The organism is Streptomyces sp. RFCAC02 (assembly GCF_004193175.1).
Lineage (GTDB): Bacteria > Actinomycetota > Actinomycetes > Streptomycetales > Streptomycetaceae > Streptomyces.
The window spans coordinates 5,093,680-5,151,350 of sequence record NZ_SAUH01000001.1 but is presented as its reverse complement, the minus strand read 5'-3'; the positions used below and the strand labels follow the sequence as shown (position 1 = coordinate 5,151,350).

At 74.5% G+C, this 57,671-nt stretch carries 47 protein-coding genes and 5 pseudogenes (2 of these 52 only partly in view); 15 read left to right on the top strand and 37 right to left on the bottom strand.

Annotated elements, in window-relative coordinates:
- The 7 genes and pseudogenes from EMA09_RS23795 to EMA09_RS29325 all read right to left on the bottom strand — a co-directional run.
- A protein-coding gene (locus tag EMA09_RS23795) for a substrate-binding domain-containing protein (protein WP_129843016.1) crosses the window boundary here: on the bottom strand, positions 1-206 show its start. Its footprint begins 901 nt before the window's first position; 206 of the gene's 1,107 nt are visible here — the first part of the coding sequence; its start codon is at positions 204-206; its stop codon lies off the left edge, out of view.
- Between the two features lie 152 nt (positions 207-358).
- Positions 359-1,537, bottom strand: a complete 1,179-nt coding sequence (locus tag EMA09_RS23790; RefSeq protein ID WP_129843015.1) for an ROK family transcriptional regulator — start codon at positions 1,535-1,537, stop codon at positions 359-361.
- Positions 1,538-1,719: 182 nt separating this feature from the next.
- On the bottom strand, positions 1,720-2,574 hold the full coding sequence (locus EMA09_RS23785) for a carbohydrate ABC transporter permease (protein WP_346655851.1): 855 nt from the start codon (positions 2,572-2,574) through the stop codon (positions 1,720-1,722).
- A gap of 11 nt (positions 2,575-2,585) precedes the next feature.
- A complete protein-coding gene (locus EMA09_RS23780) occupies positions 2,586-3,509 on the bottom strand; it encodes a sugar ABC transporter permease (RefSeq protein ID WP_240796715.1) in 924 nt (307 codons plus the stop codon).
- A gap of 122 nt (positions 3,510-3,631) precedes the next feature.
- Complete coding sequence (gene ngcE / locus EMA09_RS23775) at positions 3,632-5,044, bottom strand: N-acetylglucosamine/diacetylchitobiose ABC transporter substrate-binding protein (protein WP_129843014.1); 1,413 nt, start codon at positions 5,042-5,044, stop codon at positions 3,632-3,634.
- A 261-nt stretch (positions 5,045-5,305) separates the two neighbouring features.
- Positions 5,306-6,850 (bottom strand): annotated as a pseudogene (gene acnA / locus EMA09_RS29330) (aconitate hydratase AcnA); the annotation flags it as partial.
- Positions 6,851-6,858: 8 nt separating this feature from the next.
- Positions 6,859-8,022: pseudogene (locus tag EMA09_RS29325) on the bottom strand (aconitase family protein); the annotation flags it as partial.
- A 238-nt stretch (positions 8,023-8,260) separates the two neighbouring features.
- On the opposite strand from EMA09_RS29325, the pseudogene EMA09_RS23765 reads away from it, so the two are divergent.
- Together EMA09_RS23765 and EMA09_RS23760 are read left to right on the top strand one after the other, a co-directional pair.
- Positions 8,261-8,826, top strand: a pseudogene (locus EMA09_RS23765) (XRE family transcriptional regulator).
- Positions 8,826-9,338 carry a GNAT family N-acetyltransferase gene (locus tag EMA09_RS23760; protein ID WP_240796714.1) on the top strand — a complete coding sequence of 171 codons (513 nt, stop codon included), beginning with the start codon at positions 8,826-8,828 and terminating at the stop codon, positions 9,336-9,338. Before EMA09_RS23765 ends, EMA09_RS23760 begins: the two are co-directional and overlap by 1 nt.
- Positions 9,339-9,348: 10 nt before the next feature.
- On the opposite strand, the gene EMA09_RS29115 is transcribed toward EMA09_RS23760, so the two are convergent.
- A complete protein-coding gene (locus EMA09_RS29115) occupies positions 9,349-9,663 on the bottom strand; it encodes a hypothetical protein (RefSeq protein ID WP_240796535.1) in 315 nt (104 codons plus the stop codon).
- Between the two features lie 883 nt (positions 9,664-10,546).
- Here EMA09_RS29115 and EMA09_RS23750 point away from each other — a divergent pair.
- Positions 10,547-11,278, top strand: coding sequence for a DUF4142 domain-containing protein (locus tag EMA09_RS23750; RefSeq protein ID WP_240796534.1), 732 nt, complete (start codon positions 10,547-10,549; stop codon positions 11,276-11,278).
- Between the two features lie 13 nt (positions 11,279-11,291).
- Complete coding sequence (locus EMA09_RS23745) at positions 11,292-11,897, top strand: class F sortase (RefSeq protein WP_129843011.1); 606 nt, start codon at positions 11,292-11,294, stop codon at positions 11,895-11,897.
- A gap of 519 nt (positions 11,898-12,416) precedes the next feature.
- On the opposite strand, the gene EMA09_RS23740 is transcribed toward EMA09_RS23745, so the two are convergent.
- Together EMA09_RS23740 and EMA09_RS23735 are read right to left on the bottom strand one after the other, a co-directional pair.
- Complete coding sequence (locus tag EMA09_RS23740) at positions 12,417-12,803, bottom strand: GntR family transcriptional regulator (protein WP_129843010.1); 387 nt, start codon at positions 12,801-12,803, stop codon at positions 12,417-12,419.
- A 1-nt stretch (position 12,804) separates the two neighbouring features.
- Positions 12,805-13,794: a DUF1648 domain-containing protein gene (locus EMA09_RS23735; protein ID WP_129843009.1), complete on the bottom strand. Its 990-nt coding sequence runs from the start codon at positions 13,792-13,794 to the stop codon at positions 12,805-12,807.
- Positions 13,795-13,922: 128 nt separating this feature from the next.
- On the opposite strand from EMA09_RS23735, the gene EMA09_RS23730 reads away from it, so the two are divergent.
- Positions 13,923-15,452, top strand: a complete 1,530-nt coding sequence (locus EMA09_RS23730; protein ID WP_129843008.1) for a UDP-N-acetylglucosamine 1-carboxyvinyltransferase — start codon at positions 13,923-13,925, stop codon at positions 15,450-15,452.
- 87 nt (positions 15,453-15,539) lie between these two features.
- Here EMA09_RS23730 and EMA09_RS23725 read toward each other — a convergent pair whose 3' ends face one another.
- The 4 genes from EMA09_RS23725 to EMA09_RS23710 form a co-directional block, all read right to left on the bottom strand.
- Complete coding sequence (locus EMA09_RS23725) at positions 15,540-16,004, bottom strand: hypothetical protein (protein ID WP_129843007.1); 465 nt, start codon at positions 16,002-16,004, stop codon at positions 15,540-15,542.
- Positions 16,005-16,143: 139 nt separating this feature from the next.
- Positions 16,144-16,494, bottom strand: coding sequence for a hypothetical protein (locus tag EMA09_RS23720; protein ID WP_129843006.1), 351 nt, complete (start codon positions 16,492-16,494; stop codon positions 16,144-16,146).
- A gap of 123 nt (positions 16,495-16,617) precedes the next feature.
- Complete coding sequence (locus EMA09_RS23715; RefSeq protein WP_129843005.1) at positions 16,618-17,526, bottom strand: aminoglycoside phosphotransferase family protein; 909 nt, start codon at positions 17,524-17,526, stop codon at positions 16,618-16,620.
- A 34-nt stretch (positions 17,527-17,560) separates the two neighbouring features.
- Complete coding sequence (locus EMA09_RS23710) at positions 17,561-18,910, bottom strand: hypothetical protein (RefSeq protein WP_129843004.1); 1,350 nt, start codon at positions 18,908-18,910, stop codon at positions 17,561-17,563.
- Between the two features lie 408 nt (positions 18,911-19,318).
- Between EMA09_RS23710 and EMA09_RS23705 the strand changes: the two genes are divergently transcribed.
- The gene (locus EMA09_RS23705; RefSeq protein ID WP_168220793.1) at positions 19,319-19,699 is read left to right on the top strand and encodes an ATP-binding protein; all 381 of its coding nucleotides are present in this window, start codon (positions 19,319-19,321) and stop codon (positions 19,697-19,699) included.
- Positions 19,700-19,827: 128 nt separating this feature from the next.
- Here the strand turns inward: EMA09_RS23705 and EMA09_RS23700 are convergent, their stop codons facing one another.
- The 5 genes from EMA09_RS23700 to EMA09_RS23680 form a co-directional block, all read right to left on the bottom strand.
- On the bottom strand, positions 19,828-21,726 hold the full coding sequence (locus EMA09_RS23700) for a hypothetical protein (protein WP_129843002.1): 1,899 nt from the start codon (positions 21,724-21,726) through the stop codon (positions 19,828-19,830).
- A 22-nt stretch (positions 21,727-21,748) separates the two neighbouring features.
- Positions 21,749-22,687, bottom strand: coding sequence for an NAD-dependent epimerase/dehydratase family protein (locus tag EMA09_RS23695; RefSeq protein ID WP_129843001.1), 939 nt, complete (start codon positions 22,685-22,687; stop codon positions 21,749-21,751).
- 155 nt (positions 22,688-22,842) lie between these two features.
- Positions 22,843-24,552 (bottom strand): ABC transporter ATP-binding protein, encoded by a 1,710-nt coding sequence (locus tag EMA09_RS23690; RefSeq protein ID WP_129843000.1) that lies wholly within the window; start codon positions 24,550-24,552, stop codon positions 22,843-22,845.
- On the bottom strand, positions 24,549-26,327 hold the full coding sequence (locus EMA09_RS23685; RefSeq protein ID WP_240796533.1) for an ABC transporter ATP-binding protein: 1,779 nt from the start codon (positions 26,325-26,327) through the stop codon (positions 24,549-24,551). Before EMA09_RS23685 ends, EMA09_RS23690 begins: the two co-directional genes overlap by 4 nt.
- Before the next feature lie 5 nt (positions 26,328-26,332).
- A complete protein-coding gene (locus EMA09_RS23680) occupies positions 26,333-27,229 on the bottom strand; it encodes an alpha/beta hydrolase (RefSeq protein WP_129842998.1) in 897 nt (298 codons plus the stop codon).
- Between the two features lie 117 nt (positions 27,230-27,346).
- Between EMA09_RS23680 and EMA09_RS23675 the strand changes: the two genes are divergently transcribed.
- Complete coding sequence (locus EMA09_RS23675) at positions 27,347-28,381, top strand: helix-turn-helix domain-containing protein (protein WP_129842997.1); 1,035 nt, start codon at positions 27,347-27,349, stop codon at positions 28,379-28,381.
- Positions 28,382-28,540: 159 nt separating this feature from the next.
- A complete protein-coding gene (locus EMA09_RS23670; RefSeq protein ID WP_129842996.1) occupies positions 28,541-29,707 on the top strand; it encodes a hypothetical protein in 1,167 nt (388 codons plus the stop codon).
- A 395-nt stretch (positions 29,708-30,102) separates the two neighbouring features.
- Here EMA09_RS23670 and EMA09_RS23665 read toward each other — a convergent pair whose 3' ends face one another.
- From EMA09_RS23665 to EMA09_RS23635, 7 genes are all read right to left on the bottom strand, one after another.
- On the bottom strand, positions 30,103-31,260 hold the full coding sequence (locus tag EMA09_RS23665; protein ID WP_129842995.1) for a thiopeptide maturation pyridine synthase: 1,158 nt from the start codon (positions 31,258-31,260) through the stop codon (positions 30,103-30,105).
- Complete coding sequence (locus tag EMA09_RS23660; RefSeq protein ID WP_129842994.1) at positions 31,257-32,291, bottom strand: lantibiotic dehydratase C-terminal domain-containing protein; 1,035 nt, start codon at positions 32,289-32,291, stop codon at positions 31,257-31,259. Before EMA09_RS23660 ends, EMA09_RS23665 begins: the two co-directional genes overlap by 4 nt.
- The gene (locus EMA09_RS23655) at positions 32,288-35,056 is read right to left on the bottom strand and encodes a lantibiotic dehydratase (protein ID WP_129842993.1); all 2,769 of its coding nucleotides are present in this window, start codon (positions 35,054-35,056) and stop codon (positions 32,288-32,290) included. Before EMA09_RS23655 ends, EMA09_RS23660 begins: the two co-directional genes overlap by 4 nt.
- A gap of 92 nt (positions 35,057-35,148) precedes the next feature.
- Entirely contained in the window at positions 35,149-35,331 is a 183-nt protein-coding gene (locus EMA09_RS23650) for a hypothetical protein (protein WP_129842992.1), read from the bottom strand.
- Between the two features lie 118 nt (positions 35,332-35,449).
- Positions 35,450-38,290 (bottom strand): SagB family peptide dehydrogenase, encoded by a 2,841-nt coding sequence (locus EMA09_RS23645; RefSeq protein ID WP_129842991.1) that lies wholly within the window; start codon positions 38,288-38,290, stop codon positions 35,450-35,452.
- A gap of 64 nt (positions 38,291-38,354) precedes the next feature.
- Positions 38,355-40,328, bottom strand: a complete 1,974-nt coding sequence (locus EMA09_RS23640; RefSeq protein WP_129842990.1) for a TOMM precursor leader peptide-binding protein — start codon at positions 40,326-40,328, stop codon at positions 38,355-38,357.
- 48 nt (positions 40,329-40,376) lie between these two features.
- Positions 40,377-42,257, bottom strand: coding sequence for a hypothetical protein (locus EMA09_RS23635; protein ID WP_129842989.1), 1,881 nt, complete (start codon positions 42,255-42,257; stop codon positions 40,377-40,379).
- 623 nt (positions 42,258-42,880) lie between these two features.
- Here EMA09_RS23635 and EMA09_RS23630 point away from each other — a divergent pair.
- Entirely contained in the window at positions 42,881-43,303 is a 423-nt protein-coding gene (locus tag EMA09_RS23630) for a hypothetical protein (RefSeq protein ID WP_129842988.1), read from the top strand.
- Between the two features lie 126 nt (positions 43,304-43,429).
- On the opposite strand, the gene EMA09_RS23625 is transcribed toward EMA09_RS23630, so the two are convergent.
- From EMA09_RS23625 to EMA09_RS23605, 5 genes are all read right to left on the bottom strand, one after another.
- Positions 43,430-44,713, bottom strand: a complete 1,284-nt coding sequence (locus tag EMA09_RS23625; protein ID WP_240796532.1) for an MFS transporter — start codon at positions 44,711-44,713, stop codon at positions 43,430-43,432.
- On the bottom strand, positions 44,710-45,249 hold the full coding sequence (locus EMA09_RS23620; RefSeq protein WP_129842987.1) for a winged helix-turn-helix domain-containing protein: 540 nt from the start codon (positions 45,247-45,249) through the stop codon (positions 44,710-44,712). Before EMA09_RS23620 ends, EMA09_RS23625 begins: the two co-directional genes overlap by 4 nt.
- 124 nt (positions 45,250-45,373) lie before the next feature.
- A complete protein-coding gene (locus tag EMA09_RS23615) occupies positions 45,374-46,285 on the bottom strand; it encodes a squalene/phytoene synthase family protein (protein ID WP_129842986.1) in 912 nt (303 codons plus the stop codon).
- Entirely contained in the window at positions 46,282-46,983 is a 702-nt protein-coding gene (locus EMA09_RS23610) for a tRNA-dependent cyclodipeptide synthase (protein ID WP_129842985.1), read from the bottom strand. The genes EMA09_RS23615 and EMA09_RS23610 overlap by 4 nt, the downstream gene beginning before the upstream one ends.
- On the bottom strand, positions 46,980-47,765 hold the full coding sequence (locus EMA09_RS23605; protein WP_129842984.1) for a hypothetical protein: 786 nt from the start codon (positions 47,763-47,765) through the stop codon (positions 46,980-46,982). Before EMA09_RS23605 ends, EMA09_RS23610 begins: the two co-directional genes overlap by 4 nt.
- 254 nt (positions 47,766-48,019) lie before the next feature.
- On the opposite strand from EMA09_RS23605, the gene EMA09_RS23600 reads away from it, so the two are divergent.
- The 4 genes from EMA09_RS23600 to EMA09_RS23585 all read left to right on the top strand — a co-directional run bounded on the left by EMA09_RS23600 (position 48,020) and on the right by EMA09_RS23585 (position 49,876).
- The gene (locus tag EMA09_RS23600) at positions 48,020-48,355 is read left to right on the top strand and encodes a metalloregulator ArsR/SmtB family transcription factor (RefSeq protein ID WP_129842983.1); all 336 of its coding nucleotides are present in this window, start codon (positions 48,020-48,022) and stop codon (positions 48,353-48,355) included.
- Positions 48,355-49,080 carry a cation transporter gene (locus EMA09_RS23595; protein ID WP_129842982.1) on the top strand — a complete coding sequence of 242 codons (726 nt, stop codon included), beginning with the start codon at positions 48,355-48,357 and terminating at the stop codon, positions 49,078-49,080. Before EMA09_RS23600 ends, EMA09_RS23595 begins: the two co-directional genes overlap by 1 nt.
- Before the next feature lie 238 nt (positions 49,081-49,318).
- Positions 49,319-49,597, top strand: a complete 279-nt coding sequence (locus tag EMA09_RS23590) for a hypothetical protein (protein ID WP_129842981.1) — start codon at positions 49,319-49,321, stop codon at positions 49,595-49,597.
- Between the two features lie 45 nt (positions 49,598-49,642).
- Positions 49,643-49,876, top strand: coding sequence for a DUF3099 domain-containing protein (locus EMA09_RS23585; RefSeq protein WP_129842980.1), 234 nt, complete (start codon positions 49,643-49,645; stop codon positions 49,874-49,876).
- Positions 49,877-49,903: 27 nt separating this feature from the next.
- Here EMA09_RS23585 and EMA09_RS23580 read toward each other — a convergent pair whose 3' ends face one another.
- Entirely contained in the window at positions 49,904-51,184 is a 1,281-nt protein-coding gene (locus tag EMA09_RS23580) for an Nramp family divalent metal transporter (protein ID WP_129842979.1), read from the bottom strand.
- Between the two features lie 99 nt (positions 51,185-51,283).
- On the opposite strand from EMA09_RS23580, the pseudogene EMA09_RS23575 reads away from it, so the two are divergent.
- Together EMA09_RS23575 and argF are read left to right on the top strand one after the other, a co-directional pair.
- Positions 51,284-52,532: pseudogene (locus EMA09_RS23575) on the top strand (arginine deiminase).
- A gap of 82 nt (positions 52,533-52,614) precedes the next feature.
- Positions 52,615-53,615: pseudogene (argF, locus tag EMA09_RS23570) on the top strand (ornithine carbamoyltransferase).
- Here argF and EMA09_RS23565 read toward each other — a convergent pair.
- From EMA09_RS23565 to EMA09_RS23545, 5 genes are all read right to left on the bottom strand, one after another.
- On the bottom strand, positions 53,608-54,327 hold the full coding sequence (locus EMA09_RS23565; protein ID WP_129842978.1) for a response regulator transcription factor: 720 nt from the start codon (positions 54,325-54,327) through the stop codon (positions 53,608-53,610). The pseudogene argF and the gene EMA09_RS23565 overlap by 8 nt on opposite strands.
- Positions 54,315-55,499 carry a histidine kinase gene (locus tag EMA09_RS23560; RefSeq protein WP_129842977.1) on the bottom strand — a complete coding sequence of 395 codons (1,185 nt, stop codon included), beginning with the start codon at positions 55,497-55,499 and terminating at the stop codon, positions 54,315-54,317. Before EMA09_RS23560 ends, EMA09_RS23565 begins: the two co-directional genes overlap by 13 nt.
- Entirely contained in the window at positions 55,496-56,224 is a 729-nt protein-coding gene (locus EMA09_RS23555) for a hypothetical protein (protein WP_129842976.1), read from the bottom strand. The genes EMA09_RS23560 and EMA09_RS23555 overlap by 4 nt, the downstream gene beginning before the upstream one ends.
- Before the next feature lie 140 nt (positions 56,225-56,364).
- Entirely contained in the window at positions 56,365-57,228 is an 864-nt protein-coding gene (gene mmuM / locus EMA09_RS23550; RefSeq protein WP_129844213.1) for a homocysteine S-methyltransferase, read from the bottom strand.
- Positions 57,229-57,272: 44 nt separating this feature from the next.
- On the bottom strand, positions 57,273-57,671 hold the end of the coding sequence (locus tag EMA09_RS23545) for an LLM class F420-dependent oxidoreductase (protein ID WP_129842975.1). 525 nt of this gene lie beyond the right edge of the window; the window shows 399 of its 924 coding nt (coding positions 526-924); its start codon lies beyond the right edge, outside the window; its stop codon occupies positions 57,273-57,275.

The following is a 57,671-nucleotide window of genomic DNA, read 5'->3' as shown; positions in this document are numbered from 1 at the left end:
GCCTCGATGTAGGGGCGGTCGAACGACTCGTAGCGCGTGGTGCGGTCCTCGGGGAGCAGCAGGCCGATCGTGCCGCCGCTCTCGCCGCCGCCGTCCTCGCCGCCGCCGTCGTCGTCACCGCCGCCCGCCTCGCCGCAGGCGGCCATCGTGCAGATCAGGACGACGGACGTGGCTGCTAATACGGCACGTCTCAGGTGTGTTCGCATGGTGCGCTTCGCCTCCCTCTCGGGTCGCGGCTTCGCGGCCGTGGTCGGCGATGAGCTAACTCCCGGGCGCCGCTTGGCGTCAACAGGTGAAGCAGGGATCGGTGTACCGAAACTTTCTCGGCACCGCCGGCGGCACCCGTACCGCCGGTCCGTCAGGCGGCGGGGGCGCCAAGCAGCACCCCGTCGCCCATCTCTCGCAGGACCAGCGCCAGCGCGCCCAGGACCTCGGCGCGGCTGCCGAGGGCGCCGGGGACGAGGGTGAGGCCGCCGCCGGCGCTCGGTATGGCGTACCGGCCCACCGCGTCGCGGATCGGGCCGAGGGCGATCTCCCCCGCCTCGGCCAGGTCGCCGCCGAGGACGACGCGGCTCGGATTCAGCAGGTTGCACAACTGGGCGACGCCGGTGCCGATGTGGCGGCCCACGTCCGTGACGACGCGGCGGCAGCCCGGGTCGCCCTCGCGCGCGAGCTGCACGACGCGGCGCATCGTGAGGTCCGTGCCGTGGCTCGTGCGCAGCAGCGGCAGGACGTGCCGGGCGGCGGTGAAGGTCTCCAGGCAGCCGCGGTTGCCGCAGCGGCAGACGGGACCCGACTCGTCCAGCGTGATGTGGCCGATCTCGCCCGCCGTGCCGCCGGGACCCCGGTAGATCTGCCCGTTGATGACGAGGCCGGCGCCGACGCCGCTCGCGACCTTGATGTACGCGAGGTCGCCGCAGCCGCGGCCCGAGCCCCAGACCAGCTCGCCGAGGGCGCCGAGGTTCGCGTCGTTGTCGACGTGGACGCGGACCCCGGTGCGGGCCTCAAGCTCGCCGCGCGGGCTGACGCCCCGCCAGCCCGGCAGGATCGCCGTCGAGCCGAGCACGCCCGTCGCCACGTCGATCGGCCCCGGCACGCCGAGCCCGATGCCGATGATCTTGACCCGGTCGACGCCCGCGGCGGCCACGAGCCGGTCCACGAGCTTCTCGACCTGGTCGAACCCCTCGCCGGCCGACGCGTCCACGTCGAACGGCACGGCCTCCTCGGCGAGGACCTGGTGCGCCAGGTTGCCCACCGCGACACGCAGGTGCGAGTGGCCGAAGTCCACGCCGACGACGATGCCGGCGTCCGTCGACAGGGACACGCTGCGCGCCCGGCGGCCGCCCGCCGATGTCGTGCGGACGTCCACCGTCCCGCGGTCCTTCAACTCCCGAACGATGTTCGACACGGTCGCGGCCGAGAGACCGGTCGCCCGCGCGATGTCCGCCTGGGTCAGCGAGCCGGCGGCGCGCACGGCGCGGACCACGCGCTCCAGGTTGGCCCGGTGCAGGGAGGACTGCGACCCAGGAGTCTCCACGGCTCACTCCATTTCGGACGGCCTGCCGGACACGGTCGCGGACAGGACTGCTGGCACGCCGGCCGCACCGGACTCCGGTGCCGGGAGACGGCGCGCGCCCACTATATGAACTCGGGCCGCTGTGCGGGAGAACAGCGCGGAAACCCGGAACTCCCGCGCCCGGACCGCTCCCCCGCCCCCGGCTACCGCACGGCGCCCGCCGTCAGCCCCTCGCGCACCTGGCGCTGGAACGCGGTGTACACCGCGAGGACCGGCAGCATCGCCATCGTCACGCCCGCGTACAGCGCGCCCCAGTCGCCCTCGTACCCCTGCTGCACCATCAGGGCGGCGAGGCCCTGCGGCAGCACGGCGTCGTCCGGGTCACCGACGTTCAGCACGCGCGGCAGGACGAACTGGTTCCACTGGCCCAGCACGTTGAAGATGCCCACGCTGACCAGTCCCGGCCTGGCCATCGGCATCATGATCTGCGCGAAGGTCCGCAGGTGGGACGCGCCGTCGATGGCGGCGGCCTCCTGCACGGCCGTGGGCAGGGTCCGGAAGAACGACACCAGGAAGAAGACGGTGAACGGCAGCGAGTACGCGATGTAGACGGCGATCAGGCCGAGCCGGGTGTTGAGGAGGCCGACGTTGTCCAGCACGAAGAACAGCGGGACGAGCGCGAGGAAGACCGGGAACATCATGCCGCCCGCGAACAGCAGGTGGACGATCCGGTTCCCGGGGAAGGTGAACCGGGCCACGGCGTAGGCCGCCATCGCGCCGAGCACCATCGTCCCGGTCAGCGAACCGGCCAGGACGACGGCGGAGTTGAGCGTGTAGCGGCCGATGTCGGCCGTCGTCCACGCGGTGGTGAAGTTGTCCCACGCCACGTCGAGCGGCAGCCCGAACGGGTCGGACACCAGGTCCTGGTGCGGCCGGAACGCGGAGATCGCCACCCAGACCACGGGCCCGGCGGCCAGGACCGCCCACACGGCGAGGAACGAGTGGGCGAAGACGTTCAGCGCGCGGCCGGCGGCCCGGCCCTCCGGGGGGTGCTCCACTGCGGTCCTCCTCAGAACTCGATGCGGTCCCTGCGGCCGAGGCGCATCATCAGCGCCGTGAAGGCGAACGTCAGCACGAACAGGGCGACGCCGATCGCCGTCGCGTAGCCGGCCTGCCCCTCGCGGAACGCCTTGTCGAACAGGTAGCTGGGGATCACCTCCATGCCGTGCTCCGGGACCATCACGTTGACCAGCGCGAACGCGTCGAGCGCCTGGATGCCCATGTAGATCCAGCCCGTCCGCACGGTGCCCGCGATCAGCGGGGGCGTGACGCGGGTGAACATCACCGCCCGCCCCGCGCCGTCCAGCAGCGCCGCCTCGTGGATCTCGGCCGGGATCGACCCCATCGCGGCGGAGAACAGCACGACGTAGAAGCCGGTGAACGACCAGCACAGCACGGCCAGGACGCACCAGCGGGCGAGGTCGCCGCCCAGCCAGTCGTCCTGGCGCCAGGAGTCGAGCCCGACCAGGCCGAGGCTCTCGTTCAGGACGCCGCCGCGCGGGCTGTAGATCCGCGCCCAGATCACCGCGATGACGGCGATCGACAGCACCTGCGGGAAGAAATACACCACCGTGTAGAGCCGCGCGCCCGCGACGCCCGTGACGGCGCGGCCATGGCGCCGCCGGCCGCCCGCCGTGAGCATGAAGGCGAGGAAAAGGCCGAGTCCGAGCGTGATCACGGGGGCGGCGACGAGAAGCAGCAGGCTGTTCCGCACGGCCGCCCAGAATTTCGCGTCGTGCAGCAGGCGGTCGTAATTCTCCAGGCCCGTGAAGTTCGATGTCCCGCTGAATCCCGTCCAGTCGGTCATCGAATAGAAGAACGCCTGCACGAACGGGGAGACGACGAGCACGAGATAGATCAGCAGCGGCGGCAGGAGGAACCACAGGACGAACCGGTACTGCTCGATCCTGCGGTACCGCCGGTCGTTCCGCACCCGCCGGGGCGTGAGGCGCGGCGGTACGAGGAGGGCCGCCGCGAGCAGCAGCGGGTGTGCGGGCGGCGGGCCGTCCGCGGCCGCCGTCCGCCGCCGGTGCGTACGCGGGTCCACGCCGCGCCTCAGCGGGTGAACTTCTGGAGGGAGTCGTCCCGCGCCGCGGCGTCGGCGGCGCGCTGGCAGCGGTCGATCGCCTCGTCCGGGCCGATGTCACCGGCCATCATCGCGGCGACGGCGCCGCCGATCTCCTCGTCGTTGAGCTGCCGGTACCAGTCGCGGATGCGGGGGATCAGCACGTTGTCGCCGGCCGCCGCGAGGACCTCGCGGGCGCTGGTGAGCCCGGGCGGCAGGTCGAGCCCCTCCGACGCGTCACGGACGCAGCTCAGCGATGACACGAGGCCGGTGAAGTTCCGGGCGGACTCGCGGCCCAGCATGATGCGCAGGAACTCCAGGCCGCCCTGGAGGTTCGGCGCGTCCGACGGCACGATGAACGGCTCGGTCGCGGAGGCCCACAGCGTGCCGAACGGCATCGCGTCGGAGTCGTCGAGGCCGGTCGGCGGGCCGACCGCCATGTCGAAGTCGTCCGGGGTGCCGGAGCGGGTCTCGTTCTCCACCCAGGAGCCGTTCGGGATGAACAGGGCGTGGTACTGGTTCCACTCGTCCTGGGCGTCCTCGTGCGTCATCCCGGCGCTGCCCCGCAGCACGTAACCGCGGGCCGTCAGCTCGTGGTACGCCGCGAAGGCGGCGCGGACGGCGTCGTGGCGCCAGGCGTTCGGCTCCAGGTTGTCGATGGCACGCAGGACGTCGGGACCGCCGATCTTCCCGATGAACGGGTAGAGCGTGAAGTTGAAGTAGTACGGATAGACGCCGGGGTATGTCCAGCCGGCCATGCCCTCGGCCTTGGCGGCCTCGCACAGGGCGATCATCTCGTCCCAGGTGCGCGGGTATTCGGCGCCGAGGCGGTCCAGGGCGGTGCGGGAGTACCACTGGCCGTGGACGGTGAAGGCGTAGTTCAGGCAGTACATCTCCTCGCCGCCGAACCGGCCGACCTCCACCGTGCCGGGCATCAGGGTGTCCCTGACCGGCACGGACGGGTCGTCGAGCGAGGGCGCGTCGAGGAGTTCGGTGAGGTCGTGGACCTGGTCGTTCCTGATGAGGGCGGCGATGTCCATCGCCTGGGCGCCGCCGTTGTTGATGACGTCCGGGGGGTCGCCCGAGACCATGCGGGGCTGGAGGCGGGACTGGATCTCCGGGGTCTTGGCGTGGTCCACGCTGCCGTGGGACGCCTCGTAGATCTCCTCCGCGTCCAGCGCGTACTGGTCGCCGAAACCGCCGTCGAAGATGACGACCTCCAGCTCCGCGTCGGTCACGCCGAACGGGTTGGTCTCCGAGGTGGCGCCGCGCTCGACCGTGTCGCCGCCGCTGCCCCCGCCGGCGCAGCCGGCGAGGGCGCCGACGGCCGGCACGGTGAGCAGGCCGGCGGCGGCCGAGCGTCGCAGGAGGGTTCTGCGGTTGAGGTACGGACTGGAATGCATCCTTCACGTCCCCTCGCCTCTGGCGGGCCGGGCGCGGTGGCGTCCGGCCTGAATGCCGACAGGTATAGTCCACTTCTCCCGGGTGCGGAAGAAGGCCTTCGGGGCGGAAGTGATGACGATTCCGGGTCGATACGCGCCGGACACACGGAACGGGCCGCCCGCGGTGATCGCGGGCGGCCCGTCGTGCGCATCAGGGACAACTCCTGACGCCTTTCATCTCTGTGGCGTCATGCGTTTGTTCCGTTTATCGCGCCCATTCCGTCACTTGCGGATCAGGGAACGCAGCACGTACTGCATGATGCCGCCGTTGCGGTAGTAGTCGGCCTCTCCGGGGGTGTCGATGCGGACGACCGCGTCGAACTCCACGCCCGTGTCGGTCGAGACCCGCACCGTCTCCGGCACGCCGCCGTCGTTCAGCGCGGTGATGCCGGAGAACGCGAACGTCTCCTCGCCGGTCAGGCCCAGCGCGTCGGCGCTCTGCCCGGCCGGGAACTGGAGCGGCAGCACGCCCATGCCGATCAGGTTCGAGCGGTGGATGCGCTCGTACGACTCGGCGATCACGGCCCGCACGCCGAGCAGCGCGGTGCCCTTGGCGGCCCAGTCGCGGGACGAGCCGGAGCCGTACTCCTTGCCGGCGAGGACGACCAGCGGGATGCCGGCCTCCTGGTAGTTGCTGGACGCGTCGTAGATGAACGACACCTCGCCGCCGCGGGTGAAGTCGCGGGTGTAGCCGCCCTCGGTGCCCGGCGCGATCTGGTTGCGCAGGCGGATGTTGGCGAACGTGCCGCGGATCATGACCTCGTGGTTGCCGCGGCGCGAGCCGTAGGAGTTGAAGTCGCGGCGTTCCACACCGTGCTCGGTGAGGTACGCGCCGGCCGGGGTGTCGGCCTTGATGGCGCCGGCGGGCGAGATGTGGTCGGTGGTGACCGAGTCGCCGAGCTTGGCGAGGACCCGGGCGCCGTCGATGTCGGTGACCGGCTCGGGGTCGGTGCCCATGCCGTCGAAGTACGGGGGCTTGCGGACGTAGGTGGACTCCGGGTCCCACTCGAAGGTGGAACCCGTCGGGATCGGCAGGGAGTTCCACTGGGCGTCGCCGGCGAACACGTCGGCGTAGCTCTGGCCGAACATCTCCTGGCCGATCGCGGAGGCGACGACCTGCTCGATCTCCTGCTCGGAGGGCCAGATGTCCTTCAGGTACACCGGCTCGCCGTCGGGGTCGGTGCCGAGCGGCTCGGTCGTGATGTCGACCGTCATGGAGCCGGCGATGGCGTAGGCGACGACGAGGGGCGGGGACGCCAGGTAGTTCATCTTGACGTCCGGGTTGATACGGCCCTCGAAGTTGCGGTTGCCGGAGAGCACGGACACGACGGCGAGATCGTTGTCGTTGACCGCCTTGGAGACCTCTTCGGGCAGCGGCCCGGAGTTGCCGATGCAGGTGGTGCAGCCGTACCCGACGAGGTTGAAGCCGAGCTTGTCGAGGTACGGGGTGAGGCCGGCGCGGTCGTAGTAGTCCATGACGACCTTGGAGCCGGGCGCCAGGGTGGTCTTGACCCACGGCTTGCGGGTCAGGCCGCGCTCCACCGCCTTCTTGGCCAGCAGAGCCGCGCCGACCATGACGGAGGGGTTCGAGGTGTTGGTGCAGGAGGTGATCGCGGCGACCGTGACGGCGCCGTGGTCGATCTCGTACGTGCTGCCGTCGGGGCGGTGACGGTGACCGGGTTGCTCGCGACACCGTTGGAGACCGCCGGGGCGTCGGAGGCCGGGAAGGACTCCTTGCCGGCCTCGTCCACGTCCGAGTTGGGCAGGTAGGCGCGCACGTCCTCGCCGAACTTGCGCTTGGCGTCGCTGAGGGCGATCCGGTCCTGCGGGCGCTTCGGCCCCGCGATGGACGGCACGACGGTGGCGAGGTCGAGCTCCAGGTACTCGGAGAACTCCGGCTCGGCCGCCGGGTCGTGCCACAGACCCTGCTCCTTGGTGTACGCCTCGACGAGCGCGAGCTGCTGCTCGTCGCGGCCGGTCAGGCGCAGGTAGCTGATGGTCTCGGCGTCGATCGGGAAGATCGCGGCGGTGGAGCCGAACTCCGGCGACATGTTGCCGATGGTGGCGCGGTTGGCCAGCGGCACGGCCGCGACGCCGTCGCCGTAGAACTCGACGAACTTCCCGACCACCCCGTGCCGGCGCAGCATCTCGGTGATGGTGAGGACGAGGTCGGTGGCGGTGGTGCCGGTGGGCAGCTCGCCGGTGAGCTTGAAGCCGACGACGCGCGGGATCAGCATGGAGACGGGCTGGCCGAGCATGGCCGCCTCCGCCTCGATGCCGCCGACGCCCCAGCCGAGGACGCCGAGGCCGTTGACCATGGTGGTGTGCGAGTCGGTGCCGACCAGGGTGTCGGGGTACGCCTGGCCGCCGCGGACCATGACGGTGCGGGCGAGGTGCTCGATGTTCACCTGGTGGACGATGCCGGTGCCGGGCGGGACGACCTTGAACTCGTCGAACGCGGTCTGGCCCCAGCGCAGGAACTGGTAGCGCTCGCGGTTGCGGCCATACTCCAGCTCGACGTTCTGCTGGAAGGCGTTGGCGGTGCCGAAGCGGTCGGCGATGACGGAGTGGTCGATGACCAGCTCGGCCGGGGCGAGCGGGTTGATGCGGGCCGGGTCGCCGCCGAGTTCGCGGACGGCCTCGCGCATGGTGGCCAGGTCCACGACGCACGGGACGCCGGTGAAGTCCTGCATGATCACGCGGGCGGGCGTGAACTGGATCTCCTGGCTGGGCAGCGCGCTCGCGTCCCAGTTCCCCAGGGCGCGGATGTGGTCCGCGGTGATGTTGGCCCCGTCCTCGGTGCGGAGCAGGTTCTCCAGCAGGACCTTGAGGCTGTAGGGCAAACGGCCGGAGCCGGGCACCTTGTCCAGCCGGAAGATCTCGTACGACTCCTCGCCCACCCTGAGCGTGTCGCGTGCGTCGAAGCTGTTGGCCGACACGACTGTCTCCTTCACCACATGGTTTCGCGCGTTGCACGGCAATCCTGCCGTTCGCACCATGCGGCGGCTCGCTAAGGTGACCCTTACCAAGCCCCGGGCGGGTGCGGTCGGCAGCCGCTTGCCGTCTCCAGGTATCTCGATGTCAAGATAAGCCTAGTACATCCCCACGGCCGCGGCACGCCGCCCACCCGCGCCCGGACGACCAGCCACGTCCCGGATCCGGGATATCCTCTCCGTCATGGGAAGCAGCACGGAGATCGAGACACGGCTCGCGGGACGGCTCGCCGAACTGCGCGGCGAGTTCGGGTGGTCCCTCGACGAGCTGTCCGGCCGCACCGGCGTGAGCCGGTCGACCCTCTCGCGCCTGGAACGCGGCGAGATCAGCCCGACCGCCGCGCTGCTCGGCCGGCTCTGCTCGGCGTACGGGCGGACCATGTCCCGCCTCCTCGCCGAGGTCGAACCGCGCCCGCCGCAGCTCGTACCCGCGGCGCGGCAGCCGGTGTGGCGGGACGACGCGTCCGGCTTCGTACGGCGCGCCGTGTCGGCACCGCATCCGGGACTGCGCGGCGAGGTCGTCGAGGGCACGCTGCGCGCCGGCGCCGACATCTCCTACGAGGCACCGCCCGTCCCGGGGGTGGAGCAGCACATCTGGCTGCTCGACGGATCGCTCGAGGTCACGGTGGACGGCGAGGCGTACGCCCTCTCCGCCGGCGACTGCCTGCGCTTCCGGCTCTGGGGGCATCCCGCTTCAGATGCCCGGGCCCGGACGCCGCGCGGTACGCCGTCGTGGTGGTGCTGCCGTGATCGAGCGGCTGGACGGGGCGGGGTTCGCGGCGGCCGTGGACGGGCTCGCCGGCCTGTTCGCCGAGGTCGTCGCGCAGGGCGCGTCCCTCGGCTTCGTGACGCCGTTCGGCCGGGACGAGGCCGCCGCCTGGTGGCGGTCGCGGGGCGCGGCGGTGGCCGACGGCACGCTCACGGTGTGGGTCGCCCGCGGCGCCGGCGGCGCCGTGGACGGGACGGTGGGCCTGGAACGCAGCCCGAAACCGAACGGCCGGCACCGCGCCGAGATCGTGAAGCTGATGGTGCGGCCGGCGGCACGGGGCCGGGGGCTCGGCCGCGCGCTGCTGGCGGCGGCCGAGGACGCGGCGGTGGCCGAGGGGCGGACCCTGCTCCTGCTGGACACCGAGACGGACAGCCCGGCGGAACGGCTCTACGCCGGCGCGGGCTGGACCCGGCACGGTGTCGTCCCCGCCTACGCGGCCGACCCGTCGGGCGTCCTGCGGGACTGCTCGTTCTTCCACAAGCGGATCGCCTGACGGCGCTCCGTCAGCCCCGGGCCGGGAGGCCGGCGACCCACGGCACCCGGGCCGCGAGGGAACCGGCCAGCTCGCGGAGGTCCGGGGGGAGCGCGGCGGGGTCGCCGACGACCCCGGGACCCCAGTGCGCGATGAGGTCGTCGTCGGGGGCGAGCGCGGCGGCGCGCAGCATGTGGCCGGCGGCGGCGTGGGCCGGCGGGACGGCGGCGCGGTGCAGCGTCATGGCGTCGCGCAGGTGACGATGGGCGCGGTCCACGTCGAGGAGCCGCGCCAGGGTCTGTCCGGCGGGTCTTGGCGCGGGCTCGCGGCGCCGGATGCGGTGCATCGCAAGGCGCCGGATCGCAGCTCATACCCGTCGTATTCGCGCGATACGGCAACGCAGCGAGGTGCCGTAGCCGGCGTCGCGAGACAGGCAAGACCCGCCGGACAGACCCTGGGTCAGCGACGGGTGCGCGGGAGTCGTCCACGCGCAGGTCGACCGGTTCGTCGTCGCCCGTCACCCGCAGCGCGGCGGACTGCCGGCCGCGCCGGCCGCGCCGGTCGCCGCCGGCGGCGTCACCGGCGGTGAGCGCGGCGAGGAGCCGTTCCGGCAGCGGCCGGCCGGCGGCGGCGTCCCAGCCGTCCATGAGGGCGGCGACGACACCGGGACCGGCGAGCGTGTTGCCCTGGACGGAGACGTGCTCGCCCAGTCGGTGCCCCGCGCTGTCGGCGCACGCCGGACCGGTCCAGGCCGCGACGCGCCCCGCCGTGTCGATGACGGCGCACTGCCGGTCCGCCGCGTCCGGCAGGGCGGCGAGCGCGGCGACGGCGGCGTCGGGCGCCGCGCCGCGTTCCAGCAGGTCGAGCGCGGCCGCCGGGTGCCACAGCTCCGAGGCGGCCTGCCCGGCGGCGACGCCCACTCCGGGCCGCACGGCCGGCACGCGTGCCCCGATCGAAAGGACACAGCTCGCCACCGCGACGCCGGTCAGGCCGGTGGCGGGGTCGTGGCCGAGGATCGAGAAGGTCATGCCGGCGAGACTCCGCCCGAACGGCCCACCCCGTAAACGGGTTTTTCACCGTCGCGGGCCGTTTGACGCCCCCGCGGGCGGCGTGCGCGGGACCTCGGCGGCGTCGCCCGAATGGCGGAGTCCGGCGGGCGTTGGGCCGTTCGGGCGTCCAGGGTTGCCACGGGGAACCGCGCATCTCGCGCAGGACGAACGGAGTGAGTGATGACCCGTACCCGAGTGGCCGCGACCGCGCTCGCCACCATCTGCCTCATCGGCGCGCCGGCCGGGCTGGCCCGCGCGGACGGCACGCTGTCCGACCAGGACACGGCCTTCATGACCGCAGCCCACCAGGGGAACCTGGCCGAGATAGCCGCCGGTGAGGACGCCGGGGAGAACGCGACGACCGAGTGCGTCCGCCACCTCGGCGAGCGGCTCGTCACCGACCACACGGACCTCGACGAGAGCCTCACCGGCCTCGCGGAACGCCTCGGTGTCGAGCTGCCCGACGCCCCGACCGAGGAGGCGCAGCAGCAGCTCGCCGAGGTGCAGGCCAAGGCCGGCACCGAGGACTACGACAAGGCGTGGCTGACGACGCAGGAGGCCGCGCACGAGGACACCCTCGCGCTGATCGACCAGGAGCTGGCCGACGGCTCCGACCCGGACGTGAAGGCCGCCGCCGAGGCCGCGCGGCCGATCGTCGCCGAGCACCTCGCGATGGTGGAGGGCGGCACCTGCCACGAGTCGGACGACGGCGCGTCCGGGGCCGGGCACCACGACGGGGCCGACTCCGCGGCGAGCGGCGACCCGGCGCACGTGCCGGCCGGTCACGGCACGGCCGCGGCGGCGGCGGGCGGCGACGGGTGGGCCGGGCCGGCCGCGCTGTCCGGCGGCGTCCTGCTGACGGCGGCGGGCGGCACGGCCTGGCTGCTCCACCGCCGGACCGCGCGGCACTGAGCGGCGGCGCGGCGTGCGGCGCGTACCGGCGGGGGCGCTGACGGCGGCGGGCGTGTGCCTGCTGGTGTTCGGTGCGACGGCGCCGCCGTCCGCCGTGCCGGACACGCCGCGCGACTTGGGGCGGCCGCCGGCGGCCGCCCCCTCCGCCGTGCCGGGGCAGGGCGCGGGTGAGGTGCCCCGGCGGTTCGCGCTGCCGGGGCGTGCGGCGGTGCCCGTCCTGCCGGTCGGGGCCGGGGCCGACGGGGCGCTGCGGCCGCCGGAGGCGGCGGACGGACTCGGCTGGTGGGAGGGCGGCGCCCGGCCGGGCGCGGCGAGGGGCACGGTGCTGGTCGCCGGGCACGTGGACGACCGCGCGGGGAACCCGGGGGCGTTCGCCGCGCTGGCCGGCATGGCGCCGGGCGACGAGGTGCGGGTCACGGCGGCGGACGGCCGTGACCACACGTACCGGATCACGGCGCGGCGCACGTACGCGTGGGACGGCCTGCCGGACGACCTGTTCGACGCGTCGGGGCCGCACCGGCTGGCGCTCATCACCTGCACCGGGACGTACGACCGGGAGGCGGGCCGCTACACGCGGAACCTCGTGCTCTACGGGGAGCTGGTGCGGCGGCCCGGGTGACGGCGGGGCAGTCGGGGCGGAACGGCCCCGCGCCGCCACGCGCCCGCGCGAAGGCCGGCGTGAGGACGCGCCGGCCGACGTTCGGCGGGCCAGCCCCCCGCCACGGCCGGGCGGCGGCGGCCGGGCCGAGGCGGGCGTGACTCCGCCGCTCGGGGCCGGGACCACGGAAGGCGCGTGACGCCCCGGCCGACCGGCGGGTCCAGCAGCAGCCGCTCCCCACGGCCGAGCGGACCGATCCGGGCACCGGGCGTCCCTCCGCCCGGGACGGAGGGCGTACGGCGCATGCCGCGGCCGGCGGTTCCACGGGACCGGCGAACGGGCCGTCCGGGGCAGGGCGCCGGACGGGCCGCCGCGAGCACCGGCCAGTGACGTCTCCGCGCGGCCGGCTCGTCCGTCGAGGGGTACCGGACGACACGACGACGCGCCGCTGTCCCGAAGAGCGCTTCGCACGCACATGGCGGCTGGGAGCCGTGACCCGGCGTCTCGCGACGCACCGCGTCCGACCTGGCCGGACGGACGTCAGGCCGTGCCCTCGCCGGTCGGCCTGCCGCCGCCGAGCGCGGACCTGACGAGCGTCAGGATGTCGTCGTCCGCCATGCCGAGTCGCCTCGCCTCCGCGACGACCGAGCCGAGGGCCGTGAGGAGCCCGGCGCGCGAGCGCGCGGCGCCGTCCGCCGTCACCACCGCGCCCCGGCCGCGGCGCAGCTCGATCAGGCCCTCGTCGCGCAGCTGCCCGTAGCCGCGCAGGACCGTGTGCATGTTGACGCCGAGGGAGGCGGCCAGACCGCGTGCCGGCGGGAGCCGTTCGCCGGGGGCCGCCGTGCCGTCCGCTATGGCGCCGCGCACACAGGCGGCGATCTGGTCGCCCAGGGGCACGGGCGAGTCGTGCTGGATGCGGAAGAGCACGTCAGGCGTCCGTCCCGCCCGTGCCGGGGGTGGCCTTCCGGCGCCGGTCGATGAGGCCGCCGATGAGGGCGGCGGCCGTCGCGGCGTCGTCGACCGTGACGACGAACTCGCGGCCGTTGCGCAGCCGCAGGGACAGGGCGTCGCCCGACCGCAGGACGAGGCCGGAGGCGCCCGGCCGTATGCGGTAGCCCCAGCCGCCGAAGTCGGCGAGCGGCCGGATGTCCCGGCGTGTCGCGGCGGTGATGCGCTCCAGCGGGACGGTCATGCGCGGGCGGGGCACCAGCGCCGATCCGACGGTGAGGCCGCGCCCGTCCACGGTGACGCGCAGGCTCCCGAACGCTCCGCAGACCACGGCCGCCAGGAGCAGCGTCAGGCCGCTCCCCCACGGGCCGAGGGCGAACAGGACCACCGCCACGACGGCGCAGACCCCGGCTGTGACCAGCAGGGAGACGGAACCGACCTGCCGGCTCCACGCCGCGGACTCCCCGGGCATCAGCCGCAGGGCACGCGTCCCGCCCGCGCCGTCCGCCACGCCGTCGGCCGGCGCGTCGGGTCCCGCCGCCCACCAGCCGATGAGGCCGAGCAGGGCGGCGGCCGCTGCCATGACCGCGAGGAACCACAGCGGCAGCCGCACGTCCTCCGGGGTGGCCGCGTCCCGGTTGACCAGCAGGACGGCGATGAGCCCGACCGCCAGGAGGCCGGACGTCGCCGCGCTGCCGGCGGCCAGCCACCGCTGGGCGGGCGAGCGGCGGACCGAGCCGGTCGCGCACATGATGGTGAGCGCGGCACCGAGGCCGACCAGGATGGCGAGCCCCGCTGCGAGGAACGCCCAGCGGTCCTGGTAACCGTCCGCGCCGCCCGCGCCGCCGAAATGCGTGGCGATGCGGTCGGGCAACCGCGGCGAGAACAGTGCGAACGACCCGCCGAAGAGGGCTGCGGCGAGGCCAAAAGGTATGGCGGCGACGGCTGTTCGCCGTGCGTGCGGCGTCATGGATCCCCCGGATGCCGAGTTGTTCGGGTGGTTCTAGAACAAGAGAACTCTACCCCCGTACGGCGTGTCGTCACCCGAACAGTCGAACACCTGATGCGTCATCTCATATGTGAGATAGGCTCGGACACATGATCGACGACTACCTCGCCCGGATCGGACAGCTCATTCGGGACGCACGTCAGCATCGTGGCTGGACCCAGGTCCAGCTCGCCGAAGCGCTCGGCACCAGCCAGAGCGCGGTCAATCGCATCGAGCGGGGGAATCAGAACATCAGCCTTGAGATGATCGCGCGCATCGGCGAGGCCCTCGACAGCGAGATCGTCTCGCTCGGCTACGCCGGCCCGATGCATCTCCGGGTGGTGGGCGGACGGCGCCTGCACGGCAGCATCGACGTCAAGACGAGCAAGAACGCCTGCGTCGCGCTGCTGTGCGCCTGCCTGCTCAACTCCGGCCGCACCGTGCTGCGCAGGGTGGCGAGGATCGAGGAGGTCTTCCGCATCCTGGAGGTCCTCGGCTCGATCGGCGTGCGCAGCCGGTGGATCAACAACGGCGCCGACCTGGAGATCGTGCCGCCGGCCGAACTCGACCTGGACGCCATCGACAAGGAGGCGGCGCTGCGGACCCGGAGCATCATCATGTTCCTCGGCCCGCTGCTCCACCGCATGGACTACTTCAAGATCCCGTACGCGGGCGGCTGCGACCTCGGCACCCGCACCGTCGAGCCGCACATGACGGCGCTGCGGCGGTTCGGGCTCGAAGTCACCGCCACGGAGGGGATGTACCACGCGCAGGTCACGCGGGGCGTCTCCCCCGAGCGTCCGATCGTGCTGACCGAGCGCGGGGACACCGTCACGGAGAACGCGCTCCTCGCCGCCGCGCGCCACGACGGCATCACCGTCATCCGCAACGCCTCGTCCAACTACATGGTCCAGGACTTGTGCTTCTTCCTGGAGCAGCTCGGCGTGCGGATCGAGGGCGTCGGCACCACCACGCTGACCGTCCACGGCGTGCCCGACATCAACCGTGACGTCGACTACTCGCCGTCCGAGGACCCGGTGGAGGCGATGAGCCTGATCGCCGCCGCCGTCGTCACCGAGTCCGAACTGACGGTCCGGCGGGTGCCGGTGGAGTTCCTGGAGATCGAACTCGCCGTCCTGGAGGGCATGGGGCTCGACTACGACCTCGGCCGCGAGTACCGCGCGGACAACGGCCGCACGCGCCTCGCCGACGTGACGGTCCGGCCCTCGAAACTGGAGGCGCCGATCGACAAGATCCACCCCATGCCGTTCCCGGGGCTCAACATCGACAATGCCCCGTTCTTCGCGGCCATCGCGGCATCGGCCCACGGATCGACACTGATCCACGACTGGGTCTACGACAACCGCGCCATCTACCTGACCGACCTGAACCGCCTCGGCGGCCGGCTCCAGCTCCTCGACCCGCACCGGGTCCTCGTGGAAGGGCCGACGCGGTGGCGCGCGGCGGAGATGATGTGCCCGCCGGCCCTGCGGCCCGCCGTCGTGGTGCTGCTGGCGATGATGGCGGCGGAGGGCACGTCCGTCCTGCGCAACGTCTACGTCATCAACCGCGGCTACGAGGACCTGGCCGAACGCCTGAACTCGGTGGGCGCCCAGATCGAGACGTTCCGCAACATCTGACCCAGGAAAGCCGCCGCACCCGCCCTGGCCTCCGCGTATGAGGCGCAGCGGTGGGTGCGGCGGCTTGTGACGGCCTCGCGCACGTGCTCAGAAGACGAACGGTCCCGGCGTCTGCGGTGCAGTGATCGTGCAGTCCACTCGGAACGTCAGGAACTCGAACGTGAAGGACTCGGCCTCCAGCACCTCGCCCGGGGCGACAGTGCCCGTCAGCGGGCCGGAGTCGAAGCCGTCCCCGAGAATCATGGGCGGGTTGGACTTTCCCCTGAAGGTCACCTCATCGCCGTCCGCCGTGGACAGCGTCAGGGTCGTCTCCATGAAGTCGGCCGGCATGTAGTGGGATGCCCACACCACGGGCGTGGAGACGTTGAACGTCACGGAGGTGCCGTCCTGCCGGGCCTCGATCGTCGCTCGGCCGGAAGCCTGGCTGGAGCACGTTGTCGGGGCGTCGGCGGTGGTGGGATCGACGGCCGAGGCCGCCGGGGCCATGACCAGTGCGCCCACGGCGAGGGCCACCGCGCCTGCCGTGCCGGTTCCGGGAATGCGGAGCTTCATGCCGACTGCCTTCCTGTGGGTGGTGCACACGGATGGACGGGATGTCGGAGCAACAGCCTTGATTGACTGTTGAATCATGCCGTGAAAGGGGGCGTCCCACAACGGACAGGGCCCCGGCCGACGACCCGACGGAACCGGGTCAGGGGTGGTCGGGGTCCGGTGGGGCGCTGCGGAACTGCATGTCGCGCAGTGCTTCGTCGGCCGCCCTGACTTCCGCGAAGTAGTCCCTGTGCACCTTGTACGCGCGGTCGAGCACGATCCCGTGGTACATCCCCGACGGTGCGCCGAACCATATGTCGCGCGGGAGGCGCTGGACGCCGCCGCGGCTCACGATGAGGATCGCGCGGTCGGTCGCCACGAAGGTCCACACACGCACGCTGAAACGCGCAGAACTGGACGCGATGAAACCCGTCTGGATCTGCTCGCCGGGCTGCAGGTGCGGCGCGGCGTGCTTGGCGATCAGCGCGACGCGCCGCTCTCGATAGCCCATGCTCTCCCGGATCCGAAACGTCCCCTCATCGTAGGACGCACCACGCACGAAAGGGGCACCCGTGGGCCATCAAGCCAGGGCGCGAAACCGGATCGGTGGTGCTGGCGAACTGGGCGGCCCGCCTTACAGAATCTGCCATCGCGCCCCCAGGTGCCCGGCGCGAAGACCCGCGATTCTGCGTTCGATCTCGGGCAATGTGGCGGGGGCCTGCGGCACCTTGCGGGCATTGGTCGTGATCATCCGCAGTTCACGGATCTCTCGCAGGGTGCGGTACCCCGGCCACTCCCGCACGTCGAATCCGTAGGCGTCAGCGAACGCACGATAGTGGTCCGGCTCGTAACCGAAGCGGCGACAGTGGATCTCGACGGTGACGAGGTCCCATTCGGGTTGCCCCCAGGCAGCGGTGTCCCAGTCACTGAGCACGGCATGCTTCTCGGCGAAGAGGGCATTGTTGTGCTGCGGATCTCCGTGACAGATGCTCGCGGGGAGTGCGTACTCTACCCGTCCGAGACTCAAGGCGAGTTGCTCCAGGCGTGCCGCAAGCCAGTCCAGTGTCTCCCCGGTGAGTGCCTCCGTGGCAGCGATGGAGGCACGGATGGCCGCCACGTTGTCCAGATCGCGCAGCGGAGCCGGTGGCTTCGGGAGCCGGTGCAGAGTGCGGAGTGCCGGTGCCATGGCGACGGCCGGGACACCGCCGGCTCCGGGTTGCGGCAGATACGTCCAGAACGTCACCGCGTGGCCGTCGAACGACAGTGGCTGTTCCACCGGATGAAGCGGCACGGTGGGAAAACCCTGCCCCATGAGCCACCGCACGAGGTCAACGGTCCGCCGCACCCGCTGCCCGTCGGTGCCCCGACGGGCGATCTTGACGACAACCGGATGGTGAGCCAGCCGGATCACGGCGTTTGTCTGTCCGCGCAACAGCACGGCGTCCGTGCTGTCCAATCCGACCGCCACGCAGGCCTGGCGCAGGACATCCAGCATCTCGTGGGGCGCATAACCGCCCGGCAGGGCACGTGCGGGTGGGTTCATGTGCTCAGGCTTGCACGGCCTACCGACGGGGGCGTTACGTCGCCCCGACGGGCAGAGCCAGCACTTCACGCAGAGACCTGATGGCGCGGGTACTCCGCTGGGCCGGCGGGAGGGCGTCGATGATGCTTCGGGCGCGGGAGCCGAGAATCGCTGTGCGGTGCTCCTCCGGAACACCGAGATATGCGCTCCGGACCAAGTGGACGGCTTCTTCGAGCGCACGCTGACGCACCATGCAGATGGCTCGCTCGAAAGCAAGGAGTGCGGGGTCGATGCTTCCCGGATGGCTTTGGTACAGCCCCAGAGCCTCATCCTGCACGGCATACGCCTCACGCGACATGCCGAGGTGGGTGTACGCACCGCTGAGGTAGAGCAGCAATCGCCGTCGGGGAAACCCGAAGGCGTCATCGGTTTCGGGACCGGCCGCCCGGTCGAAGTCGTGCCGGGCGGCGGCGATCGCCGCCCGGGCACCGGCGGCGTCCCCGCACCGGGCCGAGGCGCGGGCCTGGGCAGCGGCGGCGAGCGCGCTGGTCGGCGACGGCCGGGAGGACAGAAGCTGCGCTTCCCTGGCCAGGCGGGCGGCCGCGTCCAGGGGGCCGTAGTAGTAGGGCAGCATCGCCGCTTGCGCTCGCACCCGTGCGCGGACTTCCTGGCTCCCCGAGTCGTCCGCCGCCGCGCGCGCCGTGGCGTACCAGGCGCCGGCTCGCTGAACGCGCCCCAGCTTCATGAAGGCGTCGGCCGTGAGAGTGGCCAGGTACGCGGTCATCTCCGACAGACGTGACTGGGCGAGGGCCGGCTGCCGTTCCGCCGCCAGCTCCCGCACTTCGTGCAGTTCATGAATCAGCAGGTCGAGCATCGTGGCAGGTGCGGTGGAGACGTACCGCTGCCGCAGCCAGATGAGACGCTCCTCCAAGAGGTCGAGCTGTTCCCCGCTCACCGTGCCCTTGGCCAGCGTACGGTCCAGTGACCGCCTCACATCGTCCAGTCGAGTGTCCAGCGAGTCCAGCATGCGGTCGGCCGAGACCGTCGCCGTCATCGGCGTTTCGCCACGGCCGAGACCGAGTTCGTCCATCGATGCGTCATACAGCCGGCACAGCAGCGCGACGGTCTGGGCGCGGGGCGCCTTCAGCAGACCCGTCTCGTACCGGCGGAGAGCTTCCGGGTCCATCCGGACGTCCACATCGAGAGCGGCGCCCAGCTCGCGGAGTTCGTCCGTGGCCCGCGCAATGTTCCAGCCGCGCGCGAGCCGGTGGGAGCGCAGCCTGCTCACCGCACAGCAATCACGGATCTCGGCGGCGATCCGGTCGAGAGACCACTGCTCCGCCCGGCCGCGCGAGCGCCAACCCTCCGCGCAGGTACGTCCGTGCTTCGAGCTCTGCGGCTGCAACTGATCGACCCCTTTCCGTCACCGGTGGTCCAGGGCCATTCAATCCGGTCGGAACGGCGGGTTGCCTGCGAAAGCACAGGATTGCCGGTCCAGCCCTGTGCAGTGGCGGGTGAATCCTGCAGGCCTGCAGGTTGCGGGGGACCCGGCCGACGACGACTCTTGCCTCTCACGCGGCGCCACAATGACGACACCTTCGGTCATCGCGGCGCGCCCCCGCTTCTGGAGATGGTCAGTGTGACGGTCCTGACGGCAGTTTCCCCGTCCTTGTACGTGGGCTTCCCCCGACACCTTCGCTCGGGATGGACAGCCCTCCGGTCCTGGTGGGCCGCCTCGTCCGAACCGCCTTTCGTCACCTCGACGGCGCCCGGCTCCGAAAAGCCGTGCCCCCTGACAGCCGGTCCTTGGTACGTGCTGGTGCTGCCCGGCGTACCCGCCAGTGCCGGGCACCTGCGTCAGGCACTGGCCGAACTCGCCGGGAGTTGGGATCTGCCCGGACAACTGATCTCCGACGCTCAGATCGTCGGCACCGAGCTGTTCGCCAACGCGCTGGAACACGGCGGAGTCGGGGGCGGTCCTGTGCCGGTCGAGATGATGCTGGGGCCGGGACCCGGGTTGCTCATCTCGGTCAGCGACCACATGCCGGACACGCCACCCGCGCCTCAGCGAGCTGACGGCGACGCGGAACAGGGACGCGGCTTGGCGCTCGTCACCGCACTGTCCCGGGACTGGGGCTGGGAGCGCCGCCCGGGGCGGAGGCGGAAGCACGTCTTCGCCCTTCTCGGGGGCTGACCGATCGATGAGGCGGTCGCCGCCTCGTTCACGGCGTGCCGTGCGGCCATCCGAGTCCGGAGGGACGGCGAGCTGCCCGTCGCCGTGGCCGGCGGCACCGCACCCGGTGTCTCCCCCGCCGATGTGTCTCAGGCGAGGTTCTGTTCCAGTTCGGCCAGGGCCGTGCGGACCTCCTCGTCGGGGTATTCCGCCAGGAAGCGTGCCGCGGGCAGGAGTTGGCGCAGTGTGTCGAGTTGGGTGTCGGCCGCTTCCGAGCGGCCCCTGTCCACGCGGGCCATGTCCGCCACCAGCTGCATCAGGCGGCCCGGGATCGGGGTCCAGCTGTTGGCCACCATCTTCAGGAGCAGCGGCGCGGCGGCCATCGCGGCGGTGGCGCCGTAGCCGTGGACCAGCAGGGAGTGCAGTTGCTCCGCTGCGCGGGTCGCGACCGTCTCGTCGTCCCAGCCGGCGCGCAGGATCTCGGACGGTACGTTCTCGGCCGTTCCGCGATTGCACCGCAGCCGGTCCCACGGGAAGCGGTCCGCCGTCTCCTTGATCCAGCGCAGCACCCACAGTTCGTCGGGGTCGAGCCGGAGGGCGGCCCAGCCGGGGGTGCCGCCGCGTACCCACAGCACGCCGTCCGCCGTGAGGTGGAGATCCTCGATGCCGGTGCCGAGCGGCAGGTCGGCCACCACGTCCCGGCAGCCGGTGCCGAGGTCCCACAGCCGTACCAGTCCGTCGGCCCAGGCGGCGGCCAGGGCGGTGCCGGAGCCGGGGAGCACCGTGGCGGCGAGGGCCGTCACCGCCGCGCCGCGCCGGTCGAACGGGCCCGCGGCGGGCGGGCCGTCGGTGCGCCAGATCCGCAGCACACCGGCCGCGTCCCCGCTGACCACCAGTTCGGAGCCCGCCTCCGCGCCCTGCCGGACGCAGGTGACGGCGGTGACCGGTGCCCGGTGCAGCGGCTCGGAGGTGCCCAGCCACTCGTCACCGGCGGCTCCGCCGAGCAGCCGGGCGTGCACCGTACCGGCCGCGTCGCCGGCGACCGCGACCGTGCCGCCCCCGCCGGCGGCGCGGGCCGTGACGTCCGGCAGGCCGTCGAGACCGGCCGCCGCCGGCACCCGCGGTACGCCGCCGGGCGGCGGGGTGCCGACGGACTCCGCCCGCCAGCGTCCCAGGTCGTCCTCGTCACCGGCGGCGAACTCCAGCGGCGGCAGGTCCAGCAGGCGGTCCGGCAGTTCGTCCGGCGGCTCCACGCGGACGCCGTCGAGGTCGGGGCACAGGACGGCCAGCGCGTCCTCGACGGCCTGCCGCGTCCGGCCATGGACGATCAGCGGCCAGTCGACCCAGCCGCCCCGCGCGTGCGTGACCAGGACGTCGGGGCCGCCGTGCAGGACGGCGTCCGCCGCCAGTTCCTGCCACGGGAGGAGGCCCAACTCCGGGAACGACGCGTGCAGCCGCTCCACGACGGCCGGGTCGTCGTGCAGGTCACCGTGGTCCAGGCGGACCGTGAACCCGAAGTGGCCCGGCAGCCGTTCCAGCGCGAGGTGCAGCAGGAACTCGGATATCGACGCAGCCTGCGGCACCCATTCGTCGTCGCCCGTGCTGACCAGGACACGCGGATCGTCCTGCGCCGCCTCGGCGGCGGGGTAGCCCCACTGGTTGCAGTACTGGTACTCGGACATGAAGACGCACACCCGCCGGTCCGTGCCCGGCGCGGGCGGGACGGTCCCGGGCGGCAGCTCGTCCTGCGGGAGCGGGGGCCACTGCGTGTGCACCCAGTACAGGCGCGGGCTGAAGGAGAAGGAGTTGACGGGCGACGCCCACCATTCGGTGAGGGCCGCGGGCACCGGCAGCGACGGGTCGGGGCGGATGTCGACGTTCTCGCCGTCGCCCGCGCGCCAGACCGGCTCGCCGCCGGGGTCGACCCAGCCCCACTCGCGCTGCACCTCGTCGAGCAGCGCCCAGCGCTGCCCGGGGTCGGCGGCGGTACGCTCCCGGGCCTCGCGCAGACGGTCGGCGAACCGTCCGTAGTCGATCACCTGTGGCATTCACGCATTGTAGGGGCGCGCGTCACGCCTTCCGCGCGGCCGACGAGCGGGCGTCGTCGATCATCTCCCGCAGCGCCTCGTCCGTCGGGGTCGGCTCGATCCCGAACGCCGCGGTGGCGGCGGACGAGTCGAGGACGAACGGCCCGCGGAACTGGTACTGCGTCTCCAGCATCTCCCGCGCGGTCGGGTTGAACAGCCCGGCGAGCCGGAGCGCGGCACGCGGCATCACGCCGATGCGCGGGGCGGGCGCGCCGGCCAGGGCGGCGGTGCGCACGGCGAGGTCCCGGACGGACAGCGGTGGCGCGGTGGGCACGTGCCACGCCCTGCCCCACGCGGTCTCGTCGGCGGCGACGGCGACCAGCGTGCGGGCGACGTCGCCCGCGTACGTCCAGCTGTGCGGCGCGTCGAGGTCGGCCGGGACCTGGCCGCGCCGCCCGGCGATCACCTTCGGCAGCACCAGGACACTGAACGGCGAGACGGTACCGGCGCCCAGGTAGTCGGAGCCGCGGACCTCGGCCGTACGGATGCGCCCGGCCTCGTGCGCGGCGAGCGCTTCGGTCCACAGCGCGGCCCTGACGCGGCCCTTCACCGAGTTGGGGCGCAGCGGCAGGTCCTCGGTCATCGGGGCGTCGACGCTGCCGTAGCCGTACAGGTTGCCGGTGGTGACGAGCACCGCGCCGGTCGTCCCGGCGCAGCGGACGAGCGCCGCTCCGAGCGGCGGCCACTCGGTGGTCCAGCGGTGGTAGGGCGGTCCCGCGCAGTTGTAGAGGGCGACGGCATCCCCGGCGTGCCGGGTGAGCGCCTCCGCGTCGGTGGCGTCCGCGGCGACGCGTTCGATCCCCGGCAGCTCCGGGCCGCCGCCGCGGCGCGTGAGCAGGCGGACCCGCTCGCCTCTGCCGGCGAGCAGCCGCGCGGTCGCCGAACCGACCGGACCGGCTCCGACGACGACGTGCACAGCCATACCGTTCTCCTCGGTCGCGCCGGGAACGGCGTCCCCGGCCACGCACACCGTAGCCGTGCGTGGGTGCGCGGGCGGAGACGGGTGGGCCGTACTCGCCCTGGACGGCGCAGGTCTGACGCTCAGTCATCAATGCGACGTGCTGCGACGGGCACCGTTCAATCGCCCGCCGGTGCCGCCGAGAGGTTCCAGTACGCCGCGTAACGGCCGCCGCGGCGCAGCAGTTCGTCGTGGGTGCCCTCCTCCACGATCCGGCCGTCGAGGAAGACGACGCGGTCGGCGTCGCGGACGGTCCGCATCCGGTGCGCCACCGTCACGACCGTCCGGCCCGCCATCAGGCGTTCGACGCCCTCGTGGACGGCCGCCTCGTTCACCGGGTCGAGGGCCGAGGTCACCTCGTCGAGCAGCACGACGGGGGCGTCCTTCAGCAGTGCCCTGGCGATCGCGACCCGCTGGCGTTCGCCGCCCGAGAGCCGTGCGCCGCCCTCGCCGACGCGTGCCGCGAAGCCGCCGGGCAGCCGCTCGATCACCTCGTCGAGACGGGCCGCCGCGACCGCCGCCCGCAGCTGCGCCTCGTCGGCGCCGGGGCGGCCGAGCCGCACGTTGTCCTCGATGGTGCCGTCGAAGAGGTGGACGTCCTGGAAGACGATCGCGATCCGCGCCATCAACGCCTCCGTGCCGATGGCGCGCACGTCGACGCCGCCGACGCGCACCGCGCCCGCGTCCACGTCGTGGAACCGCGCGAGCAGGTGCAGCAGGGTGCTCTTCCCCGTGCCCGACGGCCCGACGACGGCGAGCCGCTGGCCCTGCGGCACGGAGAACGACACCCCGTCGATGACGGTGCGCCCGCCGTGCCGGAACACGACGGAGTCGAACTCCAGATCGTGGCCCGCGGGCTCGACCGGTTCCGGGGCTTCCGGGAGCGGTTCGGCGCTCAGCACCGCTTCGAGTCGCGCGAGGACGTGGCGCGCCCCGCGCAGGCTGCCGGCGATGTGCGTCAGCGACAGCAGCGGATCGGCGCAGCGGGCGGTCAGTACGAGGATCGTCAGGACCTCAGCCGTACCGATGTGCCCGCCGAGCGCGAGGTGGGCGCCGAGGGCCAGCAGGGTGGTGAACGCCACCTGCACGGTGAGGGTCAGGCCCAGCGTGCCGGGCAGCGAGGACAGGACCCGGCGGCGGGAGGCGCGTTCGACGTCCCGCAGCGCGTCGTCGAGCAGGGCGAACCGTTCGGTGGTCCGGCCGCCGGCGCGCAGCACCGGCTGGGCGTCGAGGTACTCGATGACCCGCCCGGTGGCCTCGTGGTCGCGTTCCTGACGCTCCGCGTCGCCCGCGGTCGTGGAGCGTCCCGCCCAGAGGTGGATCGCGGCGACGACGGGTACGGCGGCCAGCGCGGCGAGCCCGAGCCGCCAGTCGAGGGTGAGCAGCACGGCGACGATCGTCAGCGGGGTCGCGATCGCGGAGATGGACGGTGCGAGCAGGTGCACGATCACGCTCATCGCCTGCAGGACGCCGGGGCCGGCCAGGACGGACACCTCACCGACGCGGCTCCCGCCGTACCAGCCGATGGGCAGCCGGGCCAGGTGATCGCCCAGCCGGTGGTACATGCCGCGCAGCAGCGCCGTACCGGCGCGGAACCCGGACATGTCGCTGACGTAGCGCAGCACCGCGTAGACCGCGACCGCGGCCCCGAACGCGGCCAGCCAGGGCCGCGCGTCCTCCGGGGAACTCCCGAACAGCGCCCGCAGGATCGGCGCCAGGAGCGCGTAGGACAGGCCCTCGGCCACCGCGGCCGTCGTCATCAGGGCGACGGTACGGCGCACCGGCCGGGCGTGCTCGTGTCCCAGTACGCGCAGCAGTGTCCTGATCATCGGGTCTCCTCCTCATGTCCGGCGCCTCGGCCGGCCCGCCAGAACGCGGCGAACTCGCCATTCCTCGCGAGCAGTTCGCCGGGGGTGCCGTGTTCGACGATGGTTCCGTCCCGCATCAGCACGGCCGTGTCGGCGTCGGCCACCGTCTCCTGACGGTGGGCGATGAGCAGGATCGTCCGTGCGCCGCCGAGGGTCGTCAGGGTCCGGCGCACCGCCTGTTCGGTCTGCGGGTCGGCGAAGGCGGTCGCCTCGTCGAGCACCAGCACGGGGGTGTCGGCGAGCAGCGCGCGGGCGATCGAGATCCGCTGCGCCTCACCGCCGGACAGGGTGGCGTCCTCGCCGAGGACCGTGTCGTAGCCGCGCGGCAGTTCGAGGACGCGCTCGTGGATGTGGGCCAGCCGGGCGGCGCGCACCACCGCCTCGTGATCGGCGTGCGGTACGGCCAGCGCGATGTTGTCCGTGACCGACGCGCGCAGCAGGCGTACGTCCTGGAGGACGCAGGAGACCGTCCGGTGCAGCTCCCGGCTGCCGATGTCGCGCAGGTCGACACCGCCGAGGACGACCGATCCGTGCGTCGGGTCGAAGAACCGCGGCAGGAGCTGGGCCAGCGTCGACTTGCCGCTTCCCGACGGACCGACGAGGGCGGTGACCGTGCCGGGTTCGAGCACCAGGTCGATCCCGCGCAGCACCTCGCGGTCCGCCTCGTAGCCGAAGCGGACGCCGCGCAGCTCCACCCGGTGCCCGCGCGGCGGCACCGGCTGCCTCGGTTCCGGCAGCGGCTCGACCGCCAGCACCTCGCCGATGCGGCCGACCGCGCGCCGAGCCGCCCGCAGGTCGTCGAATCCGTGGCCGAGGGCCGCGACCGGCGCGGTCAGGCCGAGGCCGAGCAGCAGGAACGGCAGCAGGTCCGCCGGAGGCAGGCCGCCGCCCGTGACCAGGGGCACGCCGCCGGCCAGCACGGCCAGCAGCACGAACGGCGGCGACAGCGCCAGCTGCATGGCCGCGGCGATCCCGGAAAGGCCGCGCACCCAGCGCTTGAAGGTGTCGACGAAGGCGTCCACCGCCACGCGGAAGTCGTGGTGGGCGCGCCCGGACGCGCCGAACGCCTTGACCACGGCGATGCCCCGCACGAACTCGACGACGGTGTCGGAGATGCGTCCCATGGCCCGGTCGAACTCGGCCTCCGTCCGCTGCCTGCCGGGAGTCATCATCAGCGGGACGAACGCGACCGCGAGCACCACCGGTATCAGGGTGATCAGCGTCAGCCGCCAGTCGATCGTGAACAGGTAGACCAGCGACACGAGCGGCACCACGAACGCGGAGACGAGTTCCCCGGGCGTGTGGGCGATGAAGGGGTGCACGGCGCTCACGTCCTCCCCCACCACCTTCGCCAGCTCGCCGGTCCCGCGCCGGGAGAACCAGCCGATCGGTGCCCGCCCCAGCCGCGCGGCCAGGCGGCGGCGGAACGACAGCTGCACCCGCCCGTCGAGGAGGTGCCCGATACCGGACGACGCGGCCGTGCACAGCAGCCGGACGAACAGGCCGGCGGCGCCCGCGACGACGACGGCACGGACATGGCCGTGGTCGGCCGGCCCGGGGGCCAGCAGGGAGCGCCCCAGTTCGGCGACCGCGAGGAGCGGTGCCAGGCCCGCGACGGCGCCGACGGCCTGCAGGATCACGACGGCCGCGAACGTCCGCGCGTGGGGCCGCAGCAGTCCCGCCGCGCCCGGACCGGCCGGATCGGGGGCGCTGGCCGTGGCCGTGGCCGTGGTCACCGCGGTCACCCGGCCAGCGCCCGGCGCACGGCCGCGGCGAGTTCGGCGACCTGCCGCTGCGAGACGTCGGCGGACAGGATCGCCTGCGACCCGTGGAAGGTGCCGGGCCACTGGTGCAGTTCCACGGTCACGCCGGCATGGAGGAGGCGCAGCGCGTAGGAGATGTCCTCGTCGCGGTTCGGGTCGAACTCGGCGGTGGCGATGTAGGCCGGCGGCAGACCGGACAGGTCGGTGGCCCGCGCGGGGGCCGCGTACGGTGTGGCGGGCCGGGAGCCCAGGTAGTGCCGCCACGCCGCGGCGATCCTGTCGCTGTCGAACCAGGGCGTGTCCGTGAAGTTCCGCCGCGACCAGGTCTCCGGCCGGTCGTCGAGGCAGGGCTGGTTGAGGAGCTGGAGGCGGATGGCCGGCCCCCGCTCGTCGCGCGCCCGCAGCGCCGTGGCGGCCGCCATCCCGGCGCCCGCGCTGTGCCCTCCGATCGCGATCCGTTCCGGGTCGATGCCGAGCGAGGCCGCGTGCCGCGCCGTCCAGTGGAGCACGGCCCACGCGTCGTCCAGGGCGGCCGGGAACGGGTGCTCGGGCGCGAGGCGGTAGCCCACCGAGATCACGACGGCGCCGGACGTCTCGGCGAGCCGGGCGGCCCAGGCGTGCTCGGCGTCCAGGCCGCCCATGACCCACCCGCCGCCGTGCAGCCAGATGACGGCCCCCAGCGCCTGCCGCGGGCGGTAGATCCGCACGGCCACGTCCGGGTCGCCGGGCACCGCGCGGTCCTCGATCTCCAGGTCGGTGACGTCCGGCTGCGGCCTGGCACCGGCCAGTTCGGCGAGGACCGCGCGCCCGGCGACCGGGTCGTCCATGTCGATGTCGGGGAACAGGGGGACGAAAGCTTCGAGTTCGGGATCCATGACGGCCATCCTCACGGCCGCCGGCCCGGAGTTCATCCGCCGTCCGTCGCGCGTCCCGCCCCGATCACGCACCGATCGGCGCCGCTCCGCCGTGCCGAAGGCCCTATTCTCCGGCTCATGGAGGCACTTGCGGTACGGCTGTCGCACCTCGACGCACAGGCCGGGGGCGCGATCCGCGTCGTCATGTTCTACGACACGCTGATGCGCCGGCGCGTGGATCTCCCGGCGCTCGCGCGGGCATCGGCGGGCCTGGCCGGCTGCGTGGCCGGGATCCGGCTCCACGGCACGGGGCGGACGGTCCGCTTCTCGCCCGGCGGCGGGGCGGCGACGGCTCCACCGGGCGACGCGTCCGGCACGGCACCCGTCACGCTCGACGACGAGGAGATCGGCACCGCCTGGCTGGAGCGCCCCGGCCGGCCCGATCCGCTCGACGAGGTGCTGCTCGCCCGCTTCGCCATCGCCGTCGCCGCGGTCGTCGAGCGGTACGGTCCGGCCCGCACCACCATGGCGGACCCCGCCCTCGTCGAGCTCGTCATCAGCGCCGACAGCGACGAGGCCGCAAGGGCACGGGCGCTGCGGCTCCTGGGCTTCGCCCCCGACCTGCCGGTGCGCGTCGCCGCCGTGCGGTCGCGGGTGCCCCTGGACCGGATCGCCGGCCTGATCTGCCCGGCGCGCCCGGTGAAAGCGGCGCCGATCGCGGACACCGGCGTCATCCTGGCCACGACCGTGGACGCCGCGCGATTCCCGGCCGGCACGCGCGCGGGCATCAGCCACGCCCACTCCCCCGACCTGGCGTGGCAGCAGGCCCGCACCGCCCTCCGCTTCACCGGCCCCGGTCGCCCCGTCGTGCAGCACGACGAGTTGGGCGCACTCGCGCTCCTCGCCGAGATCCCACCGGACGCCTCGCGTGAGAACGCCGATGTCCAGGGCGTGGCGCGCGTCGCCGGCTCGCCCGACGACCTGGAGACCCTGGACGCCTACTGCGCCACCGGTTCCCTGCGCCGCGCAGCCGAGACGCTCCACCTGCACCACAGCAGCGTCGCCCGCCGCGTGGAGCAGATCGGGAGGACGCTCGGCCTCGACCTCGCCTCGCCGACAGGGCTGACGCGGGCCAGGATCGCCCTCACCGCATGGCGGCTCCTCGGCGACTGAGGGCGGTGCCGGGGGACCGATCGGCTCCCCGGCGATGTCCTACCCGGACACGCGGTTCCCCGGAGGCGCGTCCGGGTAGGAACGGTGGGTTGTACGTCGGGCTCCGCCGGGCGCGTGGCCCGGGGGAGCCGGTCCGCGTCCGGGACGGGGAGGTGCGGCGTGCGGATATGGGACGAACTGTGGGCCGGCCGGTGGGAGCGGCGCGCGACGGCCCGTTCGGGGCCTGCCGCGCCACGTGCCGCCGGCCGTCTGTGCCGGGCGTACCGGCGGCGGACGTACCCCTTCGTGGGCGCGCTCGTGCGCGTCATGTGCCGGGCCGTGGACGAGCGGGCCGCGGGACGCGCCCGCGCGGCGCTCGAACAGGCCTGGGACGGCGAGCCGTCGGCGCGCGGCGCCATCTGGTACGCCATCGAACGCATGGGTGATCTGCCGTACCCGGCGGCGCTGTTCCTGACGGCACCGGTCCGGGACAGCCGGTTCGTGCCCGCCGTACGGCTCGTCGGGGCGCTGAGCGGCGGGCGGCACGACGACGGGCTGCTCGGCGCCGACCACATCGTCGAGGCGGCACGCTCCGCGAGCGACCCGCGCACGCGCCGGGCCGTGCAGGACGTGCTGCGTGTCACGGACCATCCGGCGCTGCTCGACGCGATGACACGGCTCTTCACCTGGTCGCTCCGGTCGCGGCAGCAGGGCGGCGACGGGGTGCTGTGGGACCGCGAGGGCCGGCCGACCGTGCTGACGCACCTGCTGCTGGAGAACCCCCACGCGTACCGGCCGCCCCAGCCGTACGAGGCGGACCCGGACGCGGAACCGGCCGTTCTCGCGATCCTCAAGGGCCGGCCGGACGCCGTGGCACACCATGACGCGCGGCGACTGGTGCCGGTGCTGCTGAGCGTGCTCGAACGGCGGCTCCCCGCCGCCGTCTCCGAGCCCTGCCGCCGCGTCCTGCGCGACCTGCCCCCGGGACCCGCTCGGGAGGTGCTCTGCCGGCACGCCATGGACGGGGACGCGACGGCCCGCGCCATCGCCGCCGACGCCGGCCTGCGTCCCGCCGACGGGAAACGGCTCCCGCTGTTCCTGTTCTGCACCGAGCAGTGGGAGGCGTACGACCGGATCGACCCGCGCGGCGCGAAACTGCGCGCGTACCGCCGCTCGTACGGGGACGCCGACTGGGAACGGCTCACGGAGGTCGCCGAACGCACGGGCCGCGCCTGCCCGCCCCGCCCGCGCCCCGCGAGGACTTCCTCCCGGCGAACGGCACCCACGTTCAGACCCGGCGGCACCGGAACGGCGGGCACAGGCGGTTTCTCCGTCCACGGCGTCTAGGACTCCAGCCGTGGACCGTGGTCCCGACGGTGAGGGGCGTCCTTCTCCGGCTGCCCGAGTTCACCGCGACGGAAGGCGTCCCTCATCCCGCTGAGCTCCGCGGTCGTCGCCGGGGTCCGCTCCGGTGCGGGTGCGGCCACCGTTGATCATCGGTGACAGCAGGTCGCAGCGTGGACCCCGACGCGGACAGCGGGACGCTTCACACGGGTCGAATCCCGGCGCCGGCTCTCCAGAACGATGTACGTGCGCCTCAAGATGGACCCACCCGTGGGGCGGTCCCATCGCGGTCCGGGGGTCCGGCGCCGGGACGAGCTGGTCCTCGACCTGTCCGGTGGCGGACGGACGGTCTCGGGCCGCCGTTCCGCCGCCCGGCGGCGGACTGAACGGGCCGCTGGTCAGTCCGGCCTGGCCTCGATCCGGTCGACGGCGCGGCGCATCAGGTCCACGGCCGACACCCCGTACGTCTCCTCGACGGCCCGCGCCGCGAGGTGGCAGGTCAGGAAGCGGTCGACGGGCGTCAGGCCGAGGCGGGTCAGGTGCAGATAGGTGTGGTTCAGCAGCACCCGGTACCGCAGGAAGTCGGGCCGCGTGAACACCTCGCGCTGGTACGCCTCGCTGCCGAAGACCGTGCGGTGCAGGTCGCTGTACGCCAGGTCGCGGGGCAGGCCGCGCACCCGGACACCGGCCGGCACGCCCGGGAGTTCGGGCACGGGCAGGGCGCGGGGCGCGTCGGGGCGGGCCAGTTCACCGCGGGCGATGAGAGGTTCGGCGCGACGTCCGTGGTCGGCCAGGAGGGCGGCCCACTCGCGGACGAACGGCGGTGCGGGGGCCGCCGGATCGTCCAGGGCGCCCGTCACCGCCCGTACCAGCTCGACCAGTTCGCCGCGCCGCCGGGCGAAGGCGGCCTCGAAGCGGGCGCGTACGGCGGCCGGGTCGCCGCAGCCGCTGAGGAAGCCGTCGGCGTGCGACCGGAACGACAGGAAGCTGCGGGTGAGCGGCGGCGCCCCCGCGTGGGCGGTGGCCAGCAGCAGGGTCACGGCGAGGCCCTGCCTCGTCCCGCGCCCCTGCCGGATGTGCTCCAGCATGGCGAACAGCGGGCCGGTCGCGTCGTCGTAGAAGGCGGTGAGGGCGTCCGCCGCCGCGTCGGCGCCCATGACGTGACGGCGGTCGGCGTACGGCTCCTCGTGGAGCGAGTTGTCGGGGTACCAGGGCGTGAGCGGCCCCTTCTCCTGCTCGCGCAGGGCCAGCAGCCGGTGCCGGGGCAGGGCCTCGTCGGGGTCCAGGACCGTGGTGGAGGGGTGCGCGCGCAGGTGGGCGCCGATGGTGGCGGTCAGGTCGGGGCGCACGGATTCGCGCCAGCGGGCGGGCTCGGTGCGGACGTTGATCCGCAGGTGGGGTCCGCGGCGCCAGTGGCGCAGTACGTGGGCGCCGCTGACGCGGTCGGCCACATGGGCCAGCGCCGGGCGGACGGCGTCCAGCAGCAGGGCGTCCTTGTCCGGGGCGTAGTAGGCGACGTGCAGGCTGTGCCAGCGGGCGGGCGTGGTCGGGTTCATGCGGTGCGGCTCCCGTCGGGTACGGGCTGGGGCGCGGCGGGTCCCGCGAGGTCGAGCAGGGTGCGGGCGAGGAGGAACGCGAGCAGGCCCTCGTGGTCGGCGGTCACCCCGAGGCGGTTGCTGAGCAGGTGCGCGCAGCGCAGGAGGACCAGCCCGACGGGCCGTTGGTCCGGGGCGATGGCCATCGCCAGCGCGCCCGGGGGCGATCCGGGGTCGCGGGGGTCGAACGCGCCCTCCGCCCGCCGCCGCAGCAGGCCGTCGCGCAGGACGGCGATGGAGTGGGTCCAGGCCGCGAGGGGCGCGGCGGCCGGGTCCGGCGGGGCGGGGCGGCGGGTGGCGGCGCGTTCCCACAGGGCGCGGGTCTGCGCGGTCAGCCGGTCGGCGTGCCGCGCGTAGTGGTCCTGCGCGCCCGCCGGGCCGCCGGCGCGCGAGGCCCGTCCCGGCGCTGAGCCGGCGAACGCCGCGGCGGCCAGGTCGTGGCGGGGTTCGCACACGGCGAGCACGCACGTGAGGGCGGCGAGGACGAGCCGGGCGCGGGCCTGCCGGCCGGCGCCGGAGCCGATGAGGGCGAGCGCGATGTCGGCGGACTCGGTGAAGTGCTGTTCGACCAGGTCGAGGCAGGACGCGTCGCCGTACGCGTCGTACTCGGGCCGGTACGGCACGTCGGCGACGGAGTCGGGCGGGCGCAGGGCGGTCTCGTACGAGGTGAGGCGTTCCCCGGCGGCCATCCTGGCGGCGAGTTCCGCGTACCGCTCGTCGCCGATGGCGCGCACGGACGGCGTGGTGGCGAAGTGGGCCGCGGCCCGCTCGCCGACCAGCCGCCGCAGTTCCGGCGCCGCCTCCGGGGCAGTGGGCAGGAGGCGCAGCCGTACATGCAGGCCGCCCTCCCAGTAGCGCAGGAAGAAGTGCCGCCGCAGCAGGCCGCGTTCCCGCGCCTCGTGCACGACGGGCGCCACGACGCGCCGCGCGAGGAGGTCGAGGTCGCCGTCGTGGAAGAGGTGCGCGCTGACCCAGCGCGGGTCGCCGTTCACCGGTCGTCCCGCACGGCGGACAACTGCACCAGGTACTCGGTGACGCGCGGCCCGTGGTGCGCGTGGTGCGGCGCGTCGGCCGGATCGGGCAGCGCCTCCTCAAGGACCACGAGCGCGCCGGGCGGCGCCGCGGTGACGGCGCGCACCAGACCGGCGAGCAGCGGCGGGCTGGCCGCGTCCGTCCAGAACGGTTTGCGGGCCTTCCCGACCAGCCCGTCGCGCATGCCGTCGCGCATGCCCTCGTCGAGGGTGACGCTCGGGTCGACGACACGGGCGAAGAAACGGGCGGGCGCGCCGTGATCGCGCAGCCAGCCGGCGAACCGCACCAGGTGCGCCGCCTGCGACTCGCCGCGCGCCGGCACGGGGAAGTCGCCGGCGCGCAGCCGCCAGCAGGCGCGGGCGAGCGTGACGCGTCCGACGTCGAGCCGCGGCCACCGCTCCACGACGCCCGCGTCCGGCACGCGGGCCCCGGCGCGGAACAGCCAGCCTGGCGGCATCACGGTGGACGGGTCGCCGAAGACGCGCACCAGGAAGCGCAGGGCGGGCGGCAGCCAGTGCTCGGCGACGAGGCCCAGGTGCAGGGGGCGTACGGGCCTGCCGTCGGGCGCGCGGAGCGTGAGCAGGCCGGTCGCGGGGTCGGTCGTCACGGTGAGGTCGGCCGGGGACAGCGGGGGCGGCTCGGGCGCGCCGCCGGTGCCCGGTCCCGCGCCGAACGGGTAGGCGAGCGCGGCGTCGGTGGTGGGCGGCCGGAGGTTGAGGGCGCTGGCCAGTTCGCCCCGGTACTCGGCGCGCAGTTCCGGGCCGGGCGGGGCGCGCAGCCCGTCGGGCTCGGGGACCTCTCCCCCGGCGAGCCCCACCAGGTGGTGCAGCCGTCCGAGGCCGCGCCCGTGCCCGGCCGTCATGGCGTTGAGCACGACGCGCAGGCCGTCGGGTCCCGTGACGGGCTGGACGTAGGCGCAGACCGAGTCGAGCGCCCTGATCCACGGGGGCCGGCCGGCCGACAGCCGGGCCGGCAGGTCCGGGTCCACGCGGACGGGGGCCGGCCGCGCGTCGGGTCCCGCGCCCAGCAGCGACCAGACCTCCTTGCGGACGGCGCCCAGCTCCCGCATCCGCGCCACCGGGCTGGTCAGCAGGGTCCTGGGGTGGGGGACGAGGGGGTTGTGCAGCAGGGCGCGGAGGCCGCCTGCCAGCTCCGGCGCGGCGTCCTGCCCGTCCGCGTGCACGGCGCGGTAGAAGGCGAGCGCGGGGACGACGGCGTCCGGCCCGTAGCGTGCTGCGAAGTCGGCGGCGGCGGCCAGTTTGACGGGCAGTTCGAGGTCGAAGACGGACAGCAGGCGGCGCACCGCGTCCAGGTCGTCGAGGACCGGCGTCCAGTCGGGGAGCGCGGCGTGGGCCGCGGTGCCCGGCAGGACGGCCGTCTCCAGGCAGAGGTTCTTCTCCGGCAGGCGGGGCGGCGCGCCGGTCAGCTCGGTGAACGTCGTCTCCAGCGCCGCGCGCGCGGCGGCCGGTGCGGTGTCGGGCGTGCCGCCGGGCGGCAGGGCCGCGCGGATCCGCCGCACGGACGCGAGGAGCGCCGGGCGTTCCGGCTCGTCGGGCGGCAGCGTCCCGGCGAGCCAGGTGTCGAGGGCGGCGAGCGGGTCCGGGCACTGGTCGCCGTGCGGCGGCAGGAGTTCGAGCAGTCCCGCGTCGATGAGTGCTTCGAGTCCCCGCGCGGTGCCGGCGCCCCCGCCGAGCCGCTGCCGCAGACCGGCGAGGGTGAGGCCGGGCGTACCGCGCACCTCGGCCAGGACGTGGCGGACGGAACCGGTGGACGGGACGCCCGCGAGCCGTTCCGCCGTGCCCGCCGCGAGGAACCAGACGCGCATGCCGTCGTCCGAGGCGGTCGGGTTCACGCGCAGCCGCGCGCGGTCCCGTACGGCGGGGCACCGTACCAGCGCGGCCCACAGCCGGGTGGTCTGCGCGCGGTCCAGCTCGACGACGCTGCGCCAGGACAGGTCGTCGGCGGTGCGCACGGCGGGTCCCGCCGCGGTCCACCGGCCGAAGCCGCTGTAGGCGAACGACACGTACGGGCTGGTCTTGGCGGCGGCCCGCGCCACGTACCGGGCGAGGCTGAGCCGCGCCTTGCGGTCGGCGGGGCGGCCTGGACCGGCCAGCCAGTCCGCCAGGTCGGCGGAGAGGGTGGGGCTGCTGAGCGCGAGGGCGCGGCGGAAGTCGGGCGCCGACGCGGCGGCGGCGATCGCCCCGTCCGCCGCGCGGGTCTCCGCCGCGAGGAGCGCGGGCAGCGCCGCGGTCTCCTCGGTGTGCGCGAGGCGCCGCTCGTCCCAGCCGCGGATCCCGCGCGCGAGCCCGTCGGGCAGGGTGGCGAGGACCTCGGGGGCGAGACTGCGGGCGGTGGGCCTGCGGCCGGTGAACAGGCTGCGGCGCAGCGCCACGAGGAGCGGTTTGACCGGCGCGCGGGACGGGTCGGCGATGGCGTCGTGCAGCGTGTCGGCGAGGCGTGCGCCGTCGGCGGCGAGCCGGGCCGCGTCCTGTGCCAGGCGGTCGGCCGCCGCCCAGGCGCGCGGCGCGCGCAGCGACTCCACGGCGGCGACGGGCAGCCCCGCGACGCGGACGCCGAACACCGGCGCGACGACGTACGCGCGGCCCTCCGGCCGGATGCCGGCGGGGGCGTCCGGCGCGGTCAGCACTCCGCCGGCGGGTGACGTGCCGCCGGGCGCGGGGTGCGTGCGGTCCTCGGGGGCGGTGGCCGGCGGCAGGTCGGGCATGTCGGTGCTCCTGGGCGCGGGGACGGCGGATCGGGCCGGACGCGCCGGCCCCCGGGGGGTGCCCGGGCCGTGCGGCCCGGGCACCGGGTGGATCAGATCTCCTCCGGCACGAAGCAGCTCATCGCCGTGCTGTAGCAGGAGCAGTAGCCGGGGGAGCAGGAGGCGCCGGTCTCGATGGCGCCGTGGCCCTCGGTCATGACGGAGTCGGCCGGCAGGACGTCGATGGTGTCGACGTCCAGGCCGTCGAGGTCGAGGGTGAACTCGTGGTCGGACATGGTGGTGTCTCCTTCATTCGGTGGTGGAGGGAGCGCACACCGCGCCGGCGGGTGCCGCGCGGTGCGCACCCCGGGGCCGTCGGGACGGTTCCCCGGGGCGCGTTTCGTGGCCGCGTCCTCAGCGGGGGCGCGGGAGGGGTGGGACGGTCGGGTCGGGCGGGCCGGCGGCGCGCGGGAACGGCGCCAGCCGGCGGGTCAGGGTCGGGCCGCCGAGGCGCGGCCGGCCGACGGCGAGGAACGACAGGCCGCGCGCGTCGGCGCCGGCCACGCCGAGCGCGGTGTCGGTGACGGGATTGGTGCCGTCGGAGTGGATCCGGGCGGTGAGACCGAGGGCGGTCGCGGCGAGCGTTGCGCGGTGCACGGCGTGACCGGCGCGGGCCTGCTGGACGCGGTACCAGCGGTCCCCGTGGGTGGCGACGCCCGACAGCGGATCGCCCACGGGGACGAGCACCAGGGCGGCACCGCGCAGGGCGAGACGTGTATTGGCGGCCAGGGAGGCGGTGGTGAGGGCGGTCACGGTGTCGGGGCCGCCGGTCGCCATCAGCGTGTGCCGGTGCGGGTCGTACCGGTAGGCGCCGACGGGCAGTTCCGAGACGCGCAGGGCGAGCAGGTGGAGGGTGACGGGGTCGGGCTCGTACAGGTCCAGGGGCACGGTGGCGGCGGCCAGCAGGGTGGCGAGAGTGGTCGGTGACACCGGTTCGGGACGGAAACCGGCCGCCGGGGAGACGCGTTCCGCCACACCGGCGGCGAGGCGTACCGGCGCGGGAGCCGGGAGCGGGAGCGCCGGGGCCGCACCGTCCCGGCCCTGCGGGCCGACGGCCCCGGGCGCGGACGACGGGCCGGCAGAGCCCCCCGGCTCGAGGCGGGTGTCCACGCCCTCCCCGGCGGACGGCTGCCCGGGACGCGATGTCTCGCCGACGTCGCCAGTGGACGGCGGGCCGGTGATCGCCGCCTCGTCCAGCGGCACGGGCAGCGGAGCGAGACGCACAGCGGTATGCCGTTCGGACTCGATCCGACCGTCCGGCGGAGCCGTTCCGGAACCGTCCGCGCCTGCGGAGGCCCCCGGCGCGAGGCGGGCGACCACGCCCTCCCCCGCAGACGGTCGCCCCGGACGCGAGGCTGTGTCCGACGGGGCCGTGCCGCCGGGAGCGGACGGCGGAACGGCCTGTCGGGGGAAGCGACGTGACGCGGCGTGCAAGGTCACGGCCGCGAGGTCGGCCGGCAGCGCCGCACCGAGACCGGCAGCCGCGGCGTACCCGCCGTCGGACTCCGGCGGGGCGGCGGCCGTGTCCGGCCCGGACACGACCGGACCGCACAGCGCGGCAGCAGGCCCGGGCGCGGCCGGCGGATCGACATCGGTGCCCGGGCCGTCCGGCGCAACCGTGCTCGAACCGACGGCGGCACCGGACACGGACGGCGCGCCCGCGAACGCCCCATCCCCCGCCTCCACGGACGGCTCCGGCGCGGGACGCGAAGCCGCGCCCGGACCGGAGACGCAGAGACCACCCGGAAGCGTCGCACCGGTCCCGGCCGCGATGGCCGACCGCTCGACAGCAGGCTCGGACGCGGCCGGCGGATCGGCCTCGGTGCCCTCGGCCGGTGAGTCCGCCGGCGCGTGCGGGAGTGGTGTGCCCAGTCGCGGGGCCGCGCCCGACCCGGTCGCCGCCGGAACGGCCGGCGCAGCCGCATCGGGACCGGCGACCGTGGGCTGACCGGCGCGCGAACCGGGACCCGAAGCGGCACGCGCCCCGGGCTCGAACCGCCCCCGCGATGGAGTCGATCCGGCACTGACGGCGGCACCGGCCACGAACGGCGCGCCTGCGAACGCCCCCTCCCCTGCCTCCACGGACGGCTCCGGCGTGGCCGCGCCGGAACCCGTGGCGGCCTCGGTCGCGGCAGCGCGCGACTCCGTCGTGTCCGCATCGGCCGGCAGGTACGCATCGACGGAATGTCCGCCGTCGGACCTCAGCCCTGCGGCGACCGTGCCCCGCGCGGGCCACGGGCCGAGACCGGCACCCGTGGCGCCCTGTGCCCCGGTCACCGACCGGCCGCCCGGCAGTGCCGCGCCGGGCAACGTCCCCTCCCCCGGCGGAACCGCGCCCGGGCCGACAGCGGGTGCCGGACCGGCAACCCCGGTTTCCCCCGGCCGCGAAGCCGGACGCGGCGCGGCGGGCGCCGTACTCCCCGCGGGTGGTGCGTCGCGACGTACGGCGCCCCCGGCCGTGGCGGACGGGAACGACACGGTGAGCAGCGCCATGCCGCTCTCCCGCGCGCCGTCCAGGCCGAGCAGCGCGTCCACGTCCTCGTCGGCGAAGGACAGGTGCGTCGTCACCCACCCGCCCAGCGCCTCGGCGACGGCCGTCGCCTGCGCGGCCAGCACGCCCGTCTCCTGGCAGATGAGGCGGTAGCCGAACTCGCCGTAACCGGCGAGCGTGCGCCGGAACACGGCGGTCAGGACGATGACGGCGTCCGGCGGTCCGGCGGGCGGCCGGTGGAGCGTTCCGGCGAGAGCGGCCGACAGGTCGCCGCCGTGGACCCGCTCCAGGGCGTGGTGGACCGGCGCGTAGTGGTGGAGACCGGGACCCGGGTACGTGTCGCGGCGGCAGGCCACGTACGCCTCCATCGGGTGCAGCGCGCCCCCCGACGGCGCGGGCCGCCCCGCGAGCACGACCGGCGGCATGGCGGCGGGACCGCCCGCCGACGGCACCGGGTGGCACCACGTCGCCCGTACGACACCGACCAGGTTGTGCAGCAGCTCCCCCAGGAAGACGGCTTCCCCGTCCCGCGCGGACGCGGGCGACGGGCCGCCCGGCAGCGGGACACGGGGGGCGCCGGGGTAGTGCTTGGCGCCGGCCGGTTCGTCGCCGGCGGGCAGGGGGCGCGGCGGCGCGTCCCGCACCGTACGCAGGTAGGCGCGCAGCGCGGTGCCGGGGCGCGGCGGTGCTTCGGGCTCGGTCACGGGCGTACCTCCTCGTCGGGCTCGGTCGGTCGGCGTCGGCAGGTGGTGGTGCGGTCGGGCGCGGTCAGGGGAACGGGTGCGGGTGCGGGTTGAGTTCGCCGGGGGTCAGGTCGCGGTCCGCGTGCCCGAGCCTGCGGGGCGCGCTCAGCAGGCGCGGCAGGCCGTGGACGCGGCGGTGGCGGTGTCCGAAGGTCATCGACGCCGTCCCCGGCACGATGACCTTCGCGCTGCGGAAACCGCCGGCCCGGTGCTCGGACGCGGTGGTGTCCACGGCGATGACGTCGAGGCCGGTGCGCAGGTAGCGGCCGACGAGGTCGGCGAGGCCGGCGCCGATGTCGCCGGGGTCGGTGCGGATCGCCCGGCGCGCGGGCGGGTGCGCCGGGCCGTCGAACGGGAGGAAGCCGAGCCGGCGGGCGGCGTCCGGGTGCCCGTACAGGAGGGCGTGGTCGTCCATTCCGTGCACCGCGTCGGCGTCCGCCACCAGGCGTGCGGCCGCCGTGGCGTCGTAGCGGCGGAGCAGGCCGGCGAGAGCGGGGCCGAGTTCGACGAGGGCGCCGAGCAGGGCGCGTTCCGGGTCGGGGTGGGCGCCGGCGGCGCACATCAGGGCGGGCCGTCCGCCGGCGCCGCGCGCCCGGTCGACGGCCACCACCCACAGCGCCGGCACGCCCTGCTCCAGGGTCGTGTCGAAGGCCGTCACCTCGTAGCCGAGACGCTGCCCGATGTGCTCGGCGGTGACGGGGACGCGCCGGTCGGCGGCCGCGTCGAGATCGACGCGGGGCGCGGGCAGCCGGGCGTACCAGGTGGTCAGGAACGCGTCCCGTTCCGCGACCTCCAGCAGGCCGTGGAGGATCGCCTCCGTCAGGCTGCCGCCGAGGGCGCAGCCGTTCGACGTCTCGTAGAGGTGCGCCCGCTCGGCGGCGGGGCGGGGGCCGTAGTACGCGTACGCCTCGGGCACGAGCAGCGGCCGGCCCTGCGCGAAGGACCAGCCCCACACCCAGGGGACGGGCCGGTCGGGGTCGAAGCGGGCGAACGGTGCGCCGGGCCGGTCGTACCAGTCGTCCGGGTACTCGCCGAGCGCGCGGGGGTCGAGCGCCGTGTCGGCGACGTCGGCGAACGCGGCCCGGACGGCGGTGCGACGGCCGCGCGGACGGATGCCGGCGAGCCGTTCCAGGGCCTCGGTCAGGGCGGTGAGGCGCGCGGCGGCGTGATCGGCGGCGCGGCCGTAGCCGTGCTGGCCCGCGCGGGTGGCCAGCGCCGGGCGGAACCGTGCCACGGCCGCGACCGCTCCCCCGTCGGGGCCGTCGGCGAGGGACTGCACGACGCCCGTCTCGGCGTCGACGTAGCGGCCGGTCAGCTCGGCCTCGAGGCCGGTGAGTTCGCGGACGCGGAGGCCGCCTGGGCGCGCGGGGCGTACGGGGCGCGGCTCGGGGCGGCCGGCGCCGGGCCGGTCGTCGGGCAGGCGTCCGCAGTCGGGGCACAGTGGGTCGGGCAGCAGCAGGTGGCGGGAAGTGCGGCCGTCCGTCAGCCGGACGCGCAGGACGGCCCCCTCCGTGCGGGGCGGTGCGGCGTCGTGGCGCAGGCGGTCGATGTCGTCGGTGACGAGCGCGGCGACCGTGGCGGTGATGAGCGGGGTGAGGAGGGTGTTCGGCCGGGCGGTCACCTCGGCGCCGTACCGTTCACGCAGTGCGCGCCGGCCGGCCGCGTCGGGGCGGTTCACGGCGCGGCGGCGTTCGGCGCAGGTCGGGCAGCCCGCGCGGCCGGGGCGGACCAGCGGCCCGGCGCACACCCACCCGGTGTCCACCCGCACCGGCAGCCACGGCACGTCCGGCGCGGCGGGGGCGGCCACCCGCTCGGTGTCGGCGACCACGACGAGCGCGGACGCGCCGTGGGACGCCGTCGCGGGGACCGTCGTGTGGCCGGCGGTGCGCAGGGCCGCGCGGACCGCGGTGTGCAGACGGCCCGTGCCCGCCAGCGCGGTCACCGGCGCGGCGCGTTCACCCGCCGCCGTGGCCCGCACGGCACTCGTCGTACCGGTCATCGGACGTCACCGCCGTCACGGTGCGGGGCAGCGGGAACGTTCGGCGTCTCAGGCATCGGCGCTCACCACCGCCACGGTGAACGGCAGCGCGTGGCCGTCCGCCAGCGGCACGGCCACCGGGACACGGCCCGCCCGCCGCAGGGCCTCGGCCAGCACCGGGACGGCGGCCGCCGGGTCGCCGCCGACCGGCCACGGCACCGGTCCGGCCGTCGCGGCGCCGTCGCCGGTCTGCCAGCGCGCCAGCACCCGTTCGAGACCGTCGGCGACGGCGTCGTCCGGTGTGGCGGCGCACGTCAGCGCGACCGTCCGGCCGGCCTGGAGGAAGGCGAACGCGGGCAGCCCGAGCGGCGGCGTCAGGTCCCGCACCGACGGCTCGGCGCCGGCGGCGGCGAGCAGGCGGCGCAGCTCGGCGGCCCGTCCGGTGAGGCCGTCGTGGAGTGGCGCGGCCGGCGGGAGTCCCGTGGGTCCGGCGGCCGCGACGCGCTCCGCGAGCACGCCCTCGTACGCTCCGCGCAGCGCCGCCGCCAGTGCGTCCGCCCAGGTGGCGCCGCCCGCGACGCCCGTACCCGCCACGGCCCGCAGCGCCTTCGCGGGGACGGCGCGCGGGCGGCCGGTGTCCGGCTCCACGCCGAGGACGGAGCCGCCGTCCACCGAGGCCACCCCGTGGGCGGCGAGGGCCGACATGACCGCGCGGGCGCGTGCCTCCGTACGGTCCGTGCCCCAGCCGAGCAGCGTGGGAGCGGCACGGTCCGCGAGCGCGGCGCGGCACACCGCGAGCGGGATCTGGGGGAGGTCGTCCTCGTCGAGGAGGCGCAGCAGTCCGGTCCTGGCGTCCACGAGCGGGGCGGCGCGGCGCAGCAGTTCCTCCGCCGGCACGGGCGGCAGGGAGGCCAGTTCCGCCACCCGGGCGCGGATCTCCGCATCGCCGGACGGCGACCGCCGGGCGGGGGCCGTGACCGCGACGGCCGAGGGATGGGGCACCACCCGGTGGGGGACGGAGTCGAGGCTGTGGAGGTCCACGTGGACCAGGACGGCGGCCGGGGAACCGTCCGCCGGCCGGGGTCTGTCGAGGCCGGTGACGTGGGAGAACGCGGCGAGCGTCAGCCGGCCTGCCAGCAGCGCCGGGACGGAGCCGGTCAGCAGCTCGGGCGCGGCCTGTCCCCCGGCGGCGGGCGGGGTCAGGCGGAGCCAGCCCGACTCGGCCTGTGTGCGGGCGGGTGGACCGACCTCCGTCAGCCACGCCTCGGTGGGGTGCAGGAGCAGTTGCCCGAGGGCGGCGCCGCCGCGGTGGCAGGCGCGGCAGCCGTCGACGAGGTCGGCCGTCTCCGTGGCCACCTGCAGGACGACCGTGCCGGGAAGGGCGGCGAACGGATCGGTGTCCGCCGGCAGGGCACGGACCGACTGGGCGGGGTCGCGCCGGGCGCGGCGCGCGATGTCCTCGACGCGGAGCGGATCGGCGCCGGCCACGCGCACGTCGCGCCACCCCGCCGTGAGGGCCGCGCCGACCAGGGCGTCCAGCACGGCGCCGGCCGCCGGGGCGTGGGCCACGAGGACGAGGCGGGCGCGCCGCACGCGCTCGAAGCGGTGCTCGGGCGAGTCCACCGCGTGGGCGATGAACGCGATCTCGTCGGCGTACGTCCGTGTCTCGGCGTCGGAGAGGGTGTGCGGGCGGTCGGGGCGCGCGTCCACCACGAAGTCCTGGGCGGCGAGCGCGTCCACGAGCCCGGTGATGACGTCCCGTGTCGGCCCGGGGAGCCCTCGGGTGAGGTCGTCGAGGGTGCGTTCACCGGTCAGCAGCGGGGCCAGCCGGGTCAGGAGCGGGTACGCGCCCCGGCCCCGGAGGGTGCAGCTTCCGTTGTCGCCGTGGACGAGGACGTCCCCGTCCGTGCCCTCGGCGAATCTGACGTCCTGACGTAGTCGCGGTCGCATGCCACCTCCCCGTGGGAGCGCTTCCATGAGCCGTGGGGGACAGTAGGGCGGGCGCTGAAATCACGTCAATACTCGTGCAACAAAGGAGAGTTCGTACACCATGAGCCCCTCGTTAAACATTCTTCGCGCACGTGATTCATCTGCCTTCGGAGACACTTCGAGCGAAGGGCTGGCGCGGCGGCGACCGGTCCGCAGGAGCGGATGTCCCACCTGATGCAGAGCGTGGCGTGCTCGCCGCAACGGCACTCTCCGACCATCCGGGTCACACGTGGGGCGGCCGGAGCAAAGCAGCGCCATCGGGAATCACCGGACCACAAAGGTCAACTTTCAATGAACGCACGTCCCGGTCGAGCGCCATCGACGGCCCCGGCAAGCACCCCTTCGGCTTGGGCGCGCTCCCACCAGACACGGCATCGCGGCCTCCGCCCCGCTGCTCGGCCATCGCACCGGCGGCTTGCAGAGAGGCCCTGCCGCACGGGCCCGACCGACTGCCGGAACGAGCCGCCGAGCGACACCGTCGATGAAATCCGCTCGCCCCGGACGCGTAGCGAAGGGAACCTGGCCGAGTTACGTCGACCGAATCCGCAGCGATCGCCCTGCAGGACCATGCCGCCCTCTGGAGCATGGGGGAGATCACAGCGATCGATGTGGTGAACGCCGCCTGTGATGCGCTTGTCGCCGGACTCGACACCCCTGGCCTCCGGATCCTCGCCGCCTGCACGCGCGCCGAGGCGGTCCACGACGTCCACGACCTGCTTCCCGCCGCACTCGGCGAACTCGGCCTCACCTTCCATCCGGTCGCCAGCAGGGCCGGTCACGAAGCCGCCGCCCGCGCACTCGCCCGCCGCACGCTCTCCGGGGAGTTCACTCCCCGGGAGTTCACCTCCTGGGTCCACCGGCATCACGGACATGAGCTGCCCCTGACCGAGCGCCTCGCCGAACTCGACGACGAGTACGACACCCTCGACTACGGCGACAGGACCGTGGACCAGGTCGCCGCCGAAGCCCGCCGCCTCGCGGCCCTTCCAACGGATTCGCCCGACTGACGGGCCGACCCGCGAGTTCTCCCGCACCCACGGACCTCTCCGGGCGCGAGCGGGTGCGGTGCGGAAGACGCCGCTCGCCGGCGGACGGGATACGGCTGCCGTCCGGTGCCCGGACCCGACTCGGCGTCACACCGGGTCGGGCGCGCTCGCCAGGGCGGGCTCCTCGGTCACCGCCCGGTCCGGGGCGGCGGCACGCAGCGCCGCCTCGACCCGGCGGTTGCTGGTCATGGACGCCGTGACGGCCGTCATGGTGAGAAGGAGACCGGCGGCGGCGTAGAGCGGGGTGCGGATGTCGTAGGCGGTGGCCAGCCAGCCGCCGACGAAGGCTCCGACGGGGGCGGCGCACATGGCCAGCATGCGGGAGGTGGAGGCGACCCGGCCCATCAGGTGGGCGGGGACGATCGCCTGCCGCAGGGAGGGCGCGAGCACCATCGTGGCGCCCATGCCGGCCCCGCAGACGGCGAGCGCCAGCCCGGCGGCGTACGGGTTCGGGGCGCCGGCCAGGCCCAGGACGGCAAGCCCCTCGACCGCGGCCGTGCAGGTCAGCGCCGCGCCCGTGCCGAGCCGCCGGCCGAGGCGGGAGGCGATGCCCGCGCCGAGCAGGCCGCCGGCGGCCTCCGCCGTGAGGAGCAGGCCGAAGCCCTGCGTGCCGATGCCCAGGTGGTCGTGCGCGAAGAGGGCGAGGACGGTCTCCACGGCGAGGAAGGCGACGTTCCCGACCGCCGGGCGGAGCGCGAGGCCGAGCAGCAGACGGTCACGGAAGACGTACGAGGCTCCGACCCGCGCCTGCCGGAGCAGCGACTCGCGGACCTCGGGCACGGGCCGGGGCACGGCGGGCAGCGTACGGACGAGCAGCGCGGAGAACAGGAACGACACCGCGTCGGTGAGCAGTGGAACCGCCCGCCCGAGCGCGAGCAGCGCGCTGCCCGCCGGTGGCCCGGCGAATCCGGACATGGCGGTCTGGGCGCCGCGCAGGCGGGAGTTGGCGCGCTCCAGGAGCGCGGGGTCGCGGCGGAGCAGGTCCGGCAGGTAGGCCGTGGCGGCCGTGTCGAAGAACAGCCCGCCGAGGCCGAGCAGGAAGGCGACGGCCGCGAGCAGCGGAATGCTCAGCACGTCGAGCGCGGCCGCTGCCGCCGGTATCACGAGCAGCACCGCGCGCGCCGCGTCCGCGACCCACATGGTGCGCCGACGGTCCCAGCGATCCACCAGCGCGCCGCCGAGCACGCCGAAGAGCAGCCACGGCAGCGTTCCGGCGGCGGTGACGACGGCGAGCGCCATCGGATCCCGTGTCAGCGTCAGCGCGATCAGGGGCAGCGCGGCGTGCGACACCCCGTCGCCGAGCGAGGACACCGTCTGGGCGGTCCACAGGCGTCCGAACCCTGTGGGCAGCTTGCTCATGTCCGCGGTCACTCGGCGTCCTCCTCGGCCTGCTCGCGCCGTGCCGGGCGGAATAGCGCGAAGACGAGCGACGTGTCCGGGAGCGACGGGTCGGACCGTTCCCTGTACTCGTCCGCCAGCGCCTGGAGCCGCGCTCCCAGCTCCGCGAACTGCTCGTCGGTGAGCCGCAGATGAGCCATCCGGACGTGCCGTTCGCCGTCCGCGGGCGACGCCTCCAGGTCGGCCACCGCGTGGCGCATCAGCATGTCCGGCCCTCCTTCGCCGGGGTCCGGCAGCTCGATCTCCGGCGCGGCCATCGCGTAGTACCGCTCGGTGACTCCCCGCACCTTCCGTGTCCGCACCACCTTCACGAGGCCGGCCCGCTCCAGCAGCCGCACGTGGTAGCTGGAACTCCCCTTCGCGAGGCCGACCCGTTCGGCGATCTGCGTGATCGTCGCGGGTTCGAAGCGGAGCACCGCCATGATGCGGTGGCGGGTGAGGTTGGAGACGGCGCGGAGCTGCTCGTCGGTGGTGACGTGGAACGTCCCGGGACGGTCGTCGGTGGGCATGCGACCAATGGTCAACGTTTCTTGACCATTGCGCAAGAGGTTCCGGGCACGGACTTCCGGCGGGCCGGGAACGGAACTTCCCGTACCCGGGGCCGCTCGTGCCCGGGGTCCGTGGTGCGCCCTGTCACGTGTCCCGTGAGGTCGTCGCGCGGAAGATGTCGTAGTTGCAGCGCTCGATGTGGTCCGCCGTGCGCAGTCCCTCGGCCAGTGACGCGCGCACCGGGGCCCAGCCCGGACGGTCCCCGTCCGCGAGCCATCGTCCGGCGGTGGCGAAGTAGGCACGGGCGCGGTCCACCTGCGCTCCCACGACCCGGCGCAGCGGGCCGGTGGCGCGCCGGGCGGCGACGGCGCGCACCAGGTCGTCGCGGCCGAGTCCGCACGCGCTCAGGTCGTCGAGCGGGAAGTACACCTTGCCGACGCGGGTGTCCTCCTCGACGTCGAGGACGAAGTCGAGCGTCTGCAGCCCGAATCCCCACGAGACGGCGGCGTGCTGTGCCGCGCGCGACGGCGGACGGCCGTCCGGTTCCAGCAGGACGGCGAGCCAGCGCGACGGCTGCCCGCTCACCCCGTGCATGTACGTCTCCAGCTCACGCAGCGTGGGGTAGGCGGAGCGGTCCATGTCGGCGCGCAGCGCCCGGCTCGCCTCGCGGATGCCCGCCTCGTCCAGCCGCCACGTCCGTGCGAAGTGCGCGAAGGCGAGGGAGACGAGACGGCCCGCGCCGGTGTCGTCGCCGTCGTCCGGCCCGGCGAGCGCCGTGTCGCCGGCCGCCAGGACGCGGAAGAACGAAGCGGCGAACGCGTCGTACCGGCGCCGGCGCGTCGCCGGAGCGACGCCGGGCGCGTCCGCCAGGTCGTCGGCGTGGCCGCAGAAGGCGATCATCGCGTCCCAGTACGGCCGTACGGCGGGGCGCAGGCGGTTCCGCAGCCAGGAGTGCGCCGCGTGGTCGTCCGTGCGAAGAATCGTTTCGCAGCGGGTGAACGCCGCCCGCAGCAGCGGCTCGCGGATGCCGGCGAGGTCGAGTTCGCGGGCGCTCATGAGGCGGGCCGGGTCACGATGAACGCCTGCCGCTCGCTCCGGCTCAGCGCCACCTTCCCCGCGTAGATGTCGTCGATGAACGCCACGTGCCGGTGGTAGATCCCCGCCGAGCTCGGCACGCCCAGCAGGCCCGGCGTGTCCAGGAGGAGAGGCGTCTCCGCCAGCAGGTAGGCGGCGGCCTCGTCCAGTTGATCGGCCGTCGGGCTCGCACCGTCCAGATGGCCCCGGAGGACCGGTGCGACGACGCGCGCGACGCTGTCGCGGGTCGCCGCGTCGTCGCGGTACGCCTCCTGCGCCCGCCGCAGCAGGTCCCGGTAGACGGCCGACGCCTCGATCTCGGCGAGCCGGAAGACCGTCAGGGTGCCCGGGCGCAGCGCGGCGGCCGCCGCGGCGCGTTCGACCCGGTTGCGGATGCGGGACGCCTCGGAGGACGTCTTGCGCCGCGCCCGCCCGGGCGAGTACCCGAGGGCCAGCAGCGTGTGGGTGAACGCGGAGTCCGGGATCATGACGTGCACGGCGCGGCAGCGGGCGGCGGCCCAGGTCAGGAGTCCCGTGATGCGGCTCTCGCTGAAGTAGCTGTTCCCCGGGGACACCCCGATCAGGGCGTGGTCCCCCCTCTTGAGGATGCGGTCGCAGTTGTCCGTCAGCGGCTCGGTCGTGAAGGCCGGGACGAAGGGTGCGGGACTGCTTGCGGTCATGTGACGTCGGTCCCTTCCGGAGGCGCTGTCACGGCGGTCCCCGGAAGCGGGGCCTGGCGCGTGCGCGCGGCCGGCCCCCGCTCCGCCCGGATGACGGCGGAGAGCGCGAGGAGGTAGGCGAGGTCCAGCAGGAGGCAGGCGATCGAGCAGAAGGGCAGCCAGGGTCCCGGGTGGGTGGACGGGTCCAGGTACCAGCCGGCGCAGGCCGCCGCGGTGCCGACGAGCTTGGCGGCGGCAATGCCGAGCGACTGGCCCCGGCTCGAACGCCGTGCGGCGAGCATCGCGAGGAAGAGGCCGGACATGGCGACGTTCATGCCGTAGCTGGTCAGGACGGCCTTGCCGTCGTCGTACTGCCGGGCGGCAATGTCGAGTCCCGCGTAGGCGAGGGCCAGCACGGCGATGAAGGCGGCGATGAACCGGCCGTGCGTGAGGTAGGGGAACTCGCGGGGGCCGAAGCGCAGCACGGTGTACAGGAGTCCGCAGTCGACGACGAACCAGACCGCGCCGATCAGGATCTCGGCCTGGGCGGTGCCGGTCGCGGCGGCCGTGTGCGCGGTGGACCGGACGAAGACGAACTGGAACTCCCAGCAGATGTTCATCGCGAGTGCGACGATCGGGACGGCGTAGGTGCGGTCCCGTACGCCCGTCCGGATCGCCAGCACGTAGGTGAGTGTCCAGAAGAACCCGCACAGCACGGTCAGCAGCATGCGCAGCGTGTCCGTGACCACGGCTTCCCCGGTCGCGGCCGATTCCCCCGCGATGCCCGCGACGATCCCGCCCATGCCGTCACGCCCCTACGTGTCGCCCATCGGCCGATGGGAACTCCCGCTCTAGGGCATTCCCGGGTTCGCATCCTTCGCGACAGCGCACAAGAGCGCCGGGCGGCGCGGGGACGCGGACATGAGCCCCGGACGCGTACCGCCCGCCGGCGCCCGCGCCGGACCCGCCCCGGCGGAACGGCGCGTGTCCGGGGCCGTCGGCGCCGGACGATCCATCAATCTATGAATTCAGGCTTTCGTGTACTAACGTGACCGGGGTGCTGACCATTGCTCCCGACATCGAGGTGCTGGCGCGGTTCGGTCGCGCGCTGGCCGACCCGATCCGCTGCCGGCTGCTGCTCGCGCTGCGCGAGGCGCCCGCCCACCCGTCCGACCTGGCCGACCGGCTGGGGATCTCCCGCACGAGGCTGTCGAACCACCTGGCCTGCCTCCGGGACTGCGGCCTGGTCGTCGCCGTCCCGGTGGGCCGGCGCACCCGCTACGAACTGGCCGACGAACGGCTCGGGCACGCGCTGGACGACCTGCGCGCCGCCGTGGTGGCGGTGGCGGCGGACCGCACGTGCCGGGACGCGGAGGAGAAGGGCTGCTGCTGATGACGGGCATACCCATGCCCCTGACGGTCGGGCCGTCACCCGCGCGGCGGGCAGTCCTGGCGCGGCGGATCAGGTGGCTGGTGGCGGCGACCATCACCTACAACGTCGTCGAGGCGGTCGCCGCCATCACCGCGGGCGCCGTCGCCTCCTCGTCCGCGCTGATCGGCTTCGGCCTCGACTCGGTGGTCGAGGTCTCCTCGGCCGCCGCGGTCGCCTGGCAGTTCTCGGCAACCGACCCCGCGGTGCGCGAGGCACGCGAGGCGCGCGCGTTGCGGGTCATCGCGGTCGCGTTCTTCGCACTGGCCGCCTGCGTGGCGTTCGACGCCGTCCGCACGCTGACCGGCGATCAGGAGACGCACGCCTCCGGCCCCGGCATCGTGCTCGCCGCCGCCTCCCTGGTCGTGATGCCGCTCCTGTCGGCCGCCCAGCGACGCGCCGGCCGGGAACTCGGCTCGGCCTCGGCGGTCGCCGATTCGAGGCAGACGCTGCTGTGCACCTACCTGTCCGCCGTGCTGCTGGCGGGGCTCCTGGCCAACGCCGCCCTGGGCTGGTCCTGGGCTGACCCGGTCGCGGCGCTCGCGATAGCCGCCCTGGCCGTCAAGGAGGGTGTCGACGCCTGGCACGGGGACTCCTGCTGCTCCGTCCCGCCGGGAGCGGCGGAACGGAGCGGAGGAGCCGAACGCACGGCCGGCTGCGCCTGCTGCGCTCCCGACACCACGCGGTGAACGGCCGGGCCACTGGGCATCCGCCCGCGAGAGCACTCCACCGGTGGACGGGACGGGCGGCGTGCGTTCTGACCGCGTCGTCCGGTCGCGGTGGGCACCCGGTTCGTCCGTGAACGGGTCCCGTTCCGTTCCGGAGTGCGCGCCTCCGGTCGATTCCGGTCCCGGGCATGAGGTGACGGTTTCGTGGGGAGGGGATGTGAAAAACGGCGAACGACCGGCGACGCTGAGGAGTCCGACCATGGATCACGCGCTGGACAACCGGATGGACCACCGGATCGACCGCAGGACATCGCGGCGGGCACGTTATCTGTTCGCCGCCGTCTTCCTGGCGGCCGCGCTGCTCTCGCCCTATCTCGTCCTGTGGGAGCTGCTGGCCGGGGCCGCCGGGCTCGTGGCGACGGGGCTGCTCGCGCGGCGGGCGCAGGACGGTGCCGCCACGATGACGGCCACCGTCGTCTTCGCGGGGCTGCTGGCCGGCAGCCTGCCGTATCTGGTGGCCGCGCCCTTCGTGTCCTGAGTTTCGCGCGCCCCCGCCCGGGGGCGCGCGTCTACTGTCGGACGCATGTACGCACGCAGGCGCCGCAGGTACTTCGCCCTGATGACGGTGTGTCTCCTCCTGTTCGTCGGGGCCGGGGCACTGGTGCGCCTGTGGTCGGTGCCGCTGGCCATCGGGATGTGTGTGGTGGCCGCCGCGATCCCGCCGCTCGCCGCCATCACGGCGAACCGGCGCGGACCGGACGACCCCTGGTGGGACGAGCGCGACGACCGACGCGGGGGCGGGCGCGACCGCTGGTGACCCGAGCCGGAGGCCCGCCGACTCGGGTCACCAGGGCAGGTCGCGCACCTGCTGCACGCACAGCACCACGAACAGGACGCCCGCCCCGCCCAGCATCACGTTGCTCAGGACGCCGTTGCGCCACTCCCTCGCGACGCGGTCGGTGTTCAGCATCCACAGGAGCGTCAGCGCGAGGAACGGCATGAAGAACGCGCCGAGCACGCCGTAGGTGATGATGAGGCCGATGGGCTGGTCCAGCCACAGCAGCGCCATCGGCGGGAACGTCAGCCACAGCAGGTAGGCGCGGAAGGGCCAGGACTTCTCCCGGTCGCCCTCCCGGTCCGACGCGGCGCGCGCCGACACGTCGGGGCGCAGCCGGCCGACGAAGTCCGTGAACAGCAGGCTCACGCCGTGCCAGACGCCGATCACCGAACTGAACGAGGCGGCGAAGAAGCCGACCAGGAACAGCTTCGCCGTGGCCCCGCCGAACCGGTCCTCCAGGACGTCGCCGACGTCCAGCAGCCCCCGGTCGCCCTTGGCCAGCGCGACGTCGGCGGAGTGCAGCAGCTCGGCGCCGATGATCAGCATCGCGACGACGAACAGGCCGGTCGTGGCGTAGGCGACGCGGTTGTCCAGCCGCATCATGGGGATCCAGCGGGGGCCGGTCCAGCCCTTGGCGGTGACCCAGTAGCCGTACGCGGCGAGGGTGATGGTGCCGCCGACGCCGCCCATGAGACTGAGCGTGTAGAGCACGGAGCCGTCCGGCAGGGTGGGCCACAGGCCGGCGCCGAGCGCGCCGAGGTCGGGCGCGACGCGGATCGCGATGCCGACGACCACGACGAACATGACGCCGACGAAGACCATCATCAGCTTCTCGACGACCGCGTACCGGTTGAACCAGACGCAGACCAGGCCGAGCAGCCCGGTCAGGATGCCCCAGGTGCGCAGTGACGGCCCGTCGGGGAACAGCGCCGCCAGCGGCAGGCCGCTCGACGACATGGCGGTCGCGCCGTAGACGAAGCCCCAGATGACGCAGTAGACGGCGAAGTACCAGACGGCCCAGCGGCCGAGGGACTGCCAGCCGTCGAACATGGTGCGGCCGGTGGCCAGGTGCCAGCGGCCGGTGGCCTCGGCCAGGGATATCTTGATCAGGCAGCCGAGGACGGCCGCCCAGACGAGTGTGTAGCCGAACCGTTCGCCGGCCACGGCGGTGGCCACCAGGTCGCCGGCGCCCACGCCGGTGGCCGCGACGACCAGGCCGGGGCCGATGAGCCGCCAGCGGGTGGTGGGGGTGATGTCGGGAGCGGTGTTCTCGCGCGCTGCTGCCACGGGGGAATCCTGCCCGGGGATCGTGGGCACGACAATGCATGTGCGAATGCTTTTTCCGCGGATCCCGGCCGGACGCGGTCCCGGTGGTCCAATGGGGGCATGACCTTCCACGTCGACTCGGAGACCGGACGGCTGCGCCGCGTGATCCTGCACCGGCCCGGCCTGGAACTCAAGCGGCTCACGCCGAGCAACAAGGACGACCTGCTCTTCGACGACCTGCTGTGGGTGCGGCGGGCGCAGGAGGAGCACGACGTGTTCGCCGGGGTGCTGCGGGAGCGGGGGGTGGAGGTGCTGCTGTTCGGCGATCTGCTGGCACGGACGCTGGAGGTCCCCGCGGCCCGCGCGCTGGTGCTCGACCGGGTGTTCGACGAGCGGGAGTACGGGCCGCTGGCGACCGGCCGGCTGCGTGCGGCGTTCGACGGGCTCCCGACGCGGGAGCTGGCCGAGGCGCTGATCGGGGGGATGACCAAGCGGGAGTACCTTGAGCGGCACCCGGAGCCGGTCTCGGTGCGGTTCCATGTGATGGCCCCCGACGACTTCCTGGTGCCGCCGCTGCCGAACCACCTGTTCACGCGGGACGCGTCGGCGTGGGTCTACGACGGGGTGGCGATCAACGCGATGCGCTGGCCGGCGCGGCAGCGGGAGAGCGTGCACTTCGAGGCGGTGTACGGCCACCACCCGCTGTTCGCGGGCGAGGGCCGGGGCACGCGGGGGACGGCGGCGGGTTCCGGTACTGGGCGGAGGGGCACGGTGCGCAGCCGTCGACGATCGAGGGCGGTGATGTGCTGGTGATCGGGAACGGCGCGGTCCTCGTCGGGATGAGCGAGCGGACCACGCCGCAGGCGGTGGAGCTGCTGGCGCGGCGGCTGTTCGCCGCCGGCTCGGCGCGGCGGATCGTCGCGCTCGACCTGCCGAAGCGGCGGGCCTTCATGCACCTGGACACGGTGCTGACCATGGTGGACGGGGAGACGTTCACCCAGTACGCGGGGCTCGGAATGCTGCGCTCCTACACCATCGAGCCGGGTGCGGGCGGGAGTGAGCTGGCGGTCACGGACCACGCGCCCGAGCACATGCACCGGGCGATCGCGGCGGCGCTGGGCCTCGACCGCATCCGGGTGCTGACGCCGTGGCAGGACGTGCACGCGGCGGAGCGCGAGCAGTGGGACGACGGCTGCAACGTGCTGGCGGTGGAGCCGGGCGTCGTGATCGCGTACGAGCGGACCGTGACGGCGAACGAGCATCTGCGGGCGCAGGGCTTCGAGGTGCTGGAAATCCCGGGGAGCGAGCTGGGCCGGGGCGGGGCGGTCCGCGGTGCATGAGCTGCCCGGTGGAGCGGGACGCCGTGTGACGCACCCACCACCCTGCATAACCATGTGGCCTGATGTATATACTTCCATTTCTGCCCCAGCCGTCCGACCTACGGAGCCGTCATGGCCTCGAACCTCACTGGCCGCCACCTCCTCAGAGAGCTCGACCTCTCCGCCGAGGAGTTCCTGTCCCTGGTGTCCCTCGCCGGCGAGCTGAAGGCCGCCCGCCGCTCCGGCACGGAGGAGCAGCGGCTGCGCGGGAAGAACATCGCGCTGATCTTCGAGAAGAGCTCCACGAGGACGCGCACGTCCTTCGAGGTCGGCGCGGCGGACCAGGGCGCGTCCACCACCTACCTCGACCCGGCGGGCTCCCACATCGGCTACAAGGAGTCCCCGAAGGACACGGCCCGGGTCCTCGGCAGGCTGTTCGACGCGATCCTGTACCGGGGGAAGGCGCAGGCGACCGTCGAGGAGCTGGCCGCCCACGCCGGCGTGCCGGTCTACAACGGCCTGACGGACGACTGGCACCCGACGCAGATGCTGGCGGACGTGCTGACGATGCTGGAGCACGGCGGGGGCCGCCCGGTGGAGCGGCTCGCCTTCGCCTACCTCGGCGACGCCCGCAACAACATGGGCAACTCCTACCTCGTCACCGGCGCCCTCCTCGGCATGGACGTGCGGATCGTGGCCCCCGCGCGCTGTGGCCGGACGAGGCGGTCCGGGCCGAGGCCCGGCGGCTCGCCGAGCGGACGGGTGCCCGGGTGACCCTGACGGAGGACGTGACCGAGGGCGTGCGGGGCGCCGACTTCGTCACCACGGACGTGTGGGTGTCGCTCGGCGAACCGGCGGAGATGTGGGACGAGCGGATCGCGCTCCTGCGCCCGTACGCCGTGACCGCCGACGTGCTGGACGCCACGGGGAAGGCGGACGCCAAGTTCCTCCACTGCCTGCCCGCCTTCCACGACCTGGGCACCGAGGTGGCGCGGCAGGTGCACACCCGGCACGGGCTCACGCACCTGGAGGTGTCGGACGAGGTGTTCGAGTCGGACCGGTCGGTCGTCTTCGACCAGGCCGAGAACCGGCTGCACACCATCAAGGCCCTCATGGTCGCCACCCTCACCTGACGGATCCCCGCTCCCCGGCCGGGCCGCCGGCGCTCCCCGCGTCGCCGAGCCCGGCCTCGTGCACGAGGATGGCGACCTGGACGCGGTTGTCGCACTCCAGCTTGCCGAGGATGCGGGACACGTACGTCTTCACCGTGGGCACGGACATGAACAGCTCCCGGGCGATGTCCGCGTTCGACCCGCCGCGGCCGACGGCGAGGGCGACGTCCCGCTCGCGGTCGCTGAGCGCGGCGAGCGCCGAGCGTGCCCGGCGGGCGCGCCGGTCCCGCTCCGTGTCCCCGCCGCCCCTGAGCACATGGCCGATCAGGCGGGTGGTGACGGCCGGGGAGAGCATCGACTCGCCCCGGGCCACGGTCCGGACGGCGTTCAGGAAGTCGGTGGGCGGCACGTCCTTCAGCAGGAAGCCGCTCGCCCCCGCCCGCAGCGCCCCCAGGACATGGGCGTCGGTGTTGAACGTGGTCAGGACGACGACGGCCGGCCCCGCGCCGCCCGCCCGCACCGCCTCGGTGGCGGCCAGGCCGTCCATCCGGGGCATCCGGATGTCCATCAGCACGACATCCGGCCGGTGCGCGCGGACCGCCGCGACGGCCGCCTCGCCGTCCCCGGCCTCGGCCACCACCTCGATGCCCGGGTCGGCGCCCAGGATCAGCACCAGGCCGGCCCGCACCAGCGCGTCGTCGTCCGCGACGACCACGCGGATCACTCCGTCCACGGCAACCACGCCTCCAATCGGAAGACGACGCCGCCGCCCGGGTGGCGATGGACGCCGTGCTCGAGGCGGCCGCCCGCGAGCCGCACCCGCTCCCCCAGCCCGACGAGACCCGCCTGCCCGCCGGGCACGGACACCGGCGCCCCGGGATCGGCCAGGGGGTTGGTCACCCGCACGAGCAGCCGGCCGTCCGCCGAGCGGTCGAGCAGCACATCGGCGCGACAGCCCGGCGCGTGCTTGCGGGCGTTGGTCAGGCCCTCCTGGACGACGCGGTAGGCCGTGCGGCCGACGGCGGGCGCAGGGGCCGCGCCGGCCGGCAGCCGGTCCTCCAGGGCGACGGGCGCGCCGGCCGCCACCGCCTCGGCGACCAGCGCCGCGATCTCGCCGACGCCCGGCTGCGGACGCACCGCGGTATCCGGCCCCGCCCGCAGGACGCCGAGGATCTCGCGGAGGTCCTCCAGCGCCTGGTGGGCGCTCGCGCGGATGGTGCCGGCGACGGCGGCGACCTGCTCCCGCGCCATGTCGGGCCGGACCTCCAGCGCGCCCGCGTGCAGGCTGAGCAGCGTGATGCGGTGGGCCAGCACATCGTGCATCTCGCGGGCGATGTGCTCGCGCTCCCGGCCGCGGATCTGCTCCGCCCGCAGCGCCGCCTCCGCCTCGGCGCGCTCGGCCCGGTCGCGGAGCGAGTCCACGACCTCGCGGCGCGCGCGGACGACCATCCCCCAGGCGGCGAACGGGGTGGTGGCCACAGCGGTCACCAGGACGACGGCCACCACCTGCCCGGCCACCCCGAGACCCTCCGCGGTGAGGGCCGGGTCGGGCCGCAGCGCCCCGAAGACGCCGGAGGCGGCGACGGCGCCGCAGAAGACGGCGGCCGCCTGGCGCCACGGCCGGTGCACGGCCACGGTGAACACGGCCACCAGCACGGCGCCGGCCCCCCAGTCGGTCACCGCCGAGGCCACGACGACCGGGACGGCGACGGCGACGGGCCGGCCACGGCGCCACCACAGGACGACACAGCTCCCCATGGTCAGCGCCAGGCACAGCAGCACGTACCAGGGCGGCCCCTGCCGGCCGCTGTCCACCGCCTCCGCGGCGAGAGCCGCGCCCAGGCACAGCGCCAGGACGACGCAGAGGGCGTCGGTGATCCGGTCCTGCCGGTGGGTCCGCCTCATGGGAGCACCAGGGGGCGCCAGAACTGCCGGCCGGATTCCTCCCGGACGGTGAAGCCCAGGGCCTCGACGCCCTCGCGCAGCTCGCGGGCGTCGTCGTGGGCGCGCTTGCCGAGGGCCGCCTCCCGCGCCTTCAGCAGGGCGTGCGCCCCGGTGGGCAGGTCGGGCGTCCCGGGCACCCAGCGCCGGTACAGGTCCGCGTAGGGGTCGGCGTCGAGCCAGGGGTAGCCGTGGGCGGTGAACGCACGGGCCACGTCGGCGGGCCGGGCCTCCGTCACCTCCCGCAGCAGATGGCGGGACGCGCCGTCGAGCACGACCAGCCGCTTCCCGTCGAGGAAGACGGCCTCGACCTCGGCCCTGCCTATGGCGCGCACATCCTCGTCCCGCCGGATGCTCAGCGCGGCGTCCGTCACGGTGACCTTGAGACTGGTCGCCACGGCGACGACGGCCAGGCCGAGGCCGGCGAGCAGCCCCGCGCAGCCGGCCACGACGGCCGACCATCCGCTGCGCCACGAGGCGGCGAACTCCAGCGGCGCCCGCATCGGGACATGGGGCAGGGACACCGCCCAGTCCGCGACCGGGGGCAGGACGGCGCCGACGAGAACGCCGAGGAGCGGGCCGCCGACGACGAGCACCGCCCGGTCCGCGCGCGGCAGCCCGAGCACCGTGCCCCCGATGCCGCTGCCGTCGCCCGGCCCGCCGTCGCTCCACCTCTCGACGCCGCTCATCACGACCCTCCTCCCCTGCTGTGCCCACGGCCCGCCCGAAGCTTTTCCACCGGGCGTCACCGACACCACGACCGTAGGCCGCCGCCCCCCTTGCGCACAGTCATCCAAAGTCGCTTTCCGCCCGCCGATGGTCGGACCGCTCACGCCGCGAGCGCCGCCGCCATCCGGGCGATCGCCGCGGGACCCACCCGGCAGCACCCCCCGATCAGCCGGGCGCCCGCCGCCCGCCACGCCACGGCCGCCTCCCCCGCCGCATCCCCGGCAAGGCCCGCGGGACCGTGCCACCGCCCGCGCTCCACGTCCCACGCCTCACCACTGTTCGGATACGCGACGGCCGACCGGCCCGTCACCTCCGCCGCGAGCCGCACGGCCGGGGCCACCTCGCCGGGCGCGCAGCAGTTCACCCCCACCGCGAGCACCTGCGCGTTCCCCGCCGCCACGGCGAACGCATCGGCGAGCGGCTGCCCGGCCCGCGTACGGCCGCCGGCGACCGTGTACGACAGCCACACCGGCACCCCGCAGCCCTCGGCGGCCCGCAGCAGCGCCTCCGCCTCGTCCACGTCCGGCACGGTCTCCAGCGCCAGGACGTCGGGTCCCGCCGCAGCAAGCGCCTCGATGCGCGGCCGGTGGAAGCGCGTCAGCTCGGCGACGGACAGCCCGTACCGGCCCCGGTACTCCCCGCCGTCCGCGAGGACCGCGCCGTACGGCCCGACCGACGCCGCCACCCACGCCCGCCGCCCCGCCGCCGCCCGCCTGGCGAGCCGGACGCTCTCCCCGAACAGCCGCTCCGCCGCCGCGCGGTCCGCGCCCCACCGCGCGAACCCGCCGAACGACGCCTGGTAGCTGGCCGTCGTCAGCACCTCGGCGCCCGCCGCCAGGTACGCCCGGTGCGCGGCGAGCAGCGCGCCGGGGTCCTCGGCGAGGAGCCGCGCCGTCCACAGGCCGCCCGACAGGTCGTGCCCCCGGGCGGCCAGCTCGTCGGACAGCCCGCCGTCGAGGACCACCGCGCGGTCCCCGAGCGGCAAGGCGGCGGCGTGCGGCGCCCCGGTCACGAAAGCTGCGGCGCGACCTGCGACGCGATCACGTCGAGGTGGTCGAGGTCGGACAGGTCGAGGATCTGGAAGTAGATGCGGGACGAGCCGATCTCGGCGAACCGGCCGATCCGCTCCACGACCTCACCCGGCGTGCCGGCGAGACCGTTGCGCTTCAGCTCCTCCACGTCGCGCCCGATGGCCGCCGCGCGCCGTGCGACCTCCGCGTCGTCCTTGCCCACGCAGGCCACGAGCGCGTTGGAGTACACCAGGTCACCGGGGGCGCGCCCCGCCTTCTCGGCCGCCTCCCGCACCCGCCCGAACTGCGCGGCGCTGTCCTCGACCGACCCGAACGGGATGTTGAACTCGTCCGCGTAACGGGCGGCCAGGCGCGGCGTCGTCTCCTTGCCCATGCC

Coding starts and splice junctions, on each gene's coding strand:
- ngcE (WP_129843014.1), bottom strand. CDS start 5,044: ATGCATTCCAGTCCGTACCTCAACCGCAGAACCCTCCTGCGACGCTCG.
- EMA09_RS29115 (WP_240796535.1), bottom strand. CDS start 9,663: ATGCACCGCATCCGGCGCCGCGAGCCCGCGCCAAGACCCGCCGGACAG.
- EMA09_RS23750 (WP_240796534.1), top strand. CDS start 10,547: ATGACCCGTACCCGAGTGGCCGCGACCGCGCTCGCCACCATCTGCCTC.
- EMA09_RS23735 (WP_129843009.1), bottom strand. CDS start 13,794: ATGACGCCGCACGCACGGCGAACAGCCGTCGCCGCCATACCTTTTGGC.
- EMA09_RS23730 (WP_129843008.1), top strand. CDS start 13,923: ATGATCGACGACTACCTCGCCCGGATCGGACAGCTCATTCGGGACGCA.
- EMA09_RS23725 (WP_129843007.1), bottom strand. CDS start 16,004: ATGAAGCTCCGCATTCCCGGAACCGGCACGGCAGGCGCGGTGGCCCTC.
- EMA09_RS23720 (WP_129843006.1), bottom strand. CDS start 16,494: ATGGGCTATCGAGAGCGGCGCGTCGCGCTGATCGCCAAGCACGCCGCG.
- EMA09_RS23715 (WP_129843005.1), bottom strand. CDS start 17,526: ATGAACCCACCCGCACGTGCCCTGCCGGGCGGTTATGCGCCCCACGAG.
- EMA09_RS23700 (WP_129843002.1), bottom strand. CDS start 21,726: ATGCCACAGGTGATCGACTACGGACGGTTCGCCGACCGTCTGCGCGAG.
- EMA09_RS23695 (WP_129843001.1), bottom strand. CDS start 22,687: ATGGCTGTGCACGTCGTCGTCGGAGCCGGTCCGGTCGGTTCGGCGACC.
- EMA09_RS23690 (WP_129843000.1), bottom strand. CDS start 24,552: ATGATCAGGACACTGCTGCGCGTACTGGGACACGAGCACGCCCGGCCG.
- EMA09_RS23680 (WP_129842998.1), bottom strand. CDS start 27,229: ATGGATCCCGAACTCGAAGCTTTCGTCCCCCTGTTCCCCGACATCGAC.
- EMA09_RS23675 (WP_129842997.1), top strand. CDS start 27,347: ATGGAGGCACTTGCGGTACGGCTGTCGCACCTCGACGCACAGGCCGGG.
- EMA09_RS23665 (WP_129842995.1), bottom strand. CDS start 31,260: ATGAACCCGACCACGCCCGCCCGCTGGCACAGCCTGCACGTCGCCTAC.
- EMA09_RS23655 (WP_129842993.1), bottom strand. CDS start 35,056: ATGCCCGACCTGCCGCCGGCCACCGCCCCCGAGGACCGCACGCACCCC.
- EMA09_RS23650 (WP_129842992.1), bottom strand. CDS start 35,331: ATGTCCGACCACGAGTTCACCCTCGACCTCGACGGCCTGGACGTCGAC.
- EMA09_RS23640 (WP_129842990.1), bottom strand. CDS start 40,328: ATGACCGGTACGACGAGTGCCGTGCGGGCCACGGCGGCGGGTGAACGC.
- EMA09_RS23635 (WP_129842989.1), bottom strand. CDS start 42,257: ATGCGACCGCGACTACGTCAGGACGTCAGATTCGCCGAGGGCACGGAC.
- EMA09_RS23630 (WP_129842988.1), top strand. CDS start 42,881: ATGGGGGAGATCACAGCGATCGATGTGGTGAACGCCGCCTGTGATGCG.
- EMA09_RS23620 (WP_129842987.1), bottom strand. CDS start 45,249: ATGCCCACCGACGACCGTCCCGGGACGTTCCACGTCACCACCGACGAG.
- EMA09_RS23615 (WP_129842986.1), bottom strand. CDS start 46,285: ATGAGCGCCCGCGAACTCGACCTCGCCGGCATCCGCGAGCCGCTGCTG.
- EMA09_RS23610 (WP_129842985.1), bottom strand. CDS start 46,983: ATGACCGCAAGCAGTCCCGCACCCTTCGTCCCGGCCTTCACGACCGAG.
- EMA09_RS23605 (WP_129842984.1), bottom strand. CDS start 47,765: ATGGGCGGGATCGTCGCGGGCATCGCGGGGGAATCGGCCGCGACCGGG.
- EMA09_RS23595 (WP_129842982.1), top strand. CDS start 48,355: ATGACGGGCATACCCATGCCCCTGACGGTCGGGCCGTCACCCGCGCGG.
- EMA09_RS23590 (WP_129842981.1), top strand. CDS start 49,319: ATGGATCACGCGCTGGACAACCGGATGGACCACCGGATCGACCGCAGG.
- EMA09_RS23585 (WP_129842980.1), top strand. CDS start 49,643: ATGTACGCACGCAGGCGCCGCAGGTACTTCGCCCTGATGACGGTGTGT.
- EMA09_RS23560 (WP_129842977.1), bottom strand. CDS start 55,499: ATGAGGCGGACCCACCGGCAGGACCGGATCACCGACGCCCTCTGCGTC.
- EMA09_RS23555 (WP_129842976.1), bottom strand. CDS start 56,224: ATGAGCGGCGTCGAGAGGTGGAGCGACGGCGGGCCGGGCGACGGCAGC.